57 protein-coding genes and 6 pseudogenes (2 of these 63 only partly in view) are annotated in these 53849 nt (G+C 69.0%); 29 read left to right on the top strand and 34 right to left on the bottom strand.

Annotation, left to right across the window (positions count from 1 at the left end):
- The 3 genes in view from truD to Hbl1158_RS03180 are tightly spaced (at most 2 nt apart) and all read right to left on the bottom strand, a layout consistent with a single transcriptional unit that may run on beyond the window.
- Positions 1-132, bottom strand: the 5' end (the start) of a protein-coding gene (gene truD / locus Hbl1158_RS03170) for a tRNA pseudouridine(13) synthase TruD (RefSeq protein ID WP_234298627.1). The gene continues 1284 nt to the left of window position 1, outside the view; only the first 132 of its 1416 coding nucleotides appear in the window; the start codon lies at positions 130-132; its stop codon lies off the left edge, out of view.
- A complete protein-coding gene (gene pth2, locus Hbl1158_RS03175) occupies positions 132-470 on the bottom strand; it encodes a peptidyl-tRNA hydrolase Pth2 (protein WP_234299457.1) in 339 nt (112 codons plus the stop codon). Before pth2 ends, truD begins: the two co-directional genes overlap by 1 nt.
- A 2-nt stretch (positions 471-472) precedes the next feature.
- Positions 473-610: a hypothetical protein gene (locus Hbl1158_RS03180; RefSeq protein ID WP_234298628.1), complete on the bottom strand. Its 138-nt coding sequence runs from the start codon at positions 608-610 to the stop codon at positions 473-475.
- On the opposite strand from Hbl1158_RS03180, the gene Hbl1158_RS03185 reads away from it, so the two are divergent.
- The 8 genes and pseudogenes from Hbl1158_RS03185 to Hbl1158_RS03220 all read left to right on the top strand — a co-directional run bounded on the left by Hbl1158_RS03185 (position 609) and on the right by Hbl1158_RS03220 (position 6814).
- On the top strand, positions 609-1325 hold the full coding sequence (locus Hbl1158_RS03185; RefSeq protein ID WP_234298629.1) for a Yip1 family protein: 717 nt from the start codon (positions 609-611) through the stop codon (positions 1323-1325). The two genes, Hbl1158_RS03180 and Hbl1158_RS03185, sit on opposite strands and share 2 nt — an antisense overlap.
- A gap of 132 nt (positions 1326-1457) precedes the next feature.
- Positions 1458-1853, top strand: a pseudogene (locus tag Hbl1158_RS03190) (response regulator); the annotation flags it as partial.
- A 102-nt stretch (positions 1854-1955) separates the two neighbouring features.
- Positions 1956-2798, top strand: a pseudogene (locus Hbl1158_RS03195) (PAS domain S-box protein); the annotation flags it as partial.
- A 79-nt stretch (positions 2799-2877) separates the two neighbouring features.
- Positions 2878-3231 (top strand): annotated as a pseudogene (gene dcd, locus Hbl1158_RS03200) (dCTP deaminase); the annotation flags it as partial.
- Positions 3217-4635, top strand: a pseudogene (locus Hbl1158_RS03205) (helix-turn-helix domain-containing protein); the annotation flags it as partial. The pseudogenes dcd and Hbl1158_RS03205, both read left to right, overlap by 15 nt.
- A gap of 39 nt (positions 4636-4674) precedes the next feature.
- A pseudogene (locus Hbl1158_RS03210) lies at positions 4675-4995 on the top strand (dCTP deaminase); the annotation flags it as partial.
- Positions 4992-5924: a thiamine-phosphate synthase family protein gene (locus Hbl1158_RS03215; RefSeq protein ID WP_234298630.1), complete on the top strand. Its 933-nt coding sequence runs from the start codon at positions 4992-4994 to the stop codon at positions 5922-5924. The pseudogene Hbl1158_RS03210 and the gene Hbl1158_RS03215, both read left to right, overlap by 4 nt.
- On the top strand, positions 5921-6814 hold the full coding sequence (locus Hbl1158_RS03220; RefSeq protein ID WP_321169946.1) for a methyltransferase domain-containing protein: 894 nt from the start codon (positions 5921-5923) through the stop codon (positions 6812-6814). The genes Hbl1158_RS03215 and Hbl1158_RS03220 overlap by 4 nt, the downstream gene beginning before the upstream one ends.
- A gap of 68 nt (positions 6815-6882) precedes the next feature.
- Here Hbl1158_RS03220 and Hbl1158_RS03225 read toward each other — a convergent pair whose 3' ends face one another.
- On the bottom strand, positions 6883-7041 hold the full coding sequence (locus tag Hbl1158_RS03225; RefSeq protein ID WP_234298631.1) for a hypothetical protein: 159 nt from the start codon (positions 7039-7041) through the stop codon (positions 6883-6885).
- Between the two features lie 127 nt (positions 7042-7168).
- Here Hbl1158_RS03225 and Hbl1158_RS03230 point away from each other — a divergent pair, with 127 nt between their 5' ends.
- Both Hbl1158_RS03230 and Hbl1158_RS03235 read left to right on the top strand, forming a co-directional pair.
- On the top strand, positions 7169-8200 hold the full coding sequence (locus Hbl1158_RS03230; protein ID WP_303647432.1) for a glutathione S-transferase family protein: 1032 nt from the start codon (positions 7169-7171) through the stop codon (positions 8198-8200).
- A gap of 165 nt (positions 8201-8365) precedes the next feature.
- On the top strand, positions 8366-9514 hold the full coding sequence (locus tag Hbl1158_RS03235; protein WP_234298632.1) for a pyridoxal phosphate-dependent aminotransferase: 1149 nt from the start codon (positions 8366-8368) through the stop codon (positions 9512-9514).
- Between the two features lie 21 nt (positions 9515-9535).
- Here the strand turns inward: Hbl1158_RS03235 and Hbl1158_RS03240 are convergent, their stop codons facing one another.
- From Hbl1158_RS03240 to Hbl1158_RS03250, 3 genes are all read right to left on the bottom strand, one after another.
- Positions 9536-9970: a PIN domain-containing protein gene (locus Hbl1158_RS03240; RefSeq protein ID WP_234298633.1), complete on the bottom strand. Its 435-nt coding sequence runs from the start codon at positions 9968-9970 to the stop codon at positions 9536-9538.
- Positions 9970-10209 (bottom strand): AbrB/MazE/SpoVT family DNA-binding domain-containing protein, encoded by a 240-nt coding sequence (locus tag Hbl1158_RS03245; RefSeq protein ID WP_234298634.1) that lies wholly within the window; start codon positions 10207-10209, stop codon positions 9970-9972. Before Hbl1158_RS03245 ends, Hbl1158_RS03240 begins: the two co-directional genes overlap by 1 nt.
- An 86-nt stretch (positions 10210-10295) precedes the next feature.
- The gene (locus Hbl1158_RS03250; RefSeq protein ID WP_234298635.1) at positions 10296-11030 is read right to left on the bottom strand and encodes a 3-oxoacyl-ACP reductase family protein; all 735 of its coding nucleotides are present in this window, start codon (positions 11028-11030) and stop codon (positions 10296-10298) included.
- Positions 11031-11209: 179 nt separating this feature from the next.
- On the opposite strand from Hbl1158_RS03250, the gene Hbl1158_RS03255 reads away from it, so the two are divergent.
- Positions 11210-12322, top strand: coding sequence for a molybdopterin-dependent oxidoreductase (locus tag Hbl1158_RS03255; RefSeq protein WP_234298636.1), 1113 nt, complete (start codon positions 11210-11212; stop codon positions 12320-12322).
- Here Hbl1158_RS03255 and Hbl1158_RS03260 read toward each other — a convergent pair whose 3' ends face one another.
- The 3 genes from Hbl1158_RS03260 to Hbl1158_RS03270 form a co-directional block, all read right to left on the bottom strand.
- Positions 12323-12859: an NUDIX domain-containing protein gene (locus Hbl1158_RS03260; protein WP_234298637.1), complete on the bottom strand. Its 537-nt coding sequence runs from the start codon at positions 12857-12859 to the stop codon at positions 12323-12325.
- Positions 12860-12921: 62 nt separating this feature from the next.
- Positions 12922-13797, bottom strand: coding sequence for a 4-phosphopantoate--beta-alanine ligase (locus Hbl1158_RS03265; RefSeq protein WP_234298638.1), 876 nt, complete (start codon positions 13795-13797; stop codon positions 12922-12924).
- 49 nt (positions 13798-13846) lie between these two features.
- Positions 13847-14761 (bottom strand): sugar kinase, encoded by a 915-nt coding sequence (locus tag Hbl1158_RS03270; protein ID WP_234298639.1) that lies wholly within the window; start codon positions 14759-14761, stop codon positions 13847-13849.
- A 123-nt stretch (positions 14762-14884) separates the two neighbouring features.
- Here Hbl1158_RS03270 and Hbl1158_RS03275 point away from each other — a divergent pair, with 123 nt between their 5' ends.
- Positions 14885-15496, top strand: a complete 612-nt coding sequence (locus Hbl1158_RS03275; RefSeq protein ID WP_234298640.1) for a cupin domain-containing protein — start codon at positions 14885-14887, stop codon at positions 15494-15496.
- 39 nt (positions 15497-15535) lie between these two features.
- Here the strand turns inward: Hbl1158_RS03275 and aspS are convergent, their stop codons facing one another.
- Positions 15536-16840, bottom strand: a complete 1305-nt coding sequence (aspS, locus tag Hbl1158_RS03280) for an aspartate--tRNA(Asn) ligase (protein WP_234298641.1) — start codon at positions 16838-16840, stop codon at positions 15536-15538.
- Positions 16841-16982: 142 nt separating this feature from the next.
- Here aspS and Hbl1158_RS03285 point away from each other — a divergent pair, with 142 nt between their 5' ends.
- Positions 16983-18251 carry a HAMP domain-containing sensor histidine kinase gene (locus Hbl1158_RS03285; protein ID WP_234298642.1) on the top strand — a complete coding sequence of 423 codons (1269 nt, stop codon included), beginning with the start codon at positions 16983-16985 and terminating at the stop codon, positions 18249-18251.
- Positions 18252-18425: 174 nt separating this feature from the next.
- Here the strand turns inward: Hbl1158_RS03285 and Hbl1158_RS03290 are convergent, their stop codons facing one another.
- Positions 18426-19148 (bottom strand): phosphoglycerol geranylgeranyltransferase, encoded by a 723-nt coding sequence (locus Hbl1158_RS03290; RefSeq protein ID WP_234298643.1) that lies wholly within the window; start codon positions 19146-19148, stop codon positions 18426-18428.
- 6 nt (positions 19149-19154) lie between these two features.
- On the opposite strand from Hbl1158_RS03290, the gene Hbl1158_RS03295 reads away from it, so the two are divergent.
- Positions 19155-20150, top strand: coding sequence for a DNA polymerase domain-containing protein (locus Hbl1158_RS03295; protein WP_234298644.1), 996 nt, complete (start codon positions 19155-19157; stop codon positions 20148-20150).
- A 40-nt stretch (positions 20151-20190) separates the two neighbouring features.
- Here Hbl1158_RS03295 and Hbl1158_RS03300 read toward each other — a convergent pair whose 3' ends face one another.
- The 3 genes from Hbl1158_RS03300 to Hbl1158_RS03310 are packed head-to-tail and all read right to left on the bottom strand — an operon-like array spanning position 20191 to position 23156.
- Entirely contained in the window at positions 20191-20586 is a 396-nt protein-coding gene (locus Hbl1158_RS03300; protein ID WP_234298645.1) for a hypothetical protein, read from the bottom strand.
- A 41-nt stretch (positions 20587-20627) separates the two neighbouring features.
- Positions 20628-21167: a hypothetical protein gene (locus tag Hbl1158_RS03305; RefSeq protein ID WP_234298646.1), complete on the bottom strand. Its 540-nt coding sequence runs from the start codon at positions 21165-21167 to the stop codon at positions 20628-20630.
- A 54-nt stretch (positions 21168-21221) separates the two neighbouring features.
- Positions 21222-23156, bottom strand: coding sequence for a DEAD/DEAH box helicase (locus Hbl1158_RS03310; RefSeq protein WP_234298647.1), 1935 nt, complete (start codon positions 23154-23156; stop codon positions 21222-21224).
- 177 nt (positions 23157-23333) lie between these two features.
- Between Hbl1158_RS03310 and Hbl1158_RS03315 the strand changes: the two genes are divergently transcribed.
- Positions 23334-24212, top strand: a complete 879-nt coding sequence (locus Hbl1158_RS03315) for a hypothetical protein (protein ID WP_234298648.1) — start codon at positions 23334-23336, stop codon at positions 24210-24212.
- A gap of 33 nt (positions 24213-24245) precedes the next feature.
- Here Hbl1158_RS03315 and Hbl1158_RS03320 read toward each other — a convergent pair whose 3' ends face one another.
- Together Hbl1158_RS03320 and Hbl1158_RS03325 are read right to left on the bottom strand one after the other, a co-directional pair.
- On the bottom strand, positions 24246-24647 hold the full coding sequence (locus Hbl1158_RS03320) for a hypothetical protein (RefSeq protein WP_234298649.1): 402 nt from the start codon (positions 24645-24647) through the stop codon (positions 24246-24248).
- A gap of 60 nt (positions 24648-24707) precedes the next feature.
- The gene (locus Hbl1158_RS03325; protein WP_234298650.1) at positions 24708-25385 is read right to left on the bottom strand and encodes a hypothetical protein; all 678 of its coding nucleotides are present in this window, start codon (positions 25383-25385) and stop codon (positions 24708-24710) included.
- Between the two features lie 121 nt (positions 25386-25506).
- On the opposite strand from Hbl1158_RS03325, the gene Hbl1158_RS03330 reads away from it, so the two are divergent.
- From Hbl1158_RS03330 to Hbl1158_RS03345, 4 genes are all read left to right on the top strand, one after another.
- Entirely contained in the window at positions 25507-26163 is a 657-nt protein-coding gene (locus Hbl1158_RS03330; RefSeq protein ID WP_234298651.1) for a hypothetical protein, read from the top strand.
- Between the two features lie 98 nt (positions 26164-26261).
- Positions 26262-26498, top strand: coding sequence for a hypothetical protein (locus Hbl1158_RS03335; protein WP_234298652.1), 237 nt, complete (start codon positions 26262-26264; stop codon positions 26496-26498).
- Positions 26499-26636: 138 nt separating this feature from the next.
- Complete coding sequence (locus Hbl1158_RS03340; RefSeq protein WP_234298653.1) at positions 26637-26873, top strand: hypothetical protein; 237 nt, start codon at positions 26637-26639, stop codon at positions 26871-26873.
- Positions 26874-27132: 259 nt separating this feature from the next.
- Complete coding sequence (locus Hbl1158_RS03345) at positions 27133-27369, top strand: hypothetical protein (protein WP_234298654.1); 237 nt, start codon at positions 27133-27135, stop codon at positions 27367-27369.
- Positions 27370-27387: 18 nt separating this feature from the next.
- On the opposite strand, the gene Hbl1158_RS03350 is transcribed toward Hbl1158_RS03345, so the two are convergent.
- From Hbl1158_RS03350 to Hbl1158_RS03360, 3 genes are all read right to left on the bottom strand, one after another.
- On the bottom strand, positions 27388-28194 hold the full coding sequence (locus Hbl1158_RS03350; RefSeq protein ID WP_234298655.1) for a hypothetical protein: 807 nt from the start codon (positions 28192-28194) through the stop codon (positions 27388-27390).
- A gap of 102 nt (positions 28195-28296) precedes the next feature.
- Entirely contained in the window at positions 28297-28479 is a 183-nt protein-coding gene (locus Hbl1158_RS03355; protein WP_234298656.1) for a hypothetical protein, read from the bottom strand.
- Between the two features lie 288 nt (positions 28480-28767).
- Positions 28768-31332, bottom strand: coding sequence for a DNA topoisomerase I (locus tag Hbl1158_RS03360; protein ID WP_234298657.1), 2565 nt, complete (start codon positions 31330-31332; stop codon positions 28768-28770).
- A 269-nt stretch (positions 31333-31601) separates the two neighbouring features.
- Between Hbl1158_RS03360 and Hbl1158_RS03365 the strand changes: the two genes are divergently transcribed.
- Positions 31602-32345, top strand: coding sequence for a creatininase family protein (locus Hbl1158_RS03365; RefSeq protein WP_234298658.1), 744 nt, complete (start codon positions 31602-31604; stop codon positions 32343-32345).
- 27 nt (positions 32346-32372) lie between these two features.
- Here Hbl1158_RS03365 and Hbl1158_RS03370 read toward each other — a convergent pair whose 3' ends face one another.
- Both Hbl1158_RS03370 and Hbl1158_RS03375 read right to left on the bottom strand, forming a co-directional pair.
- Positions 32373-34280, bottom strand: coding sequence for a S9 family peptidase (locus tag Hbl1158_RS03370; protein ID WP_234298659.1), 1908 nt, complete (start codon positions 34278-34280; stop codon positions 32373-32375).
- Between the two features lie 118 nt (positions 34281-34398).
- Positions 34399-35886 carry a M20/M25/M40 family metallo-hydrolase gene (locus tag Hbl1158_RS03375; RefSeq protein WP_234298660.1) on the bottom strand — a complete coding sequence of 496 codons (1488 nt, stop codon included), beginning with the start codon at positions 35884-35886 and terminating at the stop codon, positions 34399-34401.
- 143 nt (positions 35887-36029) lie between these two features.
- Here Hbl1158_RS03375 and Hbl1158_RS03380 point away from each other — a divergent pair, with 143 nt between their 5' ends.
- From Hbl1158_RS03380 to Hbl1158_RS03400, 5 genes are all read left to right on the top strand, one after another.
- Positions 36030-37223 carry a metal ABC transporter substrate-binding protein gene (locus Hbl1158_RS03380; RefSeq protein WP_234298661.1) on the top strand — a complete coding sequence of 398 codons (1194 nt, stop codon included), beginning with the start codon at positions 36030-36032 and terminating at the stop codon, positions 37221-37223.
- A complete protein-coding gene (locus tag Hbl1158_RS03385) occupies positions 37220-37963 on the top strand; it encodes a metal ABC transporter ATP-binding protein (RefSeq protein ID WP_234298662.1) in 744 nt (247 codons plus the stop codon). The genes Hbl1158_RS03380 and Hbl1158_RS03385 overlap by 4 nt, the downstream gene beginning before the upstream one ends.
- Positions 37964-37983: 20 nt before the next feature.
- Complete coding sequence (locus Hbl1158_RS03390) at positions 37984-39027, top strand: metal ABC transporter permease (protein ID WP_234298663.1); 1044 nt, start codon at positions 37984-37986, stop codon at positions 39025-39027.
- Positions 39028-39137: 110 nt separating this feature from the next.
- Positions 39138-40637 (top strand): MATE family efflux transporter, encoded by a 1500-nt coding sequence (locus Hbl1158_RS03395; protein WP_303647434.1) that lies wholly within the window; start codon positions 39138-39140, stop codon positions 40635-40637.
- An 82-nt stretch (positions 40638-40719) separates the two neighbouring features.
- Positions 40720-41220, top strand: a complete 501-nt coding sequence (locus tag Hbl1158_RS03400) for a hypothetical protein (protein ID WP_234298664.1) — start codon at positions 40720-40722, stop codon at positions 41218-41220.
- A 6-nt stretch (positions 41221-41226) separates the two neighbouring features.
- On the opposite strand, the gene Hbl1158_RS03405 is transcribed toward Hbl1158_RS03400, so the two are convergent.
- From Hbl1158_RS03405 to Hbl1158_RS03440, 8 genes and pseudogenes are all read right to left on the bottom strand, one after another.
- The gene (locus Hbl1158_RS03405; RefSeq protein WP_234298665.1) at positions 41227-41904 is read right to left on the bottom strand and encodes an HVO_2922 family protein; all 678 of its coding nucleotides are present in this window, start codon (positions 41902-41904) and stop codon (positions 41227-41229) included.
- Between the two features lie 137 nt (positions 41905-42041).
- On the bottom strand, positions 42042-43559 hold the full coding sequence (gatB, locus tag Hbl1158_RS03410) for an Asp-tRNA(Asn)/Glu-tRNA(Gln) amidotransferase subunit GatB (RefSeq protein ID WP_234298666.1): 1518 nt from the start codon (positions 43557-43559) through the stop codon (positions 42042-42044).
- A gap of 88 nt (positions 43560-43647) precedes the next feature.
- Positions 43648-44058 carry a transcriptional regulator gene (locus Hbl1158_RS03415; RefSeq protein ID WP_234298667.1) on the bottom strand — a complete coding sequence of 137 codons (411 nt, stop codon included), beginning with the start codon at positions 44056-44058 and terminating at the stop codon, positions 43648-43650.
- Positions 44059-44104: 46 nt separating this feature from the next.
- Positions 44105-44329: pseudogene (locus tag Hbl1158_RS03420) on the bottom strand (DUF6516 family protein); the annotation flags it as partial.
- Positions 44330-44505: 176 nt separating this feature from the next.
- Positions 44506-44736, bottom strand: coding sequence for a Gar1/Naf1 family protein (locus tag Hbl1158_RS03425; protein ID WP_234298669.1), 231 nt, complete (start codon positions 44734-44736; stop codon positions 44506-44508).
- A gap of 3 nt (positions 44737-44739) precedes the next feature.
- Complete coding sequence (srp19, locus tag Hbl1158_RS03430; protein WP_234298670.1) at positions 44740-45021, bottom strand: signal recognition particle subunit SRP19; 282 nt, start codon at positions 45019-45021, stop codon at positions 44740-44742.
- 64 nt (positions 45022-45085) lie between these two features.
- Entirely contained in the window at positions 45086-45550 is a 465-nt protein-coding gene (locus Hbl1158_RS03435; protein ID WP_234298671.1) for an SHOCT domain-containing protein, read from the bottom strand.
- Positions 45551-45648: 98 nt separating this feature from the next.
- Positions 45649-46887: a PGF-CTERM-anchored ABC transporter substrate-binding protein gene (locus Hbl1158_RS03440; protein ID WP_234298672.1), complete on the bottom strand. Its 1239-nt coding sequence runs from the start codon at positions 46885-46887 to the stop codon at positions 45649-45651.
- 58 nt (positions 46888-46945) lie between these two features.
- Here Hbl1158_RS03440 and btuC point away from each other — a divergent pair, with 58 nt between their 5' ends.
- From btuC to Hbl1158_RS03455, 3 genes are read left to right on the top strand one after another with little or no spacing between them, the layout of a single operon-like run.
- Positions 46946-48088, top strand: a complete 1143-nt coding sequence (btuC, locus tag Hbl1158_RS03445) for a vitamin B12 ABC transporter permease BtuC (RefSeq protein WP_234298673.1) — start codon at positions 46946-46948, stop codon at positions 48086-48088.
- Positions 48085-49068: an ATP-binding cassette domain-containing protein gene (locus tag Hbl1158_RS03450; RefSeq protein ID WP_234298674.1), complete on the top strand. Its 984-nt coding sequence runs from the start codon at positions 48085-48087 to the stop codon at positions 49066-49068. The genes btuC and Hbl1158_RS03450 overlap by 4 nt, the downstream gene beginning before the upstream one ends.
- Before the next feature lie 30 nt (positions 49069-49098).
- Positions 49099-50088, top strand: coding sequence for a class I SAM-dependent methyltransferase family protein (locus Hbl1158_RS03455; RefSeq protein ID WP_234298675.1), 990 nt, complete (start codon positions 49099-49101; stop codon positions 50086-50088).
- A 34-nt stretch (positions 50089-50122) separates the two neighbouring features.
- On the opposite strand, the gene Hbl1158_RS03460 is transcribed toward Hbl1158_RS03455, so the two are convergent.
- From Hbl1158_RS03460 to Hbl1158_RS03470, 3 genes are all read right to left on the bottom strand, one after another.
- The gene (locus tag Hbl1158_RS03460; protein WP_234298676.1) at positions 50123-50305 is read right to left on the bottom strand and encodes a hypothetical protein; all 183 of its coding nucleotides are present in this window, start codon (positions 50303-50305) and stop codon (positions 50123-50125) included.
- 97 nt (positions 50306-50402) lie between these two features.
- Positions 50403-51404 carry a phosphotransferase gene (locus Hbl1158_RS03465; RefSeq protein WP_234298677.1) on the bottom strand — a complete coding sequence of 334 codons (1002 nt, stop codon included), beginning with the start codon at positions 51402-51404 and terminating at the stop codon, positions 50403-50405.
- An 84-nt stretch (positions 51405-51488) separates the two neighbouring features.
- Positions 51489-52178, bottom strand: a complete 690-nt coding sequence (locus tag Hbl1158_RS03470; RefSeq protein WP_234298678.1) for an HAD family hydrolase — start codon at positions 52176-52178, stop codon at positions 51489-51491.
- 92 nt (positions 52179-52270) lie between these two features.
- Here Hbl1158_RS03470 and Hbl1158_RS03475 point away from each other — a divergent pair, with 92 nt between their 5' ends.
- On the top strand, positions 52271-52870 hold the full coding sequence (locus Hbl1158_RS03475) for a class I SAM-dependent methyltransferase (protein WP_234299462.1): 600 nt from the start codon (positions 52271-52273) through the stop codon (positions 52868-52870).
- Positions 52871-52918: 48 nt separating this feature from the next.
- On the opposite strand, the gene Hbl1158_RS03480 is transcribed toward Hbl1158_RS03475, so the two are convergent.
- On the bottom strand, positions 52919-53849 hold the 3' portion of the coding sequence (locus Hbl1158_RS03480) for a PfkB family carbohydrate kinase (protein ID WP_234298679.1). Its footprint extends 8 nt past the window's final position; the window shows 931 of its 939 coding nt (coding positions 9-939); its start codon lies beyond the right edge, outside the window; its stop codon occupies positions 52919-52921.

Here is a 53849-nt window from a genome sequence, read left to right on the forward strand (position 1 = left end):
GGGGTCCATGCGCTCGCGCTCGCGGACCCGGAAGTCCTCGGGCGCGACGCGGAGGCGGCCGCCGATCCCGTCGGCGTCGCTGACGTAGAAGTCGACGCCGGTGGCGCGCTCGCGGGGGTGGGCCTCCCGCATCAGTACAGCGAGAGGTCGCCGGTCACCTTGTCGACGATCGACTCCTCGCCCGGTCCCACAGCGAGCGTCGTGACGGTTCCGGAGTCGAGTTGCGTGTGGCCGGCGTCGCGGATGACCGCGTTCGGGAGCCCCTCGCGCTCGGCGCGGTCGGCCAGCTCGAAGATCTGCGACTCGCCCGCGGCCTTGAGGACGACCTTCTTCTGGCCCTCGCCCTTCCAGGCCCGTCGCGCCTTCGCGCCGGTGTCCTCGTACGCCGACAGCGACGCGTGCGCGACCTGCGCGGCCAGCTTCCCCGTCCCCATCCCGAGGTCGGTGCGGACGACGATGGCCTGTTTCATGCTCATACGTCGCGGTCGGCGGGGACCGCGGAAAGCGCTTCGGGAGCGACCCGGGCGGGGTCGCGACCGCCGGGGGCCGTCGCCGCGGCGACGACGCCGAGGAAAAAGCACTTGTCGCCGCCGCGACAGCGCCCGGACATGGACGGTCCCCGCACGCCCCTCCTCCGACCGAGTCGCTACTTCGCCGCACACGACGGCTCGCCGCCGCTGGCCCACGCCGTCGCGGCCGTCGCCGTCGTGACGGTCGCCACCGCCGGCGGGCTGGCGGTGTTCCTCGGCGAGTTCGCCGCCGCCCTCGACGTGTCGATCACGGTCGACAACCCCTCGTATCCGGGCGACGCCTTCTGCGAGAACTCCGCGTTCGACGACACCCCGACAGGGTGCGGCGAGCCCGAGACGGTCGAGCGGAACCTCGGCGCGCTCGTCGCCGAGGAGCTGTCGTGGCTCCCGCCCGCCGCCGTCGCCCTCGTGCCCCTGTTCTGGGTCGTGCAGTCCGGAATCCTCCACGCCGCGAGCGCGGTCGCCGGCGGCGACGGGCCGTTCGGGGACACGCTGGCGGTCGTCGGGTGGGCGATGCTCCCGAGCCTGGTCCGACTGGTCGGGATCGGGGCGTTCGTGATCCACCGGCTCCGGACGACGACGCTGCCCGGCGACCCCGAGGGCGCGCTCGCGGCCCTGGAGGCCGCGCTCGCGGGGACGGAGGCGATGGGGCTGCTCGCGGCCGTCGCCGTCGCGGTGTGGGGCGGCGTGATCCGGACGTACGGGCTCGCCGAGGCGCGCGACCACACGCTCGCGGAGGCGGCCGGGATCGTCGTGACGCTCACCGTCGTCGGCCTATTCTTCGAGCTGTTGTGACGGATCGAAGACCGGTCTCACCGCGACCGCGAGGGTCCGACGGGACCCAGACCGGCGACAGCGACCCCTCGTTATCTGTCCTGTAAATCGGGACGCCGATCTTAAGAGAGGGAGTTCGGAACGGGGAGGTGCATGAGCGAGGGAGGGGGAATCTCCGTTCTGCACGTCGACGACGAGTCGGCGTTCGCCGAGCTGACCGCGGAGTTCCTCGAGCGGGAGGACGACCGGATCGCCGTCGAGACCGCGACGAGCGCCGAGGCGGGACTCGACGCGCTCGCCGACGGCGACGTCGACTGCGTCGTCTCCGACTACGACATGCCGGGGCGAGACGGGATCGAGTTCCTCGAGGCCGTTCGTGAGGAGTATCCCGATCTCCCGTTCATCCTGTTCACCGGCAAGGGGAGCGAGGAGGTCGCCAGCGAGGCCATCTCGGCCGGCGCGACCGATTACCTCCGGAAGCAGTCGAGCACCAGCCAGTACACGGTCCTCGCGAATCGACTCGCGAACGCGGTCGAACAGTACCGGGCTCACCTCGAACGCCAGCGTCGTCGCGAGCGGCAGAATCGGCAGGGGGACGCGCTGCTGGAACTGACGACCGACGACGCCGTGACCGGCGGCGACTTCGAGGCGGCGCTCGAACGGATCGCCGAGACCGCCGCCGCGGTCCTCGAGGTCCCCCGAGTCAACGTCTGGCTGTTCGACGACGGCCACGACACGCTCCGGTGCGTGGAGGACTTCGACCGGTCCTCCGGCACCCACCAGAGCGGGATGACGCTCGAGGCCGGGGAGTACCCCGCGTACCTCGAGGCGCTCGAATCCAGCCGATCGATCGTCGCCGACGATCCCCTCGAGGACCCCCGGACGGCGGGACTCGAGGACTACCTCGTCGAACACGACGTCGGATCGCTGCTGGACGCGACGATCCGGTCCGGGGGTGACGTGCTCGGCGTAGTCTGTCACGAACACGTCGGCGGCCCCCGCCGGTGGACCGACGACGAGGTGGAGTTCGCAAGCGACATCGCCGAGCTCGTTCACAGGGCACACCGGAACCGCGAACGCACCGAACGCACGGCGGAGCTCGAGCGGACGCGGGCGCGGTTCCGCGCGCTGACCGACAACACGACCCACGCGATCGTGACGATAGACGACGAGAGCACCGTCCGGTACGCCAACGACGCCGTCGAGGACATCCTGGGGTACGCGCCCGAGGAACTCGTCGGCGACTCGCTGGAGCGGATCGTCCCCGATCGGCTCCGCGAACCTCACCGGGAAGGGCTCGCTCGGTACCTCCAGACGGGCGCTAAAGGGGTGGACTGGGACTGGGTCGAACTCCCGGGACTCCACAGAGACGGCCACGAGGTGCGGCTGGGGATCTCCTTCGGCGAGACTACCGTCGACGGCGAACCGCGGTTCACCGCAGTCGTCCGCGACATCAGCGATCGCACCGAAGACGCGCGGGATCCCGATCGCTGACGGGGACGAACGGGGACAGACGGGAGCGACGCGCCCCCGATGCGGGAGCTTTACGCCCGCGGCGGTCGCCTCTCCGGTAATGATACTCTCGGACACCGACATCCTCGCGCGGCTCCGGGACGGCGACCTCGTCGTCGACCCGCTCGACGACGTGGACACGCAGGTCCAGCCCGCGAGCGTCGACCTCCGACTGGGATCGGAGTTCCTGGAGTTCCGGCGGACGAACATCCCTTGCATCCACCCGACCGACGCCCGAGAGGTCGACGAGTACGTCGAGGAGACGCACGTCCCGGAGGGCGACGACTTCATCCTCCATCCGGGCGATTTCGTGCTCGGGACGACCAAGGAGACGGTCGCCATCCCCGACGACCTCGTCGCGCACGTCGAGGGGCGCTCCTCGCTGGGGCGGCTGGCGATCGTGGTCCACGCGTCGCTCCCGTACGACGAGGAGGTCTTCCTGTGGACACCAGAGGACGGGTTCGGATTCTACGAGATCGGTGAGATCGTCGAAGAGGAACGATCCGCGCGGGCAGTAGCCTTCGATCCGAAGACGCTGCGCGTTCGAACGCACCGTGTCTCCGATTATATCCGGAATCCGACGAAACGGATCTATCGCGTGACGCTCGAATCAGGACGAACGGTCTCGATCACGAGGGACCACAACCTGTTCACGCTCGACGAGCGCGGGGGAGTTACACGGATCGAAAGTCAGGACGCGGAGGGAGAGTTGGTGATGGTGCCTCGAACCCTCCCCGAGCCGTCCGTGGCTGAATCGGAACTCGATCTGCTCGAGCTCCTCGGGACGGAAGACGACGACATCACGGTGTACGCCGCTGACGGGGTCGGCGAAATCGACTGGGAGAGAACACCCGAGGGGTCGCGTCGTCACTACGAACGCCGAGACAGCGCCCCGATGGCGGCCACACGGGCGTCTACGATCCCGAAAGAGGCGGAGTTCGCGTTCAAGCAGAGTGACCTCAGACTTTCCAGATCGATCGAGGTGACCGAGGAACTGGCATGGGCGCTCGGGTTCTACATTGCGGAAGGAACCCGTCGACGGAAGCAACTCGCCGTGAGTAACCGTGAGACAAAATATCTGGAGCGGTTCGCGGCGTTCTTCGAGCAGAGTGGCGCGGGCTGTTCGTGGAGCGAGCGCGAGAATGGGGTGACGGTTCTCACTATCTGCTCCGCGCTGTGGTCGAAGGTGTTCGACGAACTCGCCGGAGCGGGGGATGACAAGAACATCCCGGAGCGAGCATGGAACTGGTCGAACGAGGCGCTCGAAGCGCTGTACGAGGGGCTTATCGACGGGGACGGACACAGACGGGAGGATCGAGAGACGCTGTATACTGCCAACGAGTCGCTCGCCGACAGGGCAATGTTCCTCGGGGCGCGCTTGGGCCTCTCGAACGCGGTCTATCATCGGGAGCGCGAGAACTACATAGAGATGAGCGACGTGTGGAACCGGAGTGAGGAGTGGGCAGTCGACTTCAGCAACACGAGCCACAAGCGAGGCCAGTACGTCCCGACTCCGAGCGAGTTGCTGAGACAGTACCGCGAGCGGGCCGAACTCACCATGCAGGAGGCGGCTGAGGCGGCCGGATACGCATCGAAAAGCAGCATCTCGAACGTGGAAAACGAGGAGTGGAACTCGACAAAGCGAGAAACGCTCCGTCGCCTGAGAGACCTGTACCGGGAGCACGGGGTGGAACCAACCCGACTGACCCAGATCCTCGACGACGGCATCCAGTTTGAGCGGGTGGAATCCGTCGAAGAGACCGAGCGTATCGAGCCGACGTATGACCTCGAGGTGCAGCCGAACGGTCGAACTATCGAGAACTTCATCGGCGGACGAGGAGGAGTGTTCCTCTCGAATACTGCCGGACTCTGCGACCCCGGGTACGAGGGCCAGATCACGCTCGAGCTGTCGAACCTGGGGAACGCCCCCGTCGCGCTCTCGCCGGGGATGCGCATCTCGCAGCTCACCTTCACCGAACTGCGGACGCCCGCCGATCGGCCGTACGGGGCCGAGCGGGGCTCGAAGTACCAGGGCCAGTCCGGACCGCAGGCGTCCCGCATCGGCGACGATCCCGAGTTCGCGGCGGGGCGAGGTGACGGGACGGTCGACGGCACGAGGAAGGGCGCGGACGACCGCACGGGGGACGGCCCGGCAGACGCCGGGGGTGACGAACCGTGAGGTTCATCGAGGAGATCGTCGTCGACGAGTTCCTCCCGACCGTGCGGTCGATGCTGGCGGAGGAACTGCGCGAGCGCGACCTGACGCAGCGGGAGGTCGCCGACGCCCTCGGCATCAGCCAGTCGGCGGTGTCGAAGTACGCCCACGGCGACGTGGCGACGAACGACCGGGTCGCCGACGACGGGCGCGTGCAGGAGGCCGTCGAGCGCGTCGCCGGGGGACTGGCCTCCGGCGACCTGAGCCGCGTCGCGGCGCTGGTCGAGTTGGAGGTGCTGATCCGCCGACTGGAGGCGGGCGACCTGCTCGCGGATCTCCACGAGGCGGCGATGCCCGAACTCGCGGCCGCGGAGTACGACTTCGCCGTCCACGACCCCGACAGCGGCCTGCGCGACCGCGAACGGACGCTCTCGTCGCTGCGGCGGGGACTGCGCACCCTCACCTCGACGTCCGGGTTCGCGGCGCTCATCCCGAACGTCGGGTCGAACCTCGCCGAGTGCGTCCCCGACGCCGTCGACATCGACGACGTGGCGGCCGTCCCCGGTCGGATCTTCGACGTGAAGGGGCGGGCGACGGTGCCGTCGGACCCCGAGTTCGGCGTGAGCGAGCACGTCGCCGGCGTGCTCCTGTCGGCCCGTGACGCCGGTCTCGACGCCCGCGCGGCCGTGAACGTCCGGTACGACCCGGCCCTCCTAGAGGCGCTTTCCGACGCCGGCGTCGAGAGCGTCGAGTTCCGCCCCCGCGACGGCGACGAGACCGACGCCGGCGCGGTCGACGACCCCGTCCGGGCGGCCCTGGAGGCGGCCGACCCAGACCTCGACGACGGCGTCCTCGCCGTCTATCAGACCGGCGGCGTCGGCGTCGAGCCGGTGTTGTACGTGCTCGGTCCGGACGCGCCGACGGTCGCCCGGGTCGTTCGAGAGTTGGTGTGAGCGTGGCCGAACGGGGGTTCCCATCGGGGGGCGGAGACGACGGGTCCCGGTCGGGGGGCGGAGACGACGGGTCCCGGTCGGGGGGCGGAGACGACGGGTCCCGGTCGGGGGGCGGAGACGACGGGTCCCGGTCGGAGGGCGGGAACGACGGGTCGCGCTCGGCGACGGCCGCCGACTTCTACACGCGGATCGCCCGGGGGTACGACGCGCTCGCCAGACACGGGCCGGGCGTGGATCGCCTTCGACGACGACTCGCGGATGCGCTCGCGCCGCCGTCGGACGCGACGGTCGTCGAGTTCGGCTGCGGAACCGGCGCGAACCGGCCCTATCTGGAGGCGCGGCTCGGAGACGACGGCCGATACGTGGGCGTGGATCTGTCGCCGGGCGTCCTCCGGGTCGCTCGCGAGCGCGGTCGCACACGAGTCGACGAACCGAGCGAGAGAGACCGTGGCGGCGACGGCGACGGCGGCGTCGATACCTTCGCCGCCGGCGACCCCGGCGCGTTCGTCCGTGGCGACGCGACGCGCCCGCCCGTCCGACCGGGCGCGGTCGACGCCTGCTGTGGCGCGTTCGTCTCGGGGATGCTCCCCGATCCCGCGGCGGCGGTGCGCGCGTGGGCGGACCTCGTCGGTCCCGGCGGCCGGATCGCGCTGTTGGATCTGGCGCGCACGACCCGACCGGGGTGGCGAGCGCTGAACCCCCTGTTCCGGCTGTTCGTTCGCGCCGGATCGCCGCCCGGTACCGCCGCGTCGCTGGCGCGGTCGCCCGCGGTCGTCCAGGACGAGCGCGTCGTCGCCGCACACCGGGCGCTCAGAGAGCGGTGTACCGACGTACGCTACGAGCGGGCCGCAGGCGGGTTCGCGCGCGTCAGCGCCGGCACCGTCGGGTAGGGGACGCGCGCCGGAAACGGGGGTCGGCCGGGAGTGCGTCTCGTCCGCGAGTCCCCGTCGTCGACCGGCTACCCGCGATTGGCCCGCGCCTCCCGCACGGTCGCGCCGTCGCGAACGAGGTCCTCACACCGGGGACACACCCGCGGTCCGGCGGACCCGTCGGGCGCGAACACCCGCGCGTAGCGTTCGGTCACCATCGACTCGCAGTTCTGGCACCTCCGTCCCATACGATACCGTCTATATTGACGAGACATAATTTTATCTGTTGTTTGTGGGAACAATCGGCCACGCGGTCGTGCACGCGAGCGCACGGGAGCCACACGGCTTTAGCCGCCGCCGCCCCAGTACGGACACATGAGCGACGCGACGAACATGCTCGTCGACGGCGAGTGGCGCACCGACGTCCGGCGCGACACCGGCGACTCCGGCGAGTTCGAGCGAACCGAGACGAGCTTCCGCGAGTGGATCGACGGCTCGGTCCCCGAACCGGGGGCCGAGCCGGTGGACAACCCCGAGTTCCCGGCCGAACCGGGTCGGTATCACGTGTACATCTGCCGGGCGTGTCCGTGGGCTCACCGCGTCGCCCTGACGCGCTCGCTGAAGGGGCTGGAAGATGCGATCTCGCTGTCGCTGACGCAACCCGAGCGCTACGACGACGGCTGGGAGTTCTCCGAGGAGCAGCCCGATCCGCTGTACGGCGCGGACTACCTCCGGGAGATCTACCGGCGAGCCGACGACGAGTACACCGGCCGCGTGACCGTGCCCGTGCTGTGGGACACGGAGCGCGAGACCATCGTCAACAACGAGAGCGAGGAGATCATGCGGATGCTCGACACCGCCTTCGACGGCCTCGGAAACGGGGTCGACCTGTACCCCGATGGCCACCGCGAGGCGGTCGACGACCGCATCGCCGACATCTACCCGCGCATCAACAACGGGGTGTACCGGGCCGGGTTCGCGAACTCGCAGGCGGCGTACGACGAGGCCGTCGACGACCTGTTCGAGGCGCTCGACGAGTACGACGACCTGCTGGCCGACCGGCGCTACCTGACGGGCGACCGCCTCACCGAGGCCGACGTGGCGATGTTCGCGACGCTGGTCCGGTTCGATCACGTCTATCACACGCACTTCCGGTGCAACCGCCGCGGGATCCACGAGTACGAGCACCTCTGGGCGTACACGAAGGACCTGTACCAGACCCCGGGCGTCGCGGAGACCGTGAACATGGACCACATCACGCGCCACTACTACGGCTCCCACGAGAGCCTGAACCCCAAGCGGCTGGTCCCCACGGGGCCGGACATCGACTTCACGGAGCCGCACGACCGCGACCGACTGGCCGGCGGACCGCCCGCGGAACTGACGCCCGACGCGACCGCGGACTGAGCGCGAGGAGCGCGACCGGCCGGGGAGGCCGCGGCGGTGAGTCCGCGCCGTCGCCGCTCGGCTGTCACTCGGCGCGTCTCTCCACACCCGTGATCTGTGACTCCCGAGGGCTCACGGACTGCGGCCACACGTAGCTTCAACACGACTCACCCCGACGCACGAGCCATGCAGCCCACCGCCCGCGTCCGGGAGTGCGACCGATCGCGGATCCGCGTGATGTTCGACCTCGCACAGGAGTTGGAGCGCGAGGGGCGCGACCTCGTCCGCCTGGAGGTCGGCGAACCCGACTTCGACACGCCGGATCACGTCGTCGACGCCGCCGCCGACGCCGCCCGCGACGGTCACACCCACTACACGAGCAACGCCGGCCTTCCCGAGTTGCGGGCGGCCGTCTCCGACACGCTCGAGCGCGAGTACGACGTGCGCCACGCCGCCGACGAGATACTGACCACGACCGGCGGGATGGAGGCGCTCCACCTCGCGACGCTCGCGACCGCCGAGCCCGGCTCGGAGGTGCTGCTCCCCTCGCCCTCGTGGCCGAACTACTGGACGCAGGCCCGCCTCGCCGACGCGACGCCCGTCGAGGTGCCGATGCCCGCGCCCGAGTACGACCTCGACGCCGACACCCTGATCGCCGAGATGGGCGAGGACACGTCCCTCGTGGTCCTCTGTTCGCCCTCCAACCCCACCGGTCGCGTCGCCGACCCCGACGAGGTGCGGGCGGTGGTCGACGCCGCCGCCGAGCGCGACGCCTACGTCATCGCCGACGAGGTGTACGCGAAGCTCACTTACGACCGCGACCCGACCGGGATCGCGGCGCTGACGGGGCATCCCGACCACGTGCTCACGGTCGGCTCCTGCTCGAAGACGTACGCGATGACCGGCTGGCGCGTCGGCTGGCTCGCGGGCGACCCCGCGGTCGTCGACGAGGCGACGAAGGTCAGAGAGTCGACGACCGCCTGCACCGGCAGCGTCGCCCAGCACGCCGCCATCGCCGCGCTCACCGGGCCGCAGGAGCCGGTCGAGGCGATGTACGACGCCTTCCGCGAGCGACGCGACTACGTCGCCGACCGGCTGGCCGACATGTCGGGCGTGACCGCGCCCGAACCGGAGGGAGCCTTCTACGCCTTCCTGAACCCCGACACCGACGAGGCGAGCCTCCCGCTGGCGAAGCGCCTGTGCGAGGACGCCGGCGTCGTGCTGGCCCCGGGCGACGGCTTCGGCGAGGCCGGCCGCGGGCAACTCCGGCTCTCCTTTGCCAACTCGATGGAGCGACTGGAGGAGGGGCTCGATCGGATCGAGGCGGCGCTGTAACGGAGGGTCACTTCGGAGGAATCACTCGGGACGGTATGGGTTCGTGAGAGAGTCCAGTCGATACACGTCGTCGATCCCGTCGAAGTCGTCGTCGAAGGCGTACAGGTAGCCGAGGCCGCCCGTCCGCATGTGCGCGACGACCGCCGCGTCGACGAACGAGAGTCGCGGATGCCGCCGGAAGATCGACTTCGCCGAGGCGTGGACCTGGCCGGTGATCGACTCGATGTGAAAGTTCGCGTTCTCCTCCAGCCGGTCGAGGAAGTCGACCGCCGGATCGTGTCCCGCGTGGGTCGTGAGGCCGTTGAGCGTTTCCGCGAGGACGTACTCCACCACCACTCCGTCAGGGAGGTCTCCGGAGTCGATCCCTCGGAGGATGGCCACCGCCTCGTCGTGTGCGGCGTCTCGACGGTAGGCCGCCGCAAAGAGGACGGACGTGTCGAGTAGTGCTCGCGGCACTACTCGACTCCCCAGCCGTCGTGGTCGGCCGCCGCGTCGGTGTCCGTGGTTCCCTCGTAGCCGTCGAAGTCGGCGAACGTTCCCTCCCGCTGCTGGACGACCTCGACGCGGAGCGTACCGTCGCCGTGGATCTCCCAGCGGAGGTGGTCCCCGTCATCGATGTCCAGTTCCCGCCGAATCCGTGCCGGGATGTTCGCCTGGTTCCCCGAGACGGTACTCTCGGCGGCGGTATCGCTCATAGACGACGGTACGTCGGGATCACTCAAAAGGTTAGTGTGGTTTTACACTACACATCTAGTTCCCCCAGACCACCCCGTCTGGGCGACTAACGCATCAGCTCCCCGCCGTTCACGTTCAGCGTCTCCCCGGTGACGAACCGCGCGTCCCGGAGGTACGCGACGGCGTCGGCGATGTCCGCGGGCTCGCCGTAGTAGCCCATCGGGATCTCCGCCAACTCCTCGGCCTTCTCCGCCTCGCTGCGGTCGCTCGTCATGTCCGTCTCGACGTGGCCGGGGGCGACGGCGTTCACCCGGATGTCGGGGGCGAAGTCACGGGCGTGGCTCTTGGTCACCGACAGCAGCGCGCCCTTGGAGCCGGCGTAGTGAACCTCGATCGGCGCGCCGGTGTACGCGAGGATGGACGAGACGTTCGTGATCGAGGGGGTTGGCTCGGCGTCGCTGTCGCGGAGCTGCGGCAGGGCGGCCTTCGTGACGTTGAACACGGAGTTGACGTTGGTGTCCATCACGCGGTCGAAGTCCGCGGGCGACAGCTCCTCGGTGTAGACGTGCTGGTCGATGCCGGCGTTGTTGACGACGTGATCCAGCCCCCCGAGGTCTGCGACGGCGCGGTCGACGAGACGCGCCGCGTCGTCGGGGTCGGACACGTCGGCGCGAACGATCGTCGCTTCCTGCCCGCGGTCGCGAACCGCCGCGGCCGTCTCCTCGCCGGCGTCGGCGGAGGTGTGGTAGTTGACGACCACGTCGTGGCCGTCGGCGGCGAACCGTTCGGCCACCGCCGCGCCGATGCCCCGGGAGGATCCGGTGACGAGTGCGACTGGCATACCCGCGACGACGGCCGACCCCGACTTGGGCGTTGGCGTCGCGGTCGGCGTCGCCGGCGACACCGATCCGGACGTCGAGTGTACCGCTGGCGACACCGACCGCGACCGCGACCGCGACATCGACCGCGACGACAGCAGCGACAGGAGAACTATGTCCGTCCGGGCCCTTCGATCCGGTAATGGGTCGCGTCCTCGCCGCGATCGGCCGCCGGCTTCGTCGGGTGGAGCCCCCGCCGCGGGTCGTCGACTGGGCCATCGCCGTCTGCGTCGCCTGCGAGGTCGCTTCCGGCCTCTACTCGTTCACCCGCGGCACCCCGAGCGGCGCGTGGGTGTTCTGGCTCCACTCGTCGGTCGGACTGACGCTGGCGGCGCTGGTGGGATTCAAACTCTACCGCGTCCGCCGGCGCGTCGCCGCGCCCGCCTCGTGGGATCGCTTCACCCCCGTCTCCGTGCTCCAGGCGGTCGTCACCCTCGCCGCCCTGGGAACCGGGACGTTCTGGGTGCTCGGGGGTAACGTGCCGATCCTCGCGTGGACGACGCTGAACCTCCACGTCGGCCTCGGCCTCCTGCTCGTTCCCCTCGTCCTCTGGCACCTCCGCGGCCGGTACCACTCCCCCCGCGACGTGGACCTCGACCGCCGGGCCGCCCTCCGGACGGGCGCGCTGCTCGTCGCCGGCACCGTCGCCTGGCGCGCGACCGAGACGGCCGACCGCGTCCTCGGCGGTGCGACGCGGCGCTTCACCGGCTCGAAGCCCACGGGCGATCTGTACGACACCGAGACCGAGGGCGGGAGCTTCCCCGTCACCTCGTGGGTCGCCGACGACCCCGACCCGGTCGACCGCGAGTCGTGGACGCTCTCGGTTCGCGGGCTGGTCGAGGAGGAACTCGACCTCCCGTTCGAGGCGGTCGCGGGCGACGCCGACGGCCCCGACGCGTCGGTGGCGGCGACGCTCGACTGCACCTCCGGCTGGTACACCCACCAGCGCTGGGGCGGCGTCCGCGTCGGCGACCTGCTCGAGTCGGCGGGCGCGGACGACGACCGCGCCCGCTACGTCCGGTTCACCTCGGTCACGGGCTACCGCTGGTCGCTCCCGGTCGACGAGGCGCGCGACGCCGTGCTGGCGACGCACGTGGGGGGCCGACGGCTCTCTCACGGCCACGGCGCGCCGGCCCGGCTGGTCGCGCCCGGCCGTCGGGGGTTCCAGTGGGTGAAGTGGGTCGAGTCGGTGGAGGTGCGCGAGCGGGGCGACCCGATGCAGTGGCTCGTGACCCTGATCTCCGGGTTCGACTGATCACTCCTCGTCGTCGCCGGCGGCCCCGCCGATATCGTCGCCCTCGGCGGCCGCGGCGTCGGCCCCGTGCGGGCTGACGAGGTGGACGTGCCCCTCGGTCGCGACCGCGTCCGCGACGCCGGCGGGGAACAACGGCGCGTCGGCCGCCCGGAGATCGGCCAGCGTGCGCCAGTACGCCTCGTACTCGAAGGGGTCGCCGTCGCCGTCGTCCTCGACGCCTCGGAATCGCTCGCGGTCGTACAGCGCCTCGTCGGCGAACGTCGCCTCCCGGACGACCGCGAACTCGTGGTGGGCGTCGCCGTCCCACTCGAACACGTTCTCGACGGTGCAGACGGTCGATCCGGCCTCGACGGCGACCGCGAGTTCCTCCTCGAACTCCCGTTCGAGGGCGGCGTCGCTGGGTTCGCCGACGCGAATTCCCCCGCCGATGAAGCGGTGGAAGTGAGTCTCGTCGGTGCCGGGGAGGCGCTGGACGAGGTACTCGTCGGTGTCGGGTCTTCGGACCGCGCCGAGGGCGACGCCGCGGATGTCGGGCATCGGGTCGTGTCGGTCGAACGGTCGGTGCAAATCGGTTCCGGATCGGGGCGGGGCGATCCCGGTCAGTCGAGGTCGCCCTGCCGGATCGCGCGTTCGGCGTCCCTCAAGGCGGCCTTGGGGTCGAACCCCTCGACGACCTCCCGGAGTTCCTCGTCGCTCGCGTCCGCGAGATCCCGGGCGTGGCGGGTGACGTTCGGCACGGCGCGGATGATGTTGTCGACGACGGGGACCGCGGCGACCTGCGCCGACCGGCTCATCGGGTTCAGGTCGATCACGATCTCGGTCTTGCCCATCGCGCCCAGCGCCTCCGCGCGGTCGCCGTCCTCCAGGGGGACGACCACCACGTCCGCGTCGCCGATGCCGTCGGCGTCCACCCTCGCGCGCTCGTGGCTCAGTCCGGGGATGCGTCCGTCCGCAGTCAGCCCCTTCACGTCGCTCGCGCCGTGCTCGCGGAGGTGCTCGGCGATGGCCTCCATGCGCTCGGGGGTGCGATTGAAGAGGTTCACCTCGACGTCCGCGCCCGTCGCCTCGGCGAGGTCGACGACCTCGCCGGGCACAAGCGCCGCGACGTTGCCGTTCACCGAGATCACCGGGTGGTCAGCCAGCAGGAGGTGTGCCGCGGCGGCGCGGGCGGCGTCGTCGGCCGAGGGGAGCGTCTCCTCGCCCAGCAGGTAGTCGAACGCCTCGCCGCGGCCCTGCGCGATGAGGCCCTGTTGCGAGGTGATGCCGATGTCGACGCCGCGTTCGATCCGGTGGCGGGTGAGCAGCGACTGGTAGCGCGGGTGATCCTCGGGTATCTCCGACTCGTGATCAGGGTCCGCGGGAACCTCGGGGTCGGAAGCGTCGTCGGCGTCCCGGTTGGTGGCGTCGCCGTCCGGGTCAGCGTCGTCGGCATCCGGATCAGCGTCTGCGGCGGCCGGGTCGGCGTCGTCGGTCATACTCCGGCGTCGGCGGTCCGGGACGAAAAGGGCGTCCACTCGCGACGGGTCACTCCCCGGCGCGGATCGTCGCGCCCGTCGGGTGGACGGCACAGGCGTCGGCGTCGTAGCCGGCGTCCGACAGGCCGGTGCCGAGCGCGTACACCGTGCGGCCGAGCATCGCCATCGACGCGAGGCCGCCCTCCGCCTCGACGGCTTCGATCGCCTCGGCGACCTCCGGGACGAGCAGTCCCGCCTCGCCGGCGAACTCCCGGCCCGACGCCAGCAGCTCCGACTCGTCGGGCGCGCGCATCAGCCGCGTCAGCGCGGCCTCGCCCGCCTCGCGGACGGGGTCGAGGCTCCCCGAGAGCACCCGCTCGGTCGAGAGTTCGCCGAAGGAGAGGTACTCGATCCGGGGGCGGGCGGGTACGCCGTCCATGCGGCCGTAGCCGGGCGATCCCGGCTCCAGGCGGACCGGGAGCCCCCCGCGGAACTGCCCGACCACGTCCCCGAGACCGGTGCCGGCGGCGGCCTCCGCGGCGTGAGCGACCCGCACGAGGTCGTTCTCCGAGCGACCGAGGTCCAACACGGCGTTGGTCGCCAGCGCCGTCGCCAGCGACGCCGCGCCGCTGACGCCGAACCCGGAACCGATGGGCACGTCGCTGGCGACCTCCACCTCGACTTCGTCGGCGACGGCTAACGCCGCGAGCACGCGGTCGACGGGTTCCATCTCGGCCGGAACACCGTCGATCACCACGCCGTCGGTGGCGTCGCTGGCATCGGTGGCGTCGGCGGCGGGGGCGGTGGTATCGTCGCCGGCGGCTGGAGCGGCCTCGTCGCCGTCGAGCGCCCGGACGGTCACCTCGACGCCGTCCGAGAGCGCGAGGCCCGCGCCGCGAGAGCCGGCGCGGGCGGGGTCGTCGTCCGGGTACGGCGCGAAGAAGGCGGTGACGTGACCCGGCGCGAACGCGGTCGCCTCGTCCATACTCGCGACACCGCCGGGGGGCGAGTATGGGTTTCGGTTCCGGGCGACGCGCGACCGTCCGTGCGGGCCGACGGGACGCCCGCGACCCGCGAACTTTTGCGCGTTCGTGCGCCCCGTCCACGCATGGAACACGTCGTCGTCGACGACCTCGACAACTCCCTGCAGCCGGCCGCGGTGATGCGTCACCTCACCGAACCGCTCGGCTGCGAGGACCTCGCGATCAACTACTACGAGCTCGCCCCCGGCGACTCCTTCGCGTTCGCGTACCACAACCACGAGGTGCAAGAGGAGGTCTTCGTCGTGCTCTCGGGGACCGCCACGTGGGTGGTCGGCCCCGAGCCGGCGGACTCGGACGACCCGACCGCCGCCGACCCGGGCGACCCCCGGGAACGCCGCGAGGTCGAGGTCGGACCGATGGAGGCGATCCGGGTCCCGCCGGGACAGTTCCAGCGCGGGTGGAACCGGCGTCCGTCGGAGACGGACGGCGACGGCAACGGCGACGGCGGGGGGCCCGCCAAAGCCGAGCGGGTAACGGCGCTGGCGCTCGGCGCACCGCTGGCGTACGGCGAGCAGCTGAAGCGCGACGACTGCCCCGCCTGCGGCGAGGAGGTCGCCGTGACCATCGAGCGCGCGCCGGACGAAGCGGAATCGCTGATCACCGTCTGCGACGACTGCGGCGGCGAGGTGGCGCGCTGGCGACGCGGCGCAGACGGGGAGAACGAACGGGTCAAGTGAGCCGCGGAGGAACCGATCCGCGGACGCGACGCCGGCCGGTCAGGGCGAGAGCCGCTGGCGGTCGCGCGGGAAGAGGACGGCCTCGCGGATGTTGTCCAGGCCGAGCATCGTCATGAGGAGGCGCTCTGCGCCCATCCCCCAGCCGGCGTGCGGGGGCATCCCGTAGCGGAACATCTCGGTGTAGTACTCGAACTCCTCGGGGTCGAGCCCCTGCTGCTCGAAGCCCTCGATGAGGCGCTCGTGGCGGTGCTCGCGCTGGCCGCCCGACACCAGCTCCATGCGCGGGTGCATCATGTCGAAGCCGGTCGACGTCTCGGGATCGTCGTCGTGGTCCTTGATGTAGAACGGCTTGACCTCCGAGGGCCAGTCGGTGATGAAGTAGTGTTCGCCGACCGCCTGCCCGAGCACGTGCTCGGCCTCGGTGGAGAGGTCGTCGCCCCACGCGAGGTGCTCGTCGAGCTCGCCGGTCGCGTTGATCCGGTCGAGGGCGTCCTGGTAGCTCAAACGCGGGAAGTCGCCGTCGGGAGCCTCGAACTCGTCGGCGATGTCGAGCGCCTCGAGCTCGTCGGCGCAGTTCTCGGCGACGGCCTCGTAGGCGGCCGTCGTGACCGCCTCGGCCACGTCCATCGCCTCCGAGAAGTCGCAGAACGCGCCCTCGAAGTCGATGGAGTGGGCCTCGTTGAGATGCCGGGGCGTGTTGTGCTCCTCCGCGCGGAAGATCGGACCGATCTCGAAGACGCGCTCGACGTTGGAGCCGGCGATCAGCTGCTTGAACAGCTGCGGGCTCTGGTTCATGAACGCCTCCTCGCCGAAGTAGGAGATGGGGAACAGCTCCGTGCCGCCCTCGGTGCCGGTGGCGACGATCTTCGGCGTGTTGATCTCCGTGGCGTCGTGGCTCCGGAACGCCTCGCGGACGGCGCGAAGCACCTCGGCGCGGATCTCGAACACCGCCTGTACCTCGGGCTTGCGGAGGTCCAGCGTGCGGTTGTCGAGTCGGGTGGGGAGTTCGGCGTCGACCTTGCCCGAGGGGTCGAGCGGCAGTTCGGGGTCGGCGGGCGCGACGATCTCGATGCTCGTGGGGACGACCTCGACGCCGGTGGGGGCGCGCGGCTCCTCTTTCACGTCGCCCTCGACCTTCAGGACGGACTCGCGGTGGGCGTCCAGCCCCGTCTCCACGAGGTCGTCGTCCATCTCGTCTTTCTCGAGTTTGATCTGGATCTTCCCGCGCTTGTCGCGGAGGATCAGGAAGGCGATTCCGCCGAGGTCGCGGGTCTCGTGGACCCAGCCGGCGACCGTGACCGCCTCGCCGGGGGTCGCGTCCGCCGTGTAGGTTCGACCGTGCATGCACGTCGATTCCGGCGCGAGGCTTTAAACTCGGTCGATCCCCGTCGTCGCGCCCCGGGACGGAGTCTCACGGAGGAGCGGGTCGGCCGCGACGGCGGCCGCGTGGGGTAGGCTTATTGCCCGCGCATCGAATCGCTCGGCAGTGACCGATCCGGAAGGGGCCGCCGGATCGACCGCGGCGGACGGTGCGGGCGGCCCGGAGTCGGGGGAGGAAGCGACCGACGCAGTCGACAGCGGCGTCGCCGGCGATCGCTCGTGGTTCTCGCCGGCGCTGGCGGCCAGCGGGCTGTTCACCGCCGCGCTCGCGCTCGGAACCGCGGGCGTGGTGTTCGCCTCGCCGTCCCGCACGCCGGGGTCGGTCGTGCTCGGGCTGACGGGGCCGCTGTGTGCGATCTGGGCGTACGGGGTCGTCCTCCTGTGGGTCGCGCGGGCGGAGCCGCCCCGGCGACACCACGTCCGGCTGTCGGGGTGGCTCGTCGTCGGCGTCGTCCCGCTGGTCGTCGGCGCGGTCGTGACGCAGGCGTACAGTTCGGCCGTCGGCGCGCTCGACGGGATCTCGCCGGGCGCGGCGGGCGTGTGGGCCTGCGGCGGCGTCGTCTTCGGCGCGGCCGTCGGCATCGGCGACGTTCGCGTTCGCATGCGGACCGCCGAGGCCGAGCGGGCGAACGCCCGCAACGAGCGCCTTGTCGAGGTGCTGACGGTGCTCAACCGGGTGTTGCGCCACGACGTGCGCAACGACCTCACGGTCATCGCGGGCTACATCGACCTCGCGCGCCGCGAGGGCGACCCGGAAATCGCCGAGTACCTCGACGGGATCGAGGCGCGCGCCGAGCGAATCGAGCGCCTGAGCGACCACGCGCGCCTCGCCGAGAACGCCGTCCTCGGCGACGACGGCGTCGAGGGGACGACCGACCTGGGGCTCGTCGCCGAGCGCGTCGTCGGCACCGTCGGTCGGGACTTCCCGGCGGCGACGGTGTCGGTGGCGGTCGAAGACGGCCCGAGCCCGCGGGTTCCCGGGCACGACCTGCTGGAGTCGGCGCTGCACAACGTCGTCGAGAACGCCGTCGAGCACGCCGGCCGCGACGATCCCACGGTCGAGGTCGCCGTGCGCGTGCGTCCCGCGGACGACCTCGCGGCCGACCGGCGGCCGACGCTCGGCGACGACGGCGGGCGCGTCGCCGCCGACGAGGTCGTCGAGATCGAGGTCGCAGACGACGGCCCGGGCTTCCCCGAACGCGAGCGCACCGTGCTGGAGGAGGGCGGCGAGGACGCATTAGAGTCCAGTTCCGGGATGGGGCTGTGGGTGGTCCATTGGATCGTCGACGCCGTCGGCGGCACGGCGTCGGTCGCCGACCGCGAAGGCGGCGGCAGCGTCGTCACCCTCCGGTTCCCGCGAGCCGACGCCGAGTGAGTCGGGGCGGTCGGCGGCACCTGGCGGGTGCGACGGGGATCGCCGAGGGCGAGCGCGTTCGGGAATCAGAGCGTCGGTGGACGAAATCACCGGGGAGCGAGTGCGCCGGAGGAACGATGGCGGGAGCGGTCGGTCGCGTCGCCCGCGCGGGTACGTCGACGGGATCGGGAGCGGCTACGCGTCGGCGAGTTCGGCGTGGGCGTCGCCGACGCCCTCGACGGTCTCGCGGACGGCGTCGGCCCCCTCGTCGTGGAGGAGGTCGCCGACGACGACGGTGTCGGCCACCCGACCCATCTCGTAGGCGTCGTCGTAGCCGTGGATGCCGCCGCCGTAGAAGAGCGTCGAGTCGTCGAGGGCGTCGTGGGCGGCCTTGACGGTCTCGCGGTCGCCGAGGGTGCCCGAGTACTCGACGTAGACGATGTCCTGGCCGAACATCTTCTCGGCGACGCGGGCGTACGCGCCCACCTCCTCGGGCGTGAGGTCGCAGTCGGCGCTGGTGAGCTGTGCGGCGGAGGCGTCGGGGTTGAGCACGATGTACGCCTCGGTGTGGGTGCGGTCCCAGTCGAGGTCGTCGGCGATGCGGACCCACTCCTTGTGCGCGCCGGTGATCCAGAACGGCTCGCCGGCGTTGAACACCGTCGGGATGAGGTAGCCGTCGAGGGCGGGGTCCTCGACGACGACGCCCGGGTTCGACGGCTCCTGGTACAGCGGGACGTTGTGCTCCTTGCACGCCTCGATGACGCGAGTGGCCTTCTCGGAGGTCACGTCGAGCGTGCCGCCGATCTCGATGGCGTCCGTGCCGGTCCTGCAGGCGTCGGCGAACGTCTCGTCGGCGTGAAGCTCCTTGTCGGGGTCGATCTTCAGGACGTGATCCCACTCCGCCCAGGGCGCGCTCATGTTGGTGTGGATGGTGAGAGGAGGGCTAAAAAGGGCGCGGATGGGCGTGATATAATTCGCGAGTCAGATGATCCCAAAGAGATCGCAGCGTTGGAGTCGTGCTCGGCGGCGATCAAGTGGATCCTCGTGTCGTGTTTCGGCTACCAGGGCTTCTCGAACGCGAAGTACGGCCGCATCGAGTGCCACGAAGCAATCAACGCCTTTGCCCGGGAGATTCTGATCGATGCGAAAGCTGCACTAGAAGCCGGCGGGTGGCGTGTGCTGCACGGGATCGTCGATTCGATCTGGGTGACGCCCGCGCCTGATGTTGGTGAAACCGAGAGACGGCCGCTCGAAGCGATCGCGCAGGAGGTGAGTACGGAGGTGGGCATCGAGTTGGAGTACGAGGGTGCCTTCGAGTGGGTCGCTTTCTGTCCGCGTCGCGGTGGCGATGGTGGGGCGCTCACGCGGTACTTCGGGCGGCGTCGTGGCGAGTCGTATCCAGAGGAGGGTGTGGGTGAGGCGGTGAAGGCCCGGGGGATCGAGTGCCGCCAGGACGATACCTCGACGTGGATCAGTCGGTTGCAGGCGGCGTTGATCCGGACGTTGGACCGGACGCACGACGTGGAGGCCGTCGTCGGGGAACTGCGGCGGTGGCTCAGGCGGCTAGAGGATGGGGACGTTGACCTGTCGGAGTTGCTGGTGACCCAGCGGGTGTCGAAGCGCGCCCAGCAGTATCGGGATGAGACCGTGACGGTGGCGGCGTTGAAGCGTGCGAAATGGAAGGACTGTGCGCTCGAACCCGGACAGCGCGTCGAGTATCTGGTGGTGGATGATGACGCGACGGGGCTGGGGCGGGTGCGACTTGGGTATGAGTCGTTGGGGCGGTACGATGTGGAGTGGTATCGCCGTGAGGCGATTCGGGCCGCCGAGAGTGTGGTCTCGCCACTTGGGTGGGATCGCAAGCGGATTCAGCGGGTGGTGTCGGGCGTTGTGGAGCCGTCGCTGGGGGAGTTTGGGTAAGTACGGTGTTGCGTGCTAATTTAGATATTGTCCGGTGGCTCTATTCGTCGTCTTCTAGGAACTGGATTGCTGCACCAACACCGTGGGCAGAAATTACGTAGCCACCACGTTCGTCATCTGACTCAACGAACGAGAGTTTACTGGCGTAGTTTTGAACCGCACTCTTGCTGGACTCGAGCGACTCTGCGTACTCAGATGCATTCGCTCCTTCTTCGTCTTCCCCGAGCTCATCTAGTGAAGTAGCTGCCCGCCTGTAGAGCAGTTGAGCGACAAACCGCTCCTTATTCGAGAGATCGCGGTACCGATCAAGAAACACGGGCTCGCCCGATTCCTCGTCGATTCCTATGATTCCTGAGAGAGCATCGAACAGTCGCTCCCGGTCGAAGTCGCCACGGTTCATGTACAGGCCCTCTAACGGATCCGCGTCATCAGCCATGCCGAAGTGTCGGAAGGATTGTCTAATCAGTTTACCGGTGGCTACAGTTCAAGCAGTTCCTCTTGGACGTATTCCTCTCCCGTGAGGGTGAGATGATACGCATCTTTGCCCTCTCGTTCATCGACCTTCTCAAGCCGACCGTTGCCGGCCTGATTCGAGAGGTCGCGAGAGACATTCGCCCCTAATCCGATTTTAGCATCCTGTGCCCGCTCCTCGACTTCGGTGGAGGTGAAGTCATCCAAATCTTCGTGGTATTCGAGATACCACCCAACGATGAGTGCTCGCTCCTGCTTCGTCGGGTTGTCACTCTCCTTGTAGAATTCCGTAAGGGACCGTGTCTTTGTGCGGCTGGCTGTCGAGCCACCCGTCTCATTTTTCGATTTTCCACCAGTATCCTGAGAGACGGAGCCAGCGCCGTCTGCAGCGGCTTGAACAGCTTCCGTGTCCACATCGCTCAAATAATCTTCACGAAGCCCTTCAAACCACGTCTCGGCTTCGTCAACGGGGCCCTCTACGTCGACTGTGACATCACCGATGCTGACGTGCAGGCGCAGACTCTCGGAATCAGAATCGTCGGCCATGAATAGAACCAGATAGCGCCAGTACTTGTTTGTTACCGAATTAGCATCATACAGTTACACGTCGTCCCATACGGTCTTCGTCACATCCACCCCCTTCTCAGCGAGGTATTGCGTACTCTCCCGGCCCCAGTCCTCCTCGCCCGACCCCTTCGTGAGAAGGATATAAACAGAAGCATCTCCCAGCGGCCGCATGGTCCGTCCTGCTCGCTGTCCGGTCTGAGACCGCGACGATCCCATCGTCGACGCGAGGATTGCTACCTCGGCGTCCGGGAGGTCAATCCCTTCGTCACCAACTCTGGAGATGATGAGCGCTTCAAGATCGCCAGCCCGGAATGCATCATAGATGTCCTCGCGATCGCTGTGGTCAGTCTCACCGTAGACAAACGGTAGTCCAAGATCATCTGCGAGATCCTTCCCCTGCTTGATCCAGTCGACGAATATCAGTGTCTTTTGACCTTCGTGCTCCTGGAGAAGCGACCGGATCACCTCGTGCTTCTTCGGATTACGCGCCGCCTCGATCTGCTGTTTGCTTCCTGACGCACGTTGATACCGGTCACGGGACTGCTTACTGTCCCACGGAACCGGGATCAGCTCGACATCGGGCTTCTCAACCCATCCCTCTGCGAACAACGAACCCCAATCGGTCCCGATCGGCGGTCCAATGAGCGTGTAGATCTCCTTCGAATCTTGGGCCTCTCTCACCGGAGTAGCAGACAGACCGAGTCGTGCCTTTGACTGAATCTCTCGGAAACGCTTCCACGTTGAGGCAGCTGAGTGGTGGCACTCGTCAGCGATCACAAGCCCCCAATCCCGCTCGTTGAACAGTTCGCGGTGGCGGCTCATCGACGCTGTATCGTATGTTGCAATCGTTACAGGCCGGATCTGCTTCGTGCCACCGTGATACTGTCCAATCTGTCTGGAAGAGAGCGTGGTTTTTTCGGTGAGTTCGTCTTTCCACTGCTGGGCAAGTTCTCGGTTCGGAACGATGATGAGTGTCTCCCCACCGATAGCCTCCATCGCGCCGATTGCTGCGATGGTCTTTCCACTCCCAGATGGACCTACGAACACCCCACTACGCCGAATCGAGAACTGCTCGACCCAATCCTGCTGGTAGTCTCGAAGTTGAATGTCGCTAGAGAGTTCGATGTCGAGCTTGGACCCCTCTTCGAGCCGCCGTTCATCAGTTACTGGATATCCTGCATCGTACAGTTCCTCTTTGACCGCTGCAGCACTCCCGTTAGTCACACGAAGTTGCGTGTCCGAAATGAACTTGCTGTAGTGATCCCCGTACTCTAACTTCCGCTTGGCGACGTTTTCGAAGACATCTGAGTCCGCGGCCTCGAGGACAACGTGGCCGTCAGGGTGGGTGAACAAACGGAACTGGTGGGCGCGGTCCCAGTCGTCCCTGATCCGACTCTCGAACCCGCCATCCCACTTGTCCTGTCCAATGAGATCGAGGAGATCTCGCCGTAGCTTGTCGAACGAATCATACGGCGCATTCCAGATGTCCACTTGACCGATCTTGTAGAGGTAGCCATCTCCAGTCGAGTCGATCAGGTGAGCTGTCTGAGCGAGCGTCCGTTGGCTCTGGTCGGTCGGCGAAGCGATAACGACCTCACGGCGACTCGGGAAGAAGAGGACTCGCTCGTCATCTTCATCCGGGATTTGACTCGTAGCAGAGTCACGATCCTGTGGTTCAGTACCTGTTTCATTGTCGGCGGTATCGGGTTCATTTTTTTGGCTGTCTGATGTGGGCTCGGAGCGGTGCGTTACATAGCGTGGGTCATACCAGACCTTTGCTCGAGCGCCGATCTTTTGGGATTCGAGCGCACCGTCGTCGACGAGCTCGTAGAACTTCTGCCTGGCAGTTTCTCTTGAACAACCAACTACCTCGGCAATATCGCTGGTCGTAACGAATGGTTGGTTATCGTGTAGCTCCTCGATCGCATCTATAATTTCTTCGAGAGGATACAGTTCATTGCTGGGCATTGATATTCCTCATAGGCTTCTCGTTGTGTGGTTTTGTTACGTGCAAAGCGCATATGTCTTTTGGTTGAATTCTTAGAGATGGGGAGTTAGACGGGGATTCTGCCCCGCTCAAGAAGTCAATCTAATCGGAAATAGCAATCATAAATGTTTCAATGAGCGTGTCAGTTGTATTCGTTAATGAGTTTAGAGAAGGTCGAGGAAGAACTCCTCGAGGGTGGCCTCCACGAGGAGTCCGTAGATCGGTTGCTGGATCACTACCAGGCGATGCAAGGGCGAATCAAAGAGGGAGAATACGACGAAGCGGGGACTCACATCGGAAACTTCTGTGAGAACATGGTGAACATCCTTCGTGATGCGATGGGGGAGTCGGTCGAATCGCGGCCGGACCTCGGTACCTTTGTCGACCATTGCCTTGCAGGTAATATTGGTACTGAAGAGCCGGACAGCATCCGGCTGCAGGTTGCTCGAGTTCTCCGAGCGGCCTATGATATCCGGAACACTCGTGACTCGGTCCACGTGAATCTCCAAGTCCCAGTCAACCACGCTGACACACAGGCTGGTATTGCGATGTGTTCCTGGATGTTAGCCGAAGTCCTGCGAGTCTACGGAGATGGCGATGAGGCCGACGACATGAAAGAGATCGGTGAACTGATCGAAGAACTCTCTGAGCCTGTTACTGAGGGTAATCCTCTCCAGACGCTTGAGGCATCACAGGATGACCTCAACCGCCAAGCTCTCGCCGATGCACTAGATGGCCTCGTGAAAATCAACGGCGGAGAGATCCATCCGAGCCGGGGATTTGGCGAGTTGACAACAAATGAGAAAGTGATTGTACTTCTGCTTGCTCAGCGTGCGGCCGCAGACCTTGGAGCTACTGAGCAAGAAGGGTTGACTGCAAACTGGATCTCGTCGGGCGAGCGCGCAGATGTTACATCAACGAGAGTTCGCCAAATCTTCAACGAATACGGCTTCATCTATAACGGGGACGACAACGGGGAATATCACGTCCCTGGCTTCAGAGTCGAAGAAGCGTTGGCCTGCCTCGAAGCAGAGTAGTTGCGTGTGATCGCGATACGCGATTAGCCGTAGTTATTCGTCAGAGTCGTCGCTAAGGTATTCGATCGCGAGACCGACCGAATGGCTTGGAATATAGTATCCGCCGTGTTCATCGTCGTTAGCGACGAAGTCCAGACTTCCGTAGTTCTGAATCGTGCTCGAACTTGGATCCATTCGTTCAGCGAGATCACCACTTGAGGCCCCGATTTCTTCTTCCTCGATGATGGCGAGAGCGACGGCAGCTCGACGCGCCAAGAGGCGGGCTACGAACTTTGATTTATTATCCAATTCGTGGTACCCGGTCTGAGGAACGAGTTCGCCACTATCACCATCGACACCCAGGACACCGTCGATCGCATTGGCGAGCTGCTCGCGGTTGACCGCTTCCTTGTCAACGACGACCCGCTGGAGTGGGTCCTCTTCGCTATCGCTCATCTTGCACCGACCGAAGAACACATTGTATGTAATTCTATTGGAATTTTGAGTTGGTTTTATTCAGAAAGTCATCTGTTCGCCTTCTGAGTCCTCTGGCTCGCGGATATCCTCGACAAGTGCCTCAATATGCCTGTACGCGTCTTCCTTACCTGGACCACGGATTTCTGTCGTTGCGCCAGTTCCGGACCCTTTCCGGTTGAGATAAACAGCCACATTGTCAGCTTGGCCGATATTTTTCCAATTATCTTTGTCAAGACCTGATGCGCCAAGACCATCCACGAGATTTGTCGTTCGAACCTCGGAGACACCGTGGATATCCTGTAGAATTGTAAGTAAAATAATCGAGCCGTGCAACAAACGATCTTGGATCGACTCACCCAGAAGGTCTGTATTTCCAAGGATCTCAGGGAATTCTTCGATTTCGTCTCCTTCAACGCTTCCCGTCTTGAGCACTCGGAGAAGTTCTGATTTGGTGGCATCGACACCATCAAGAAGGGAACCTCCAGGATGGGATTCAGTAGATCCTGCTCCGTTCTCCACAGCGGCATCCCCATTCGAATTCCCGGCCTGTTCACGGGGCCCCAACCGGTTCGAAGTCTCCTGCATTTGATAGCCGGTCAGGTCGTACTCGTCAACGAACTCAGCGAGTTCCTCAAGAACCTCGATGTACGACTCTTCTTCAGTTGCAGATATCTTGGCATCGACCGGGCCGTCTCGAAAGGTGATATCGATCTCCATGAAAGCCGTACTGATACCATCGATATGAATTTTCGCTATAATAAGAGAGAGTCTTCGGAGATTTTGTAGGTGAGACCTGAGGGCAAACAACTATGACATGATGATTCTAGCGGTGATTTGAATGGAAATACACCTCTCACTACAAGTTGGGCCACTACAAGCAGAGATCACAGCCGATAGCGAAGAGGACTATGAGAGCGAACTGGTCCAGCTGATGGACTTCATTCAAAGTCGTGAAGAGCAGTTGTCGACGATCAGCCAGATGAGTACAGAACCGGCGACAGAAAGTGGTCCGGTGGGTTCTGGACGGCTCGATGACAAGCAGAATGGGGATACGGGATCTGAACAGGAGTGGAGTGAAGAACCAAGTTCAACAGACTACTCCGGACCATTATCAGGCTTGCTTCGGAAGGTGGACACATCCTTCCAAGACGTAAGTGGAGTCATAGACGTTGACCCTGAACTCGAAGAGCCACCTCTGGTCCTCGCCGATGCAGAGCAACTTGGAGAAACTGTGAAAGACAAGCAGCTTACCGGCTCACTTCTGCTGCTCTGTGCATGGAACGAGTGCTATGATGAGTCACCAGTAATGGTCTCCGACCTCAAGGACGCTCTCGAGCACTCTGGAGTCAGCTCGAACAACCTCTACAAGATGTACGACCACGATGTAGCGAATCAAACCCTCCGAAGAAGTGGTGACGGCAGGGGAACCGAGATCCGTCTAACCCGCGTTGGCGAGAGAGAGGCATTAGAGCGAATAGAGCAACTTACAGAATAACCTCGAGGACGCGGCACACCTGTACTTGCTCTTCGAGGAAACGCTTAGGCGCGACCGGCTCGAAATGTGGGTCGAACGGCTCGGCGTCGAGGACAGCTATGAACGACTCAGATCGATTTGAGCGGCTTGCCGAGAAGCACGCGCAGAATCGGCACGCTCGCCTCGAAGGCGTCAAGCGGTGGGTCGAGTACATTCAGACGCATCCGCCCGAGGAGTGGGGGCCCCAGCAGAATGCGGTCGTAAACGAGCAGCTTCGTAGCGCACGGGAAACCGGGCTGTCGGCCGAACACGAGAAGCGCGTGCGTGCGTTCGCAGAGGAGAACGGTTCCGACTGAACGCCCTCGGGAACACGCCTGTACCGTGGAATCCCGCACCGGGATGGGGGATTAGGACTGATACCTTCGCCGACAACAGTCCTTCACGTGGGGTGCACGGGACACACGATCGTTTGATCTCTCACATCAAACGCGGGTATGGCCGTCGACACCAGCGAGAGCGTGCGCGAGGCGGCCCGACTCGTCGACTGCGGCATCTCCGACGTTCACTCGGACCTGAAGCACCTGGAAGTTCTGGGCGTTCTCGACCTGGATGAGGAGGAGGCCCCCGGCGGCACAATAAAGCCGGTCGTTCCGTTCGACCGCATCGAGATGCACATCGACTACCCGCTGCTCGGCGACGGCGACCCGGGCGACGCGCCGGCGAGCGCCTGAGCGTCGACTGACGCCCGATCGACGAGGAAGCGACCCGGCGGCGACACGGTACATCCGACGCCGAGGACCCGTCGAACGACGACCGACATCGTCGACGAGAAGCAACACAGCGCCGGATGTGCGACTATCTCGGGGACCGGAATTCGGGTCGATGAACGTCGCCTGCGCGTACGTCCACGACACACGGGGAGCTTTGCGTGTCGGTCGACCGAATCCGCCGAACCCAACTGGTAACCGTCCCGCACTCGTCGTAGACGACGTGGGATTCTTAGACTCCTTCGGCGCGTTAGTCAGTAGTGTGATCGCATCGCTCGTCTTGCTCGTGTTCGCTATCCTCAGCTACTTCATCACGGTGTTCATCGTGCAGGTCGGTGCCGGGCTGGCCGGCTACTCGCCCACCGGCGACTTCGTCGCGCTGTCGGCGGCCGTCCTCGCGACGGGCGCGATCGTCGCCGGCGCGACCCCGCTGTCGGGGCTCAGCGGCCTCTCGGAGTAGCGACCGACCGACCGCGGCTCACGCCGTCAGCTCGCGGTAGTACGCCACCGAGAAGGTGCCGAAGAAACCGCCAAAGAGCGTGCCCAGCACGACCGTCAGCGCGGAGACGCCGACGGCTCTCAGCGAGGGCATCGACACGACGAACGGGTCCGCGCCCGCGGGGACGGTCGGCGCGGCCAGCGCCGAGGCGAGGCCGACGACCAGCCCGAACGCGCCCGCGAGCACGCCAACCAACAGCGTGTAGCCGAGCACGCTCGCGAGGTTGCGGCGGACCAGCCCCGCGCTGTGTGTGATCGCGTCGATCGCGTCGCGGTCGTCGATCACGATCGCCTGCCCGTAGAACTGGATCAGGAACGCGACCAGCAGGTACGCGAGTACCACGGCGAGCAGGACGATCCCGACGGCCGCCACCAACGCGAGGTCCGGCTCGGCACCGGCCCCGCCGGCCGGGAAGAAGCCGATCGCCCCGAACAGCACCGCGACGAACGCGATGGCCCCGAGCGCGAGGTTCACCCCGAAGAGGATCAGGTACACCACGAACACAGGGACGAAGTTCTCCTTGCCCTCGGCGACGAACGTCGCGAGCGACGTGCGCTCGTCGAGCGCCTCGTCGACCATCCCGATGAGCCCCGCCTGCACGAACGGGACGGCGACGACGTACACCAGCGAGAACACCAGCGACACCACGCCCGCGATCAGGGGCGCGCTCGACTGCAACAGCAACTGCGGCACCTGAAACAGCGTCAGCAGCAGCACGGGCACGAACAGGACCGGGTCGGCGGCGAGCGTCGACGGCGTCCGGCGGAGGGCGGTCTGGAGGGCCACGACTGAACATCCGTTCAGTCCATGATAAATGTACTGACCGATCGGCGGCCCGACGGGGACTCCGTCGTCGCCCCGGCGGTCGTGGCGACCCGTCTCGAGCGGTCACTCCTCCTCGTCAGTCCTCGCGACGACCGCCTCGGCCCCGCACTCCGGGCACTCGTCGCGGTCGACCTCGAACCGTTCCCCGCAGGCCTGACAGCGGTACTCCGCGTTCCGCTCGGCCTCCGCCTTCGCGGTCTGCTTGAACTGTTCGACCTGCCGTCCGATCCGTTCGAAGAGCCCCATGGTCGGATGTGACGGGCGACTGGATGAATAAGCGTTCCCCGAGAGACGGGGCTCGGGCCGTCGCACGCCACCGCGGTCGCTGACGTGCGTCGGTCCCCCAGATTGACCGGCACTCGTTCGCGAGCGCGTCGTGGGCGTGCCGACGTGCGTCGCGGCGGCCGTGCTGTTTCCAGGCGGCTGCGCTCCGGCATCGAGGATCGGTCGCCGTCGTCGGTCGTCGTCGGTCGCGGTTCGGCGACGGCCCTCGACGGCCCGATCGGATGACTCAGTACGGAGAGAGACGCCGGTTCAGTCCGCCTTCGCCTGCCACCCGCGCACGGTGTCGGGCCCGACGCCGTCGAGTTCGTCCGCGAGCGCGTCCGGTTCCGTCTCCTTGAGCGAGGAGACGTCCTCGATCCCGGCGTCCTTCAGTTTCGCTGCGGTCTTCTCGCCGATCCCCTCGATCGCCTCCAGCTCCGACCCCGCCTGCCGGGACTGGTACTCCCGGTAGTTGCAGATCGGACAGCCCAGCTCCCACGGCTCGTCGCCCGAGTGGACCACCAGGTGCGGGAGGTCGTGCTCCTCGCAGGTCTCGTCGGTCACCTCGATCTCGCCGCGGCGCGGCAGCGGCAGCGAGTACTCGCACTCCGGATACCGGGTACAGCCCACGAGCCGCGAGCCGGAGCGCAGGCGCTTGATCGCGAGCTTCCCGCCGTGTTCCGACGAGTCGCTTCCCGCCGCGCTCTCCCCACATTCGGGGCAGTCTCCGATCACTTCGTCCTCCTCCTCGTCGGCCTCGTCGGCCTGACACTGCGGGCAGCCGTGGACGAACGTCTTGCGACCCGCGAGCATCTTCACGTGGTTCAGCCCGTGGTCGTCGCACACCTCGTCGAGGATGAGCGGCTTGCCCGTCGACGGCAGCGGGAGGGTGTACTCGCAGTCGGGGTAGCCGTCGCAGCCGACGAAGTACGACCCCGCCCGCGACTTGCGCACGAGGAGGGTGTCGCCGCACTCGGGACACGGCCCCAGTTGCTTGTCCGCCTTCAGCGACTTCTGGAGGTGGTCGCCGACCGCCTCTCGCGACTCGGCCAGCTCGTCGAACACCGCAGAGAGCATCTCGCGGGACTCGTCGGCGACCTCGTCGAACTCTTTTTTCCCCGAGGCGATGGCCTGCATGTCCGCCTCGAGTTGGGCGGTCATCTCGTCGCTCACGATGCGGTCGGCGAACTCCTCGCTGGCCTTCACGACCGCCTTCGCCAGGCCGGTCGGCCGGGGCGGGTCGCTCTCGATATAGCCGCGGTCGTACAGCTTCTGTATCACGTCGTGGCGCGTCGCCTTCGTCCCGATCCCCATGTCCTCCATCGTCTCGATGAGCCGGGACTGGCCGTACCGGCGCGGCGGCTGGGTCTGCTTGGCCTCCAAGGCCGTGTCGACGATCCCCAGCGCCTCGCCCTCCGACACGTCGGGGACGTAGCTCTCGTTGGTCGAGAAGTACGGGTACACGGCGTGGTACCCCTCCTCTGTGAGCCGCTTGCCGTTGGACTTCAGCCGCAGCGGGCCGTCGTCGACGCCCGCGGCCGACTCGCCGGCGGCGACCTCGGTGACGACGCGGAGGTGTTCCCACTCGGCGTCCGGCGCGCACGTCGCGAGGAACCGTCGCACCACCAGTTCGTACACCTCCCACTCGTCGTCGGAGAGCTCCGAGGGGGCCGGGAGCTCCCCGGTCGGGTGGATCGGCGGGTGGTCGGTCGTCTCCTCGTCGCCCTCAGTCGGTTCGATGTCGTCAAGCTCCAGCAGCGACTCGGCGTCGTCGCCGAACTCGCGACCCATCGACAGCTCCTCCAGCAGCTCCCGCTCCTCCAGGTCCTCGGGGTAGACGGTGTTGTCCGTGCGCGGGTAGGTGATGAACCCGGCCGTGTAGAGGTCCTCCGCCATGCTCATCGCGCGCTGTGCGGAGTAGCCGATCGAGGAGGCCGCGCGGATGAACTGCGTCGTGTTGAACGGCGCGGGCGGCTCGTCGGTCCGCCGACGGCGACGCACCGACGACACGGTCGCCGACTCGGCCTCCAACAGCCGGTCGTACACCGCCTCGGCGGTCGCCTCGTCCCAGACGCGCTCGGCCTCGGTGCCGTCGTCGTCCTCGTAGAAGTACTGCGCGTCGAAGCCGTCCTCGTCGGGGTCCGCCTCCTCGCCGTCGCGTTTCAGCAGGTCGGCGAACAGCTCCCAGTAGTCCTCGGGGTCAAACGCCTCGATCTCGCGCTCGCGGTCGACGATCAGCTTGAGGGTCGGCCCCTGCACCCGGCCGACGGAGATGAAGTCGTCGCCCAGTTGGCGGGCAGACAGCGACAGGAACCGCGTCAGCGACGCCCCCCAGATCAGGTCGATTATCTGGCGGGCCTCCCCCGCCGCCGCGAGGTCGAAGTCGATCTCGTCGCGGTCCTCGAACGCTCCGCGCACCTCGTTCTCGGTGATCGAGGAGAAGCGCACGCGGTCGACGGGCACGTCCTCGTTCACCTCGCGGATCAGTTCGTACGCTTCCTTACCGATCAGCTCGCCCTCGCGGTCGTAGTCGGTCGCGATGACGACGCGGTCGGCGTCCCGCGACAGCAGCCGCAGCGCGCGGACGATCCCCTCCTGAGTGGGGCGCTTGCGGACGGGGGCGTCGATCAGCTCCACCGGCTCCACGTCGCGCCAGTCGTCGTACTCCGGCGGGAAGTCCACCGCGACGACGTGGCCCGACAGCCCGATGCAGCGGGTGCCGCCCCAGCGGTAGACGTTGACGCCGGCGCGCCGCTCGGTGTCGAAGTCCCCGTTCGAGAGGATCTCCGAGAGCCGCCGCGCGGCGTTGTCCTTCTCGGTGACGATCAGTTCCATCAGTTGCCGGTGAGTATGCCGAATCCCCTTGTAACCCTTTCGCGGGTCGGTCTCACACGGGGAGTCGGCGAGCGGGAGTCGGCGACTCGGTCGTTCGGCGACGTGGCTGTCCGGCGACGGCGACGGCGACGCGTCGCCGGCGGCGACGACCGCGACACCGACCGCGACGACCGGTCACGGTCGATCCCCTCTCTTTCCTCCCTCCCCTCGAACCGGACGCGTCGTTCCGCTTCCCGAAGGGGTATGCCCCCGGCCGCCGCCGAGCCGGTATGCCCGAGACCGAACGCGACCTCGCGACGATGACCTGGGAGGACGCCGGCGACGCCCTCCTGAGCGCCGACGCGGTCGTCGTCCCCACCGGCAGCACCGAACAGCACTCCGTCCACCTCCCGCTGTCGACCGACAGCCTCCGCGCGGAGCACCTCTCGGCCGAACTCGTCGGGGCGGCCCCGGATCACGGGCTCGACCTGCTTCGCGCCCCGACGCTCCCCTACGGCGACAGCGAGCACCACATGCCGTTTCCCGGAACGGTCACCCTCTCGCAGGACACGTACAAGCAAGCGCTGATCGACGTCGGGTCCTCACTCGCGGAGCACGGTGCCAAGCGCGTGCTGTTTCTCAACTGCCACGGCGGCAACAAGCAGGCGCTGTCGCTGGCGACCGACCGGCTCAACCGCGACCACGAGATCGGTGCGCACTTCGTCCACTGGACCGACTTCGGTCGCGACGAGTTGGAGGACCACTTCGGCGACGGCTGGGGCCACGCCGGCGATCACGAAACGAGCTTCGTGGAACTCGTCCGCGACGACCTCGTGAAGTCGGATCGCAAGGAGCCGCAGGAGGCCGACGAGATGCCGGGGACGCGCTCGTACACGTACTTCTCGGAGGTGACCGAACTGGGCGGGCTGGGCGATCCGACGAACTCCGACCCGGAGTTCATGGCCGAAGTGGTGGACAACACGACCGAGCGGATCCTGGAGGCGTTGGCGGAGGACATCGAGAACGGGTGGTAGCCCGGCCGAGTCGGCCCGGTCTGCGCCTCACACGTGCTCGTCGAGGAAGTCCGCGATCGCCTCGAACTCCTCGATGCGGTTCTCGCGACTCGTCGTGTGGTGGCCCTCGTCCTCGAAGATCAGCGTCTCGACGGGAACCCCCCGCTCGCGGACCGCCTCGGCGACCTGCTCGGCCTCGCCGACGGGGACCCGCGGGTCGTTCGCGCCGTGCTGGACGAACAGCGGGCACCGGACCGCCTCGATGTTCGAGAGCGGCGAGATCGACTTGAGGAACTCGTAGTCGTCCTCCAGGCTCCCGTACTCGGCCTCGCGGTGGCTCCTGCGCCACTCGCCGGTGTTCTCGAGGAAGGTGGTGAAGTCCGCGATGCCGACGAAGTCGACGGCGGCGGCCCACAGGTCGGGGTACTCGGTGATGGCCGCGAGCACCATGAACCCGCCGTAGGATCGACCGTACGCGACGATCCGGTCGTCGTCCACCGCGGGCTGTTCGTGAAGCCACTCGACGCCGGCGGCCACGTCGGCCACCGAGTCCATCCGCCGTTCGACGTCGTCGAGGTGCGCGTACGCCTTTCCGTACCCCGAGGACCCGCGGACGTTCGGCTCCAGGACCGCGTACCCTCGGTTCAGGAAGTACTGTTTCGTCGGGTAGAACCACGGCCGGCGCTGGTGTTCGGGCCCGCCGTGGATGTCGACGATGGCGGGGACCGCCTCGTCGGGATCCTCCGGATCGACGCCCGGCGGGAGCGTCCAGTACGCCGGGATCTCCCGGTCGTCGAAGGTCTCGTAGCGAACCGTCTCCGGCGCGTGGAACGCGGAGTCGGGGAGTCCGTTGCGACCGACGGGCGTCCAGTCGGTCGCGGCGTCGCTCCCGAACTCGCAGACGCGGACGCCGTACGGCACCGTCGGCGACGTGTGCGTGAACGCGAGCCGCTCGGCGTCGGGGCCGAACGTGAGCCCTCGGACGATGCCGTCGACCGCGGGCGTCTCGACCGGGCGGAGTTCCGTGTCGTCGGCGTCGGCGACGAGCGTCCCGGCGCGCAGCGACGAGTAGCCGCCCTCGTTGACCGCGTACGCGAGGCGGCCCGTGTCGCGGTCGAACGCGAGCGCGTCCACGTCCCAGGCGTCGCTTCCGGGTTCGCCCGTCGCGTCCGCGGTCGCCCCCGACGACGCGTCGTGGCCGGCGACCGGCCTCACGGAGCCATCGGCCAGCGAGAGGCGGCCGACGTAGGCCGTGTCGCTGCCGCGGTTCGTGACGCACAGCAGGCCGCCCTCCCCGTCGAAGTGGAGGTGCGAGTACGTCGCCTCCGCGTCGGTCCCCCCGTCGGGGTCGGCCGAGAGCGTCGTCGTCTCGCCCGCGTCGAGGTCGAGCAGCGTGAGTTCCTCCTCGTAGCTGGAGTGCGGCTTCGAGAGCACGAGTCGGTCGCCGTCGGGGCCGAACGCCGCGACGTTGAGCCAGCCGCCCGGTCCCTCGTACACGCGCTCGGGGTCGCCAGCCGGCGCTTCCGGGCTGCCGACCGCCTGCACGTACGCGTCGAATCGACCGTCCTCCCCGCGGTTGGCGGTGTAGGCGATCCGGTCGCCGTCGGGCCCCCACGCGCCCCAGGCGTGTTTCGACTCGGGGTCGGCGGTGAGCGCCCGCTCGACGCCCGTCGCGAGGTCGTAGTGGAGCAGTTGGTCGCGCTCGTCGCTGCCGCGGTCCATCGCGTACACGAACGACTCGTCGGCCGGCGACGCCGCGAGCGCGGAGACGCGCTCCTCGTGCGGGGTGAGGCGGTTCGGCCACCCGGCCGCGTCGTCGGCGGTCCACACCTGCGGCGTGCCGGAGGTGTCCGCGAGGAACAGGAGGCGACCCTCGGGCGTGAACGCGGGGGAGTCGACGTGGTCGATCGCCAGAAACCGAGGGACGCCGTAGCCGGCGTCGGCTGTGTCGGACATACCTCAAGGGGGTGCGCCGCACGGCTAAAGCGTTCGGCAGCCGGCGAGAGAGTCGAGTCGGCGGCGACTGGGGGCCCTCGGCGACCCCGCGACCGCCGGTCCGGGGGCGCGACTTCGACTACGGATCCGCGTCGGCGACGCGCTCCAGCACCGCCGCTGTGGTCCGGATTCCGTTCTCGAAGCAGTCCAGGTCGAGGTGCTCGTTGGGCGAGTGGTTGCCCTGATCGGGGTTCGCGTACGGCACCACGAGCACGGGCACGTCCGAGAGCGCGTCGACCCGCCGGAAGAACGCCGCCGGGAGCGACCCCCCGAGGACGGGCAACTCCACCGGCTCGGAGCCCCACACCTCCGACAGCGCCGACAGCACGGGCGACGCCGCCGGGGTGTCCACGGGCGTCTTCATCGGCGGGAACCCGGTCCCCTTTGTCACCTCCACGTCGGGGTGGACGTCGGCGACGTGCTCCTCGATGCGCTCGAAGGCGGTGTCGGGGTCCTGGCCGGGCACCAGCCGGGAGTCGAGTTTCGCCGTCGCCGTCCGCGGGACGACCGTCTTGCTTCCCTCACCTTGGTAGCCCGAGTCGAGTCCGTTGACCGTGACCGTCGGCTCCAGCAGCAGGCGCTCGTAGTAGTCGCGGTCGGTCGTGAAGTGCGTCAGGTCCAGTTCCGCCCGTACGGCGTCGGCGTCGTCCGGGAGCGCGGCCACGAGGTCGCGGTCGGCCTCGGTGAGTTCGATCCCGTCGTGGAAGCCGTCGACGGCGACGCGGTCGCCGCCGGAGGGGTAGCCGCGGTCGGGGGCCGTCTCGGGATGGCGCTCGGTCAGCGACGCGACGACCTCCGCGAGTTCGGTCGCGGCGTTCGGCACCGGCCCGCCGAAGTTGCCCGAGTGGAGGTCCGCGTTCGCGGTCTCGAGGTCGAGCTGGAACGTGAGGATCCCGCGGTTGCCGTAGATCAGGGTGGGTCGCCCGGAGCGGTGCTGCGGACCGTCGGCGACGTACACGAGGTCGGCGTCGCGGATCGCGGCCGCCGGTGCCCGGGAGTCGGACTCGGGGTCGTCGGCTCGCGCCTTCGAGGACTCGCGTCGCTCGTCCTCGCACTCCCCGTCGAGGTACGACTTCAGCCCGAGGCTGCCGCTCTCCTCGCCGCCCTCGATCAGGAGCTTGACCGTCACCGCCGGCGTCGCGTCGGCGGCCGCCAGCGCGTCGAGCGCGAACGCGTGCGCGAGGAACTGCCCCTTGTTGTCGCCCGCGCCGCGGCAGTAGACCGCTCCGTCGCGCACGGTCGGCTCGAACGGCGGCGACTCCCATTGCTCGGGGTGCTCGGCGGGCTGTACGTCGTAGTGGCCGTAGAACACGACCGTCGGCGCGTCCGGGTCGTCGGCGACGCGCTCGCCGTAGACGAGGGGGTAGCGGTCCGTCTCGATCCGCCGCGCGTCGAGGCCGTGATCTGCCAGGAGGTCGCGGACGGCGTCCGCGCCGGCGTCCATCCCCTCGCCGGTCGCGCTGACGGTGCGCAGCCGCAGAAGTTCGAACAGCGACTCCCGGTAGTCGTCGAGGCGCTCGCGGATCGCATCGTCGGCCGCGCTTGCGGGCGGATCCGTGTCCGACATGGTCGCTCCAGCACGGCCGGAGGCTTCGCCCTTTGGCCGCCGGCACGGCGTGCCGGGAACGGATCGATCCGGGAGAGTTACTAACGAGATACCATATCCAATGCCAAAGTTAATATTCTACATGAAATAATTAACAAACAGAGATGGAACACACGCGACGAGCCGTCCTCGGGTCCGTCGGTGCGGTCGGCGCGGGCGCGCTCGCAGGCTGTCTGGGTTCGCGAGCGGGAGGCGGCGGCGGTGACGGCGGTGCCACCGGAAGCGACGGCGACGCGACCGCGCAGGCGACGTTCTTCGTCTTCGGCGACGTTGCGAGCGCGGTCGCCGGCGACGCGACGAGCACGGGCCTGCTGGTCCCGGTCGGGCAGCACGGGCACGGGTGGGAGCCGGGGCCGCGCGTCCGCGAGTCGATCCGGGCGGCCGACCTCCTCGTCCACGGGATGAGGGGGTTCCAGCCGTGGGTCGACGACATCGCCGCCGACCTCGCGGCCGACGACGCCGACGTGGCGACCGTCGACGCCAGCGCCGGCGTGGACCTGTTGCCGGCGGCCGACGGAGACGGCCACGATCACGGCGACGGCGAGCACAATGGCGACGGGGAGACGCACGACAAGGAGACGAACGACGGGGAGACGCACGACGAGGAGACGAACGACGGGGAGACGCACGACGAGGAGACGCACGACGATCACACCGAAACCGAACGCCACGACGACGGCGACCACGACGACGGCGACCACGACGACGACGATCACGGCGACGACGACGATCACGGCGACGGCGACCACGACCGTCACGCCGGGGAGTACGACCCGCACTTCTGGATGGACCCGCGTCGCGTCGCAGACGCCGTGGACGCCGTGGAGGCGGCGCTGGGGGAGGCGGACCCCGACGGCTCCGACGCCCACGCCGCCAACGCGGCCGCGTTCCGCGAGGAACTGACGACCCTCGACGACCGGATTGAGTCCCTCGTCGCCGACGCGGACGAGGGTGTGCTCCTCGTGGCCGGCCACAACTCCGTCCGGTATCTCGGCGACCGCTACGGGCTGGAGATCGAGGCGCTCACAGGGCTCTCGCCCGACGACCGGCCGACCACGCGGGACATCGAGCGCGCGCAGGAGGCGATCGCGACACACGACCTCCGATACGTCTGCGCGGACCCGCTGGAGTCACAGCGCGCGGCCGACCAGCTCGTGGCGGAGACGGACGCCGAGGCCGTGCTCCCGCTGACGGCGATGCCCGGCCTCACCGACGAGTGGGCGGAGAACGACTGGGGCTACCTCGACGTGATGCGCGAGGTGAACGTCCCGACGCTGGAGGAGGCGCTGTCGCGATGACGGCCGCGGTTGACGTGCGCGAGGTGACGTTCGCCTACGGCGACCGACCGGTGATAGCGGACGTGTCGCTCACGGTCGAGGCCGGGGAGTTCCTCGGCCTCGTCGGCCCGAACGGCTCGGGTAAGACGACGCTGCTGGAGCTGGCGATCGGCCTCCGTCGCCCCGACGCCGGGAGCGTTTCGCTGTTCGGCGAGCCGGCGGCCGACCGCGCCGACGGCGAGCGCGTCGGCTACGTCCCGCAGGACGCGGGCGGGACGGCCGGCGAGATGCCCGTCACCGTCGAGGAGGTCGTTCGGATGGGACGGTACCCCCGCAGGCTCCTCGGTCGGTTCCGCGACGAGGACCGCGCCGCGGTCGCCGAGGCGCTGGCGCGCGTCGACATCGCCGACATCGCCGACCGCCGGATCGGCCGGCTCTCGGGCGGCCAGCGACAGCGGGCGTTCATCGCGCGGGCGCTCGCGGCCGGGGCGGACCTGCTCGCGCTCGACGAGCCGACCGTCGGCGTCGACGCCGAGTCGCGAGAGGCGTTCTACGACCTCCTCCACGAACTGAACGACGAGGGGATGACGATCGTGCTCATCGAGCACGACATCGGCGTCGTCACGACGCACGCCACCGAGATCGCCTGTCTCAACCGAGAGCTGTTCTTCCACGGCTACCCGGAGGCGTTCGTCGAGACCGACGCCCTCGCGGAGGCGTACGGGAACGCACAGCACGTCGTCGCGCACGACCACCCATGATCGGGTCCGCGTTCGATACCATGATCGGCTCCGCGTTCGGGACGCCCGTCCCCCTCGCCGGCACCGGCGATCGCGTGTTGGAGGTCGTGCTCGACGACCTCTGGGGCGGCGGTCTCGACCTCCTCGCAGGCGCGACGGGCGTCGAGATACTCGCCTCTCCGTTCATGCAGCGGGCGTACCTCGCGGCGGTCTGCGTGGCCCTCGTCGGTCCCCTGGTCGGGAGCTTTCTCGTCCACCGCGAGATGGCGATGATCGGCGACACGCTGGCGCACGCCGCCTTCGCGGGCGTGGCCGCCGGCCTGTTCGCCAACGCCGTGTTCGCGACGAGCGTGCCGCCGCTGGCGACGGCGCTGGCGGTCGCCGCCCTCGCCGCGCTGGTCGTCCAGGCGCTCGTCGACCACGCGGGCACCTACCGCGACACCTCGCTGGCGATCGTCCTCACGGGCTCGTTCGCCGTCGGGAGCGTGCTGATCACGGCCGCCGACGGCGGCATCGCCGTCGGGATCGACGCCTACCTGTTCGGGTCGCTGGCGACCGTCTCGCGCGCGAACGCCGGAATCCTGCTCGCGATGACGGCCCTCGTCGGTCTCGCCGTCGGCGCGGCCTACCGACCGCTGGTGTACGTCACCTTCGACGAGGTGGGCGCGCGCGCCGCCGGGATCGACGTGACGCGGTACAACCGACTGCTCGCCGTGCTTACGGCGGTCGTGGTCGTCGCCGCGATGCAGATCATGGGCGTCATCCTCGTCGCCGCGATGCTCGTGATCCCAGTCGCGACGGCCGCCCCCGTCACCGGGTTCAAGCGGGCGATCGCCGCGAGCGTCGCCGCCGGCCTCGTCGCCACCGTCGGCGGCGTCACGCTGTCGTACTGGTACGACGTGGCCGCCGGCGGCACGGTCGTGCTCGTCGCCATCGCTGGCTACGTCGCCGTCGCAGGCGGGACGCGCCTGCGGGGACGCCTCGCCGCGCGGCGGCGCGCCCGCGAGCCCGGGGACGCCGCGTCCGGGTCGCCGACGGGCGGAGCGGGACGGACCGCGGCCGACAGCGGCGACGACGCGGAGTGACCGCCGCGGACGCGCGGGCGAGGGACGCCGCGACCGCGGAACCCGGCCGCGCCGACCGCCTCCGCAACTGTTAGGCGCTCCGACACCTCGGTGATCGTAGAGGCCCTTCGATGGCGAACACCGACGCGCGCGTCGACATGACCGAGGGGGCTGTGGCCCCGCGGCTGTTCAGCCTCGCGTGGCCGCTCGTGCTCGGCAACCTCCTCCAGACCCTCTACAACCTCGCGGACGTGTTCTGGGTCGGCCGGGTGAGCCCGGAGGCCGTCGCGGCGGTGTCGCTCATGTTCCCGCTGTCGTGGATGTTCGTCTCGACGGCGATGGGGCTGACCGCCGCGACCATCGCGCTCGTCTCCCAGCACGTCGGCGCGGGCGACGACCGCGCGGCCGACCGGGTCGTCGGCCAGACGACGATCCTCGCGATCGGCGTCTCCGTCGTGCTCGCGGCCGCCGGGCTGCTCGCCAGGCGACCGCTGCTGGAGTGGATCGGCGCGGAGGGGGTCGTGTTCACGGAGGCGCTGGCGTACATCGAGGTGATATTCCTCACGCTGCCGCTGACGTTCCTCTTTTTCGCGTTTCGCGCCTCCCTCCAGGGCGCAGGCGACACCAAGACCGCGATGTGGCTGGTCGCCGCCTCCGCCGGCGTCAACATCGTCATCGACCCCGTGTTCATCCTCGGATGGGGGCCGGTGCCCGCGATGGGCACCCGCGGGGCCGCGCTGGCGACGTTCGTCGCTCGCGCGCTGGCGGCCGCCGCCGGGGTCTACGTCCTCCTGAAGGGCGACTGGGGAATCCAACTGCACCCCCGCGACCTCCGCCCCGACCGCGAGGTGCTCGGGAAGCTCGTCGACGTCGGCTACCCCGGCACCCTCGACGGGTGGGCGCGCTCGTTCGCCGCGGTGGCGATGGCCGCGCTCGTCGCCCGGTTCGGCCCGGCCGCCACAGCCGCCTACGGCGTCGGGGTCCGCCTCATGTCCGTCTCCTGGACCGTCGCCGGCGCGGTCGGGCAGGCGACGGCGACGGGCGTCGGCCAGAACCTCGGTGCCGACACGCCCGACCGGGCGAGCCGGGTGGCGTGGACCGCGACCGGCGGGACGATGGCCGTGCTGTTCGCGGCCGGCGGCGTCGTCTGGCTGTTCCCTGCCGTCGCGATCCGCGTGTTCGTCGCCGACGCCGCCGTCGTCGCCGAGGGCGTCTCCTTCCTCCGGATCACGGCGCTCGCGTGGGGCGTCTTCGGCGGCCTGATGGTGTTGCAAGGGGCGTTCCGCGGCGCGGGCGACACCCGGATCGCGATGGCGCTGTCGCTGTTGTCGCGGTGGGGCCTCCGGATCCCGGCGGCGCTCGTGCTCGCGTACTCGTTCACCGTCGTCGTGCCCGTGATCGGCCCCGTGTCGGGACTTGGCCTGGGACCCGACGGCCTGTGGTGGGCGTGGACCTTCGGGGCGGTCGGCTCGCTCCTCGTCGGCGCGGCGTGGTTCCTCCGGGGAACGTGGAAACGCGGCGTCGTCGAACGCGGGGGCGACGCGGGGAGCGCGACAGTCGAACGCGACACCGAAGCGACGCCCGGGTCGCTCGGCGACGACGGCGACGGCGACCCGGCGACGGACGACTGAGTCGCGGTCGCGGCGTCGGCGGGGGACGGTGCCCGTCGCCGCGGCCGGTGTATCCAAGCCGGTGGCGTGCGAAGCGCTCGACATGAACGGATCGACGACCCGGCAGTACGGCGCGGCGATCGCGGTCGCCTCCGGCGCGTACTCGCTGCTCTCGGCGGGCATCGGCGGCGGAACGGCCGGAACCGGGGGAATGGGCGGCGGAGGAATGGGTACCGGGGGGATGATGGGGTCGACCGGACTCGGGATCGCGGGCTGGCTGATGCTCGCGATCGGCGTCGTCGTCGTGGTCCACGGGGTGGTGCTGTTGACCCCCGCGGCCGACCGACTCGGAACCGCGAGCGGGCCGCTGATGATCGCCTACTCGCTCGTGATGTTGCTGCTCCAGGCGCTCGGGGCCGCCGGCGTGACCGGCGGGATGGGGACGACGGGCGGCATGAACGGCGGCATGGGAACGACGAGCGGCATGGGATCGACCGCGACCGCCGGGATGGGCTGGGACCTCGGCATGGTCGCGCTCGCGGCGCTGATGCTGTTCAGCGGGATCGTCATGACGACCCGCGACGGGGACGACGGCGGGATGTAGCGGGGGCTACTCCTCGCGCAGGACGGCGGCCTCGGGCGCGTTCCGCATCACGCTCTGCATCCCCCGGCGGGCGGCCCGGTCGGAGCTGTACCCCTCGCCGCTGGTGGCGACGATGTTGCCGTTGCGGTGGACGAGTCGCCAGCGCCACTCGTCGGCGCGGTCGCGGTAGAGTTCGAACCGCGCCAGCGACGTCGGCGCGGGGGCGTCGGACGCCGGGACCGCCTCCGCCGGGAGGTCCTCCGGATCGATCGGCTCGGCCGCGTCCGCCGCCGATTCCGGCTCCGACACGTCGGCAGCGTCGGCAGCGTCCGTCGCCGCTTTCCCGCCCGCTTCGGCCGCCCCGTCTCCCCCGGTTGTCCCGTCTCCCTCGGTCGTCCCGTTCCCCTCGGCGGCCGCGGCCGCCGACGAGGCGTGCTCGGCCGCCAACACCGCGTCGCCGGTGTGAACGTCGCTTCCCGACCACTCGAACTCGACCTCGAGTTCCGTCTCGTCGTCGTCCTCGTCGACCTCGAGTTCCACCTCGACGCCGAGAGAGTCCGCGAGCGCGACGCTCGCGGCGTCGTCGCCCTCGCCGAGTCTGAGCCGGTCGCCCGCGGCGAGGTCCGCGGCCAGTCCCCGCAGCAGCGCCGCGGCGGTCGTCCTGTCGAGCCGTTCCTCCTGCGAGAACACCGTGCGTTCGGACATGAACCGACAGTCGCGACCCTGATGCTTGAGTGTCCGGGCGGCCGGGCGGCGGCGAACGCGCGGCGACGCGGTCGAGTCGGTCCGACCGCGCCGGCCCCGTCGCCTGCGCCGGTCGCGGCGACGGCACCGGTCGCGGCTTACTCGTCCAGCCGTTCGCGCAGCATCGCGTTCACGTCGTCCGGCGCTGCAGAGCCGCCGGTCTTCTGCATCACCTGCCCGACGAGGAAGTTGATCGCGCCGCCCTCGCCGGCGTGGTAATCCTCGACTGCGTCGGGGTTCTCCTCGATCGCTTCCCCGACGGCCATCGCCACCTCGTCGTCGTCTGCCGTGCCCAGCCCCTCGCGCTCGATGACCTCGTCCGGGGACAGGCCCTCGTCGAGCATCGCCCGGAGGACGACCTCCTCGGCGTTCTTCGTCGTGACCTCGTCGGTGGCGACGAGTTCGATCAGGCGGGTGAACTCGTCGAGGCGATCGGTCACGTCCTCGACGGCCATGTCGCGGTAGTTGAGTTCTCCGAGGAGGGTGTCGGCGACCCACGCGGCCGCGAGATCCGGATCGAACTCCTCGGCGACCGCCTCGTAGAAGTCGGCGACCGCCTTGCGGGAGGTGAGCTTCGAGGCGGCCTCCGCGTCCAGCCCGTACTCCTCGCGGAAGCGCTCGCGCCGTGCGTCCGGCAGTTCCGGGATGGCGATGCGCTCTTTCCAGTCGGACACCTGCAGCGCGGGGAGGTCGGCCTCGCCGAAGTACCGGTAGTCTTTCTCCTCCTCCTTCGAGCGCATCGAGACGGTGTTGCCGTGGGTCTCGTTGAAGTGGCGCGTCTCCTGCTCGACCCCCTTGCCGCGCTTGAGGAGGTTCTCCTGGCGGTTGCGCTCGTACGCGAGCGCCTGCTCTGCGCCCTTGTGACTGGAGATGTTCTTGACCTCGGTGCGGTTCGCGGACTCGAGCACCTCGGCGTCGATGTGACCGTCGGCGGCGACCTCCTCGGCCTCGACCATCGAGAGGTTCGCGTCGATGCGGAGGCTGCCGTCGCGCCCGGCGTCGAAGACGCCGAGGTACTCGAGGACCTCCTCGAGCTTCTCGAGGAAGGCGCGCACCTCCCCGGGGTCGCGGAAGTCGGGCTCGGTGACGACCTCCATCAGCGGCGTCCCCGCCCGGTTGTAGTCGACCAGCGAGTAGTCCGCCCGGTCGACCGAGGTGGTTCGCACGTCCAGGTCCGCGGGGCCGTCGCGGACGTGGCGCAGGCTGCCGGGGTCTTCCTCCAGGTGGGCGCGGCGGACGGTGACCGTCCGCCGAGTGCCCTCGTGGGAGAACTCCAGTTCCCCGTCGGCACACAGCGGCGCGTCGTACTGGGTGATCTGGAAGTTCTTGGGGAGGTCGGGGTAGTAGTAGTTCTTCCGGTGGAACCGGGTCTCCTCGGGGATGTCGGCGTCGAGCGCCTTTCCGACCTTGACGGCGGCCTCGACGGCCGCCTCGTTGAGCACCGGGAGGGCTCCCGGGAGCCCCAGGCAGGTGGGACAGACGCGCGTGTTGGGCTCCTCCTCCTCGGCGGGCTCGGTGGAACACCCGCAGAAGATCTTGGTGTCCGTCTCGAGCTGGACGTGGACCTCCAGCCCGATGACGGGCACCAAGTCGGCCCGTTCGGCTGCTCGTGCCATCGTTGAACCGGGATTCGCGACGCCGGAGGTAAAGCCTGACGGGACGGTCGCGGGGGCGGTAACGGGGACTGACTGTGGGACGATCGTCTCAGGCACCCGCGGGCTCGCCCGTGCTGCCGTCGCGGTCGCGAAGCCCGAGGTCGATCCGGATGTCATCATACGGGACGACCGGTCGCTTCGACCGCCCCTCCTCGACGAACTCGATCACGTCGTACTCGGCCAGTCGATCGAGGTTGCGCGATACGTCCTTGATGTCGCGGTCGACGAGGCGGGCGGCCTCGCGCATGCTCCCGGGCTCCTCACTCGCGATCGTTCTGAGGAGTTCGATCGCACGAGGACTGAACACGCGAACGAGCTCGTCGGCGGTCTCGAAGGTGATCCGACGCGGCGCGTCCCCGTTCAGTTCGTCCCCGGAGAGCGCGCGCTCCATCGCGTCGTGGCTCCGGGTCTCGACATCAGCGAGCGATCCGACCGTCACGATGAGCGTGGTTCGGGTCATGGTGGTCACCGTCGTGTGGCACCCGCGGTGTCGTCGTGGCGATACGCTACGGATCGACAGGAATCTCTCGGTAGAAGCGATCGAGTACCGCCTCGTATCCGGGGAATTCGTATCCGTCGTCCAATCCGTCCGCGGTGTGGCGTTCGTGAATCCCGTGAGAGTTGTCGTATCGAACGATCGTCTCGCCTCCGGTCGTTCCGTGGTGAAGTCGGTACTTCACGCCGTCCGGGAACTTCTCGGACTCCGGCACCGACAGGATCCGTATCCTGACGAGCGTGTCCCTGGTCGGGTAGTACGTCTCGTCTTCGAGTACGACGACCTAGTCCGCGGGTGCCATTCACACTCGATGTCACTCACCCCAACACCAAGTATGTTGTGTCAGATCACAACATCAGGGTGAACGACCAGCGCGAACCAGTAAACACGGCAGGTCACCTCGCTGTCGGGCTACCGCGCGTACAGCTTCGCGCCGAGCAGCCCCGTCAGCCGCGAGCGGTCCGTCGGCGACACCGCGACGTACGGGCGCTCGACGGGACCGAACACGTCGACGACGCGCCCGACCGTCGACAGCGACTCGTCGACGACCTCCGTGCCGAGGCGAGCGGGCTCTGCGTCCTCGGGGACGCGCACGACCGCGAGCCCCTGTGCGGTCCGGACGACCTCGCCGACGCGCTGCACGCCTCAGTCCCCGCGGATGACGCCGAGGTACGCCCCGACGGCCTGCACGAGGTCGTTCTTCGCGGTCCCGTCGGTGCCCGTGACGAGCACGCGGCCGCGGGCCTCGAACTCCCGGCTGTACGCCACGTCGCGTTCGATCTTCGCGTCGTAGCCGACCTGCTGGACGGCCCGTGCGATCTCGTCGACCGTCGGCTCGGACACCGCGAGATCCGCGGGGACCCGTCGCCCCTCCGCGCGGGTGTACTCCGCGTCGAAGTACGCGGGCCAGAGGACGTTCTCGACCATACCGAAGGGGCGGCGGCCGCGCGGAAAAAGGGTGCTATCGGCGGTCGCCGACGCTGCTCCCCCTCTACTCCCGTTCGGTCTCGCGACGCTCCCGGTCGGCGGCCCGTCGCTCGCGACGAGCGCGGTCCTCCACGTCCTCCAGCGACTCCGACTCCAGCAGGCGATCCAGTTTGCGCTCGAACTGGTCGTCGGTGAGTTCGCCGCGGGCGTAGCGGTCCCGAAGCGTCGCGAGCGCGTCGTCGCCCCCGCGGTCGGCGTCGCCGTCGGCGTCCTCGGCGGCGGTCGACTCGTCGGTCGAGTCGTCGGCGGACTCGCTCTCCCACGTCTCGTCGTCCCACCACTCCTCGACGTCCTCCTCGTCGCCGAACAGCATCGCGACCACGGGAACGACGACGACGTAACCGAACAGGAGGGCCGGTAACCACCAGTTCCAGCCCATGGCCCACGCCGCCAGCCAGACGCCGGTGACGACGGTGCTCGCGATCCCGGTGGCGTTCTCCCGGAGGCGCTCTGCGGGGCTGTCGCTCATACTCGGCGGGTTTCCCCGGGATCAAATAAAACCGCGCGCCGCGGTCGCCGTCGGTGTCGCCGTCGGAGTCGATCCCCGCGGTCGCGCGGCGAGTCGCCTCAGCGGTCGCGTCGCGCGAGCAGGGCCGATCCCAGCACAGCCAGCACGGCGAGCGCGACGCCGAAGCCGGGCGTCGTGGTCGACGTGCCGCCGGCGCTGGTCGTCCGCGTCGCGGCCGTCTCCGCCGTGTCGGTGTCGGCGGTGTCGGTCGTCGCGTCGGTCGTCTCCGCGGGCGTCTCTGTGTCCATCGACGCCGTCGCCTCCGCGCGCGTCTGGAACTCGGCCGACGCGGCCGCATCGGGGTGGAAGCCCTCGGTCAGCGCCCGCACGCCCATGACGACCGAGCGCGGCGCGGGCTGGTTCATCCAGTTGCGGTTCACGGTGACGACGTTGTCGTTCTCCACGGCGGGCGTGCTCGCGTACGGTTCCTCGTCGAGGAGGTACGACGAGTAGCCCGTGACGACGAGGTACTCGGGAGCGAGTTCGAGCACGACCTCGTCGTTGATCTGCGGGTAGCCCGTGAGGTCGCGCTCGCCGGCGGCGTTCGCGCCGCCCGAGATCGACAGCATCGCCGAGATGAACGTCTCGGTGCCGGCGATGTAGCCGCCGCCCAGCGGGTACAGCGCCCGGGCGTCCTCCGCGTCGGCGGTCGCCGTCTCGGCCGCCTCGACGTTCGCGTTCATCCAGGCGTTCGCCTCGGCCGCGCCCTCGCAGTTACCCGTCAGCCGACCGGTGAGCGTCGTCTTCTCGCGCACGTCCTCGATCGTGGTCGCGCCCGAGAAGTGGTACACCGTCAGGCCCGCGTCGCGCAGCGCCTGCACGGTCTCGGGCGAACTGGCGTTGGGCGCGAGCACGAGGTCGGGGTTCGTGCCCACGACCTTCTCGACGCTCACGCCGAATCCGGCCGCCGAGACGTTCGCGCGCTCGTCGGCACCCTCGAGGTACGACGCGAACTGCGTCACGCCGACGACCTGGTCCTCGCCGCCGATCTCCCACATGGTCTGAGCCGCGCTGGGGTTCAGCGTCGTGATCCGCTCGGGTCGCTCCTCGACCGTCACGTCGGTCCCCGTGGCGTCCGTCTCCGTCAGCGGAAACTCACAAGAGGCCTGCGTCGACGCGAGCGCGCCGGTCCCCGTGGCCGCGGTGGTCGTCGGGTCGGGCCCGTCGGCCGCGACCGTCGCGTGTTGTGCGTCCGTCGGCGACGCGCCCGCCGCCGCCGCGGCCCCGACCGCCGGGACCGCCGCAGCGACGACCAGCATCGCGGTCAACAGTATCGTCCGTGTCCGTCGTCCGTTCACGTCACGTCCAACCGGACAAGACAATAAGTATTTGCCTAATGCAAACAGCCTTGAGTTCGTGACCGGCGAATGGCGACGCGCGGCGGGCTACTCCGCCGTGTTGACCGCGGTGTTGGCGGCCGTCGTGACGGTGAGCGCCGGCATCGGTCCGGTGTCGGTGCCGGCGCTGTCGGTGCTGGCGGCCGTCGCGAACGCCGTCGTCGTGCCCGCGGGCGTGGAGTGGGCCGGGAGCCTCGGGGGCGGCGGTCCTCTGACGATCGGGCTCCCGCTTCGCGTCGAGTTCGTCCACCCGTTCGCCTTCTCCGTGTCCGAGACGCACGCGGCGATCGTGATGCGCGTGCGGCTCCCGCGGATCCTGCTCGCGGCGTTCGTCGGCGTCGCGCTCGCGGCCGCGGGAACGGTGATGCAGGGCTTCTTCCGGAACCCGATGGCCGACCCGGGCGTCATCGGCGTCTCCTCGGGGGCGGCCGTCGGCGCGGTGTCGTGGATCGTCGCGCCCCCGGCGCTCCTGGCGCTGCTGGGTCCCCTCCGGCCGGCACTCGTCGACAGCGGCGCTGGACTCCAGATCGCCGCCTTCTGCGGCGCGCTCGTCGCCGGCTTCGGCGTCTACCTGATCGCGAGCCGCGACGGCCGAACGCCGGTGGCGACGCTGCTGCTCGCGGGCGTGGCGATCCAGACGTTCCTCGGCGCGGTCGTCTCGTACCTCCTGCTTCACTCCGGGGAGTCGATCCGCCGGGTGACGTACTGGCTGATGGGCCACCTCAGCGGCGCGGGGTGGAACGAGGTGGCGGCCGCCGCCGCCGTCGTTCCGCTTTTGACGGTCGTGTTGTTCGCGTACGCCCGCGACCTGAACGTCCTCCTCCTCGGCGAGACCGACGCCGCCGCCCTCGGCGTCGACGCCGAGCGGAGCAAGCGGGCGCTGCTCGCCGTCTCGTCGGTGCTGACCGGCGCGGCCGTCGCCGTCTCCGGCGTCATCGGCTTCGTCGGGCTGATCGTTCCCCACGCCGTCCGACTCGTCGTCGGCCCCGACCACCGGGTCCTGCTCCCGACGGCCGCGCTCGCCGGCGGGAGCTTCCTCGTCGCCGCCGACACGTTCGCCCGCTCGGGCGTCGCCGAGCTTCCGGTCGGGATCGTCACGGCGGCCGCCGGCGCGCCCTTCTTCCTCTACCTGCTCCGCACGCGGGAGGTGTACGAGCTGTGAGCGACGCCGACGGGCGCGACGGTGACGCTCGCGGTGCCGGCGTCGACGGGGACGACGCCGACCGGTCGATTGGTGACGCCGATCGGTCGATGGACGATCCCGACCACCCGATGATCGCCGTGCGCGACCTGGTGGTGTCGCGAGGGGGCGAGCGCGTCCTCGACGGCGTCTCGCTGTCGGTCGAGCGCGGAGAGCTGGTCGGACTGGTCGGCCCCAACGGGGCCGGGAAGACGACGCTGATCGCCGCCTGCAACGGCACGCTCGCGGCCGAGTCGGGCAGTATCGAGCTCGACGGTCGCGACCTCGGCGGGCTGTCCAGACGCGAGACCGCTCGGCTGGTGGCGACGGTGCCCCAGGAGGCGGCCACCGCCTTCGAGTTCAGCGTCGAGGCCGTCGTCGAGATGGGACGGACCGCCTACGTCTCGCGGTTCGGCACGACCGACGCCGACGACCGCGCGGCCATCGAGCGGGCGATGGACCGGGCGAACGTGGCCCGCTTCGCCGACCGGTCGGTGACCACGCTGTCGGGCGGCGAGCGCCAGCGCGTGCTGTTCGCGCGGGCGCTGGCCGCCGAGACGCCCGGGCTCCTGCTCGACGAGCCGACCGCGAGCCTCGACATCAACCACCAGATCCGGACGCTCGAGCTGGTTCGCGAGGTCGTCGACGACGGGAAGGCGGCGCTGGCGGCGATCCACGACCTGAACCTCGCGGCGCGGGTGTGTGACCGCCTCGTGTTGCTCGCGGGCGGGACCGTGCGCGCGAGCGGGCCGCCACGGGAGGTGTTGGGCGACGACGCGCTCGCGGACGCCTTCGGCGTCGCGACCGCGGTCAACGACGACCCCGCCGTCGGAACGCCGATGGTGACGGCGCTTCGCGACGGCGAGGAGGCGAGGACGGTCGCCGGTGACCCGCGTCCGACCGACGGAGACGCCGGCGGCGACCGCGACCGCGAGGAGACCGCGACCGACCCGGACCGGTAGCCCTTTTCGCGCGGCCGGCCCAGCCCGGATATGACCACGCCGTGCGTCCGCGCGCCCGTCGTCGAGGGAGAGGCGACGCGGGCGGCGCTCGCCGAGCGCGACCTCCTCGACGGAGACAGGGAGATCGACGTCGAGGACGGGGAGATATTCGTTCCCGTCGTCGACGGCGAGGCCGCTCGCGCGGCGGGCTACGAGGTCGTCGAGCGCGAGACCGACCGTCGCAAGGGGCACACGACGCCCGCCGACCTGCTCGGCTTCGAGCCCTCCTACGAGCGCCTCGGCGAGGTCGTCATCCTCGACGAGGAGGACCCCGAGCGCGCCCGCGAGATCGCCGACGCGATCGTCGAGTCGGACCTCCCCTGCGGGACCGTGCTCGACCGCGCCTCGAAGGTCGCCGGCGAGTACCGCGTCCGCGAGTGGGACGTCCTCTCCGGCGAGAGCACCGAGACGGTCCACCGCGAGTACGGCCACGAGTTCGCCCTCGACGTCGCCGAGGTGTACTTCTCCCCCCGCCTGGCGACCGAGCGCCACCGCGTCGTCGAGCAGGTCGAGGCGGGCGAGCGCGTCGTCGACATGTTCGCCGGCGTCGGCCCCTTCGCGGTCCCGATGGCCGCCCGCGGGGCCGAGGTCGTCGCCTGCGACGTGAACCCCGCGGCGATCGAGTACCTCCGGGAGAACGCCGAGCGCAACGGCGTCGCCGACCGGGTCACCGCGCTCGAGGGCGACGTTCGCGAGACGACGGCCGAGTACGACGGCTGGGCCGATCGGATCGTGATGAACCTCCCGCACAGCGCCGACGAGTTCCTCGACACCGCGGTGCGACTCGCCGGCGACGACTGCGTGATCCACCTGTACGACATGGCCCACGAGGACGACCCGTTCGGCCCGAGCGAGCGCGCGGTCCGGGCGGCCGCAACGCCCGCTGGCTACGAGGTGGAGGTGCTCACGCGCCGGGAGGTGCGGTCGTACGCGCCCCACGAACTGAACGTCTGTCTGGACGTGCGGATTCGGCGGATATGAGGGTGTACGGACGACAAAAGCCGGGGTTCACCCGCTATCGACGTTCGCCGACGAGCGTGGCCACCGCCTCATCGACGAGGTCGCTATCGAGCCGGCCCTGCCAGAAGTCGATGTCCGCTCGGCCGATCGATCGAACGCCCCACGGAACGACTCGACTCTCCTCGGGAGTCCCGCCACGCAGCCACCGTTCGTCGGGGATGTCGGTGAGGCCGTCCACCCTGGATTTGGATGTCACCGTCACCGTGATGTATGCTCACCACGGATCTCGCCGACCGTCCCGCGGGGCTCGAAGCGGATCCGGACCGCGCGACGGATCAGAGCGCGCGTGACAGCGCGTCCCGGTGGAACTCGACGGCCGCCTCTCGGTCGAGTTCGGGGTACATCGGGTTCGTCACCGCGCCGGTCGAGTCGACCGCCGTGTCGGCGACGGCGAGCGCCCGGGAGAGCGGGTCGACCTCGGGGTACGGACGCACGCTCTCGTAGCCCGCGCGAAAGGCCGTCCGCTCCGCGCTCGGGTCGTCGAGGTACCAGTCGACGACGAGGTACTCGACCTTCGCGACGGCGAGCGCGGCCGGGGCCGCCATCGGCGACTCCCAGTCCAACACGGCGGCGACGCCGTCCTCGTCGACGAGGGCGTTCCCCGGGCGAAGGTCCCACGGGAACAGCACAGCCTCGGACGCCCGCCCGGTCGGGTCCCGCACGGCGTCGGTCGCGGCCGTCTCGAGCCGTCGCCGGATCCGGGTGGCCACCGCGTCGAACGCCGGGGGGAGTCGGTCGAGCGCGGCGCGTCCGTAGCGCTCGATCCACGCGACCGGCTCCGTGCGCTCGCGAACCGCGAGCGCCGATACCCCCGCCTCAGTCGGCCACTCGTCGCCCGCCCAGTTCTCGCCCGTCGGTCCGACCGCGCCGAAGGCCTCGAAGGCGGTCGCGGCGTGGATCTCGCCCAGGTAGCGTCCGAAGTCGTGCGCGACCGCGCGCCGTCGCTCGGGGTCGAGGTCCGCGAACCGCTCGTGGAGGTCCCCACCGCGCACCAGTTCGGTGATCAGGTACGCGTCGCCACCGCGGTCCTCGCCGACGACGCCGCCGGCGAGCACCGTCGGCACGGGGACGGCGGTCGCGTCGTCGATCGCCACCGTCGCGGCCGCCTCCGACCGGAGCGCCTCGACGCCGCCGATCTGCACGACGACCGGCGGGGACGCCGCGAACTCGACCACGGACGTCCGCTTGCGATTCCCGCGGCCGATTGGCGAGACCGACACGACCCGTCGGTCGGGAAACACTCGCCGGGCCGCCGCGCTCGGGTCGATCCCCGTCATCGCAGGCCTCCGTCGTCGCCCGCGGGCGTTCGCCGCTCGCTCGAGTCGGTCCGGGCGGTCGCGACGGTCGTACCGCCGCTCGACTCACTCATTCGCCTCACTCCGGGCATCCAGCACGGCGTCGAACGCCTCGAGGGAGTCGAGCGTCCACGTCGGACGGTACCCCTCGTCGTCGGCGTCCGGGTCGGGCCGGAGCCAGACGGAGTCGAGTCCGGCAGTGAACGCGCCGGCGACGTCGTACTTCAGGGAGTTCCCGACGTAGACGGCGTCCGCCGGCGCGACGTCCAGGGCCGCGAGCGCCTGGTCGAACGGCTCCGCGTGGGGCTTGCGACGCGGGAGGTCCCCGGCGTACACGACCGTGCCGAGTCGCTCGGCGAGGCCGAGCGCCTCGACCTTCGACGACTGCCTGCTCCGGGGGCCGTTCGTCACGAGTCCGGTCCGGGCCGTCTCGGCGGCGCGACCGATGGCAGCCTCCGCGCCGGGCGTGAACTCGACGGCGGCGTGATCGACCGCGTCGACGAACGCCGCCGACAGCGCCACCGGATCGACCCGCCTGTCGTGGATGGCCGCCAGCCTGGCGAACCCCGTCGCGAGATACCCAACGTGATCGTCGGGGTCCGGCGGGCCGTCGAGCGCCCGCCAGAGCGCCGACGGCTCGCCGAACGGCTCGACGCCGGCCGACTCGAAGGCCGCCTCGTACGCCGCCGTCACGTCTCCCGTCCGGCGGCAGAGCGTCCCGTCGAGGTCGAAGAGGACGGCCTCGTATCTACTCATGCCCGTGGCTTCGGCCGAGTGAATAAACCTGTTCGGTCGACGGGCGGCGTCGGACCTATGTCGACCGCACGCGTCCCGATCGTATGGCGCGGATGGACCCCGAGGCGGTGATGCGCGCGTGGGACGAGGTGGCCGCGACGTACGCGAACCGGCGCGACCCGGACGGCTCCGACGCCGCGCTGATCGCGGACCTGCTCGCCGACCTTCCGCCGGAGCCGCTGGTGCTGGACGTAGGCTGTGGCGACGGCGCTCGCACGCTCGCGAACCTCCCGGACGACGCCGTCGGCCTCGACGTCTCACGGGCGGGGCTGGACCTCGCGACGGAGCGCGTTCCCGCGAGTCGGCTGGTACACGGCGAGATGAGTCGCCTCCCCGTCCGAACGGACGCGGTCGACGGGATCACCGCCTACCACGCCGTCTTTCACGTGCCCCGGGAGGATCACCCGACGGTGTACCGAGAGTTCGCTCGGGCGCTCCGACCCCGCGGCCGCCTGCTCGCGACCCTGCCGGGCGGGCGTTACGAGACGGTCCGAAGGGGGTGGATGGACGGGGAGATGTTCTTCTCGACGCCCGGGCGGGCGGCGACGCTCGAGCACCTGCGCGACGCGGGATTCCGAATCGATCGGACTCCCACCGCCGACGATCCACTCGGCAGCGCCACCGAGTTCGTCGTCGCCGTCCGCGAGGAGTGAGCGCCGCCGCCTCGACCCGGCCGGATCGCTCCCCCGATGCCGCCGGGGTCACTCGGCGGTCTGCCACGCCTGCACCGCAGCGTACGACGGGACACCACCGCGAGCGCCCTCGGTTCGAGTCGATAGCGCTCCGGCAACAGTCGCCGCCGCAACCGCTTCGCGAAGCGAATCGCCCGCAGCGAGCCGCCCGCCGAGGAACCCCGTAAACGCGTCGCCCGCTCCCGTCGTATCGACGGGCGACAGGTCCGGTGGAGACACGCTGAACTGACCGGTGCCGTCGACCCGAACCGGCTTCTCGCCACGCGTGTGAATTACCGTCCCGTCGAACGCCTCCAGCGCTGACCGCAACTGGGAGTACTCGCGGTCGTTGGGCGTCACGATATCGACGACATCGCGATCGAGCAACGGTTCCACGCCAGCGATGGGAGCCGGATCGAGAAGTACTGTCGGACTGGACTCGCTTGTCGCAAGCTCCTCGAGGAGATCACAGACGGGTCCGACGGGGACCTCATTTTGTACGACGAGGTATTCGGCCGACGTGATCGTCTCGTAGCGCTCGGTGACGTAGGCGCTGTCGACGGCCTCGTTTGCGCCGCCGTGAACGACGATCCGGTTTTCGCCGTCGTCCGTGACGAACACGTGTGCCGTTCCCGTTCGCGCGGACGCGACACCGACGCGGTCTACTCGGACCCCGGAGTTTCGGAGCGCCTCGAGTACCTCGTCGTCGGCATGGTCGGGACCGACCTTACCGAGCATCGTGACCTCCGCCCCTGCGGCGGCCGCGGCGACGGCCTGGTTCGCGCCCTTCCCGCCGTGAAACCTCGTCGTGTCGAGATCGGTAAACTCGGACGGGATCTCGGGGACAGCGACCGTCTCTCCGGGCTCCGGGAACCAGTCGAACGTCCCCTCGAGATCGGTCAGTCTCGCCTCGGTGGTCCGATGGACCCTGTCGACGTTGATGCTACCCAGACTGACGATC

Source organism: Halobaculum sp. CBA1158 (genome assembly GCF_021431925.1).
Lineage (GTDB): Archaea > Halobacteriota > Halobacteria > Halobacteriales > Haloferacaceae > Halobaculum.

Coding starts and splice junctions, on each gene's coding strand:
- Hbl1158_RS03455 (WP_234298675.1), top strand. CDS start 49,099: ATGACCACGCCGTGCGTCCGCGCGCCCGTCGTCGAGGGAGAGGCGACG.
- Hbl1158_RS03360 (WP_234298657.1), bottom strand. CDS start 31,332: ATGGAACTGATCGTCACCGAGAAGGACAACGCCGCGCGGCGGCTCTCG.
- Hbl1158_RS03395 (WP_303647434.1), top strand. CDS start 39,138: ATGGCGAACACCGACGCGCGCGTCGACATGACCGAGGGGGCTGTGGCC.
- Hbl1158_RS03400 (WP_234298664.1), top strand. CDS start 40,720: ATGAACGGATCGACGACCCGGCAGTACGGCGCGGCGATCGCGGTCGCC.
- Hbl1158_RS03380 (WP_234298661.1), top strand. CDS start 36,030: ATGGAACACACGCGACGAGCCGTCCTCGGGTCCGTCGGTGCGGTCGGC.
- Hbl1158_RS03415 (WP_234298667.1), bottom strand. CDS start 44,058: ATGACCCGAACCACGCTCATCGTGACGGTCGGATCGCTCGCTGATGTC.
- Hbl1158_RS03290 (WP_234298643.1), bottom strand. CDS start 19,148: ATGAGCGCGCCCTGGGCGGAGTGGGATCACGTCCTGAAGATCGACCCC.
- srp19 (WP_234298670.1), bottom strand. CDS start 45,021: ATGGTCGAGAACGTCCTCTGGCCCGCGTACTTCGACGCGGAGTACACC.
- Hbl1158_RS03275 (WP_234298640.1), top strand. CDS start 14,885: ATGGAACACGTCGTCGTCGACGACCTCGACAACTCCCTGCAGCCGGCC.
- pth2 (WP_234299457.1), bottom strand. CDS start 470: ATGAAACAGGCCATCGTCGTCCGCACCGACCTCGGGATGGGGACGGGG.
- Hbl1158_RS03340 (WP_234298653.1), top strand. CDS start 26,637: ATGGCCGTCGACACCAGCGAGAGCGTGCGCGAGGCGGCCCGACTCGTC.
- Hbl1158_RS03185 (WP_234298629.1), top strand. CDS start 609: ATGGACGGTCCCCGCACGCCCCTCCTCCGACCGAGTCGCTACTTCGCC.
- Hbl1158_RS03315 (WP_234298648.1), top strand. CDS start 23,334: ATGAGTTTAGAGAAGGTCGAGGAAGAACTCCTCGAGGGTGGCCTCCAC.
- aspS (WP_234298641.1), bottom strand. CDS start 16,840: ATGCACGGTCGAACCTACACGGCGGACGCGACCCCCGGCGAGGCGGTC.
- Hbl1158_RS03405 (WP_234298665.1), bottom strand. CDS start 41,904: ATGTCCGAACGCACGGTGTTCTCGCAGGAGGAACGGCTCGACAGGACG.
- Hbl1158_RS03260 (WP_234298637.1), bottom strand. CDS start 12,859: ATGCCCGACATCCGCGGCGTCGCCCTCGGCGCGGTCCGAAGACCCGAC.
- Hbl1158_RS03355 (WP_234298656.1), bottom strand. CDS start 28,479: ATGGGGCTCTTCGAACGGATCGGACGGCAGGTCGAACAGTTCAAGCAG.
- Hbl1158_RS03250 (WP_234298635.1), bottom strand. CDS start 11,030: ATGCCAGTCGCACTCGTCACCGGATCCTCCCGGGGCATCGGCGCGGCG.
- Hbl1158_RS03320 (WP_234298649.1), bottom strand. CDS start 24,647: ATGAGCGATAGCGAAGAGGACCCACTCCAGCGGGTCGTCGTTGACAAG.
- Hbl1158_RS03390 (WP_234298663.1), top strand. CDS start 37,984: ATGATCGGCTCCGCGTTCGGGACGCCCGTCCCCCTCGCCGGCACCGGC.
- Hbl1158_RS03385 (WP_234298662.1), top strand. CDS start 37,220: ATGACGGCCGCGGTTGACGTGCGCGAGGTGACGTTCGCCTACGGCGAC.
- Hbl1158_RS03465 (WP_234298677.1), bottom strand. CDS start 51,404: ATGACGGGGATCGACCCGAGCGCGGCGGCCCGGCGAGTGTTTCCCGAC.
- gatB (WP_234298666.1), bottom strand. CDS start 43,559: ATGGCACGAGCAGCCGAACGGGCCGACTTGGTGCCCGTCATCGGGCTG.
- Hbl1158_RS03235 (WP_234298632.1), top strand. CDS start 8,366: ATGCAGCCCACCGCCCGCGTCCGGGAGTGCGACCGATCGCGGATCCGC.
- Hbl1158_RS03180 (WP_234298628.1), bottom strand. CDS start 610: ATGTCCGGGCGCTGTCGCGGCGGCGACAAGTGCTTTTTCCTCGGCGTC.
- Hbl1158_RS03305 (WP_234298646.1), bottom strand. CDS start 21,167: ATGGCCGACGATTCTGATTCCGAGAGTCTGCGCCTGCACGTCAGCATC.
- Hbl1158_RS03270 (WP_234298639.1), bottom strand. CDS start 14,761: ATGGACGAGGCGACCGCGTTCGCGCCGGGTCACGTCACCGCCTTCTTC.
- Hbl1158_RS03370 (WP_234298659.1), bottom strand. CDS start 34,280: ATGTCCGACACAGCCGACGCCGGCTACGGCGTCCCTCGGTTTCTGGCG.
- Hbl1158_RS03255 (WP_234298636.1), top strand. CDS start 11,210: ATGGGTCGCGTCCTCGCCGCGATCGGCCGCCGGCTTCGTCGGGTGGAG.
- Hbl1158_RS03265 (WP_234298638.1), bottom strand. CDS start 13,797: ATGACCGACGACGCCGACCCGGCCGCCGCAGACGCTGATCCGGATGCC.
- Hbl1158_RS03300 (WP_234298645.1), bottom strand. CDS start 20,586: ATGGCTGATGACGCGGATCCGTTAGAGGGCCTGTACATGAACCGTGGC.
- Hbl1158_RS03225 (WP_234298631.1), bottom strand. CDS start 7,041: ATGGGACGGAGGTGCCAGAACTGCGAGTCGATGGTGACCGAACGCTAC.
- Hbl1158_RS03365 (WP_234298658.1), top strand. CDS start 31,602: ATGCCCGAGACCGAACGCGACCTCGCGACGATGACCTGGGAGGACGCC.
- Hbl1158_RS03475 (WP_234299462.1), top strand. CDS start 52,271: ATGGACCCCGAGGCGGTGATGCGCGCGTGGGACGAGGTGGCCGCGACG.
- Hbl1158_RS03470 (WP_234298678.1), bottom strand. CDS start 52,178: ATGAGTAGATACGAGGCCGTCCTCTTCGACCTCGACGGGACGCTCTGC.
- Hbl1158_RS03335 (WP_234298652.1), top strand. CDS start 26,262: ATGAACGACTCAGATCGATTTGAGCGGCTTGCCGAGAAGCACGCGCAG.
- Hbl1158_RS03435 (WP_234298671.1), bottom strand. CDS start 45,550: ATGAGCGACAGCCCCGCAGAGCGCCTCCGGGAGAACGCCACCGGGATC.
- Hbl1158_RS03230 (WP_303647432.1), top strand. CDS start 7,169: ATGAGCGACGCGACGAACATGCTCGTCGACGGCGAGTGGCGCACCGAC.
- Hbl1158_RS03325 (WP_234298650.1), bottom strand. CDS start 25,385: ATGGAGATCGATATCACCTTTCGAGACGGCCCGGTCGATGCCAAGATA.
- Hbl1158_RS03375 (WP_234298660.1), bottom strand. CDS start 35,886: ATGTCGGACACGGATCCGCCCGCAAGCGCGGCCGACGATGCGATCCGC.
- Hbl1158_RS03330 (WP_234298651.1), top strand. CDS start 25,507: ATGGAAATACACCTCTCACTACAAGTTGGGCCACTACAAGCAGAGATC.
- Hbl1158_RS03310 (WP_234298647.1), bottom strand. CDS start 23,156: ATGCCCAGCAATGAACTGTATCCTCTCGAAGAAATTATAGATGCGATC.
- Hbl1158_RS03245 (WP_234298634.1), bottom strand. CDS start 10,209: ATGAGCGATACCGCCGCCGAGAGTACCGTCTCGGGGAACCAGGCGAAC.